This window comes from Rhizobium sp. Rhizsp42, assembly GCF_047304155.1.
Classification (GTDB): domain Bacteria; phylum Pseudomonadota; class Alphaproteobacteria; order Rhizobiales; family Rhizobiaceae; genus Rhizobium.
In genome coordinates, this window is record NZ_JBGLYS010000004.1 from 229,602 (window position 1) to 286,244 (window position 56,643).

Sequence of the window (56,643 nt, forward strand, 5' to 3'; positions counted from 1 at the left end):
ACGCTGTTCTGGCTGGTGATCGCGCTGCAGTTCGTCAACCCGACGCAGATCGTCGCGAGGGCAAAGCAGCAGCCCGCGCACTGAGCCGGGCCGCTCGCTTCCTTCTGTTAACAGAAAACTTATTGAGTAGGGCGGGTGTTCTTGACTATCGGCAGGTGGCTGCCAAGTATTGTGGGCGTGACGGTCATTTCTTGAGGAATTTGATCATGGCGCAGTACAAAGAGACCAACCGCTTTCACTGTGAGAGCAGTTCGGGCGCGCATTACGTTGTTATCGAGCAGATCCTGACATCGCGTTTGGCGCTTGATGTCGCAACGCATCCGCGCACAGATTACGTTACCGACACCGGCGAGATCGCCGAGCGGCTGGATGACGATACCTTCCTTCTGCTTCTGTCGGCGGAGGTCCTGCACGTGGCTTGAGGCGATGTGAGGCAGGAGAGTGCTGGAAATCCCGGCCGGATGGCTTTAACTGGCTGAAACGACCTGCTCCAGGCGATTCTGGACGCGATCCGGAACGCCATGGCCGACGAAGACACGCAATCCGACATACCGACCAGCCGCATGCAAAGCTGGGCACGCAACTCGACCATCTACCGTCTCGGCCGGCAGATGATGACCGAGAAGCAGTTGGCCGATGCGATCTCGCGCAAGGCCAAACAAAAGTTCGAGGACATATCCGAAGCTCAGGTCAAGGCGCTCGCCGATCTCGCGGTCAAGTTCGGCCACGAGCAGGGCGGATTGAACGATGTCGTCTACGCCGAGATCAGCGTGCGCTCCGGCGTGCGCAGCGGCCGGTCGAAGCGGATCATGGCGCAGAAGCTCGCGATCAAGGGCATCGACCGCGAGACCGCCGTCATCGCGCTCGAGGAGAGCGACGATCTCGTGGCTGCGATCAACTTCGCCCGCAAACGCGGCTTCGGCCCCTTCCGGCGCGCGGAGGCCGACGAGAAGCGCTACAACAAGGAAATGTCCGCCTTCGCCCGCAACGGCTTCGGTTTCGAATTGGGACGCTCGGTTCTCGGCATGAGCCGCGATGAAGCCGAGACCGTGCTTGACGAGCGACGGGCGTAGACACAGGCTGCAGAACTCGAACTTCTGCCGTGCCGGCCTCACATGTGCAACGCATGGCCAAGCGCTTTGAGCGCCGCTTCCTGAACGGCTTCGCTGCGGGTCGGATGGGCGTGGATCGTTCCAGCAATATCCTCCAGGCGAGCGCACGTCTCGATCGCCAGCGCAAACGCCGCCGACAATTCGGAAACGCCGCGCCCGACCGCTTGCAGGCCGAGCACGAGATTGGTATCGGCGCGCGCCACCACACGCACGAAGCCATCCTCGGATTGCATGGTCATGGCGCGGCCATTGGCCGAGAAAGGGAACTGGCCAACGCGGATCTCGTAGCCCTGCGCGCGGGCCTCCTCTGGCGACAAGCCGGCGCTGACGATTTCCGGGTCCGTGAAGCAGACGGCGGGAATGCAGCGCTTGTCCCAGCTCCGCGGACGGCCGGCGATGATTTCCGCCACCATCTCGCCCTGCGCCATTGCCCGGTGCGCAAGCATCGGTTCGCCGGTGATGTCACCAATGGCATAAACCCCGCGCATCGACGTGCGGCACCGGTCGTCAATGCGTAGATAAGGCCCGGCGCGGTCGAGATCGAGTTCCTCCAATCCCGCGTCTGTTGTTCGTGGCCTACGCCCGACGGTGACGAGTATCCTGTCAGCCGGCAGCTTGATCTCGCGGCCATCGGCCTGCTCGATGATCAGGCTTTCGCCGGCATCGGACAGCGCCTTTGCCTTAGCTCCGAGGTGAAGATCAATGCCGCGCTCCTTCAGCGCCTTAGCAACAGGTTTGACAAGCTCGGCGTCGTATAGCGGCAGGATCTGGCCCGTCGCCTCGACGATTGTGACCGAGGAGCCAAGCTTGGCGAAGGCTGTGCCGAGTTCCAGGCCGATATAGCCGGCGCCGACAACCACCAGTCTTTCCGGCACGCTGTGCAGCGCCAGCGCCTCCGTGGAGGAGATCACCCTTCCACCAAATGGAAGCCCCGGCAGTTCGACCGGCTCGGAGCCCGCCGCGATCACGATATTCTCCGCGCGGATGAGCTGTGCGCCGGTCTCCGTCTCGACCTCCACCGTCTTCCCGTCGCGGAACCGCGCCCGGCCATGGACCTGCTTCACCCGCGCCTTCTGCAGCAAGGCGGCAACGCCACCGGTGAGACGGCCGACAATGCCGTCTTTCCAGGCGATCGTCCTGGCGAGATCGATCGCCACTCCCTCGGCACGGATGCCAAGCCGGTCTCGACCGCTCGCCATCCGGCGCGCAGCGTCGAATTCGTCAGCAACATGGATGAGCGCCTTGGAGGGAATGCAGCCGATATTGAGGCAGGTGCCGCCCGGTTTTTCCATTTCGACGATTACGGTGTCGATGCCCATTTGACCCGCGCGGATCGCGCAGACGTAACCGCCGGGCCCCGCGCCGATGACCAGCAATTTGCAGATGATCTCTTTCATGGCCCTCAGCCTTCGATGAAAATCAGCGCCGGCGTTTCAAGCAGCGCGCGGATGCGCTGTATGAAGGTCGCCGCGTCCCAGCCGTCGATGATGCGATGGTCGAAGCTGGAGGAAAGGTTCATCATCTTGCGCGGCACGAATTGCGTCCCATCCCAGGCGGGGCGGGTGGCGATCTTGTTGACGCCGATGATCGCGACCTCAGGATGGTTGATGACAGGCGTCGAGACGATCCCCCCAAGCGCGCCCAGCGAGCTTATCGTGATGGTTGAGCCCGTCAGTTCGTCACGCGTCGCGGTTCCGTTGCGCGCGGCATCGGCAAGGCGCGCCATCTCGGCGGCGCAGTCCCAGATCGTGCGGGCCTCGGCGTGACGTACGACCGGTACCACGAGGCCGGCAGGCGTCTGTGCGGCTATGCCAATGTGAACACCACCGGAGCGGGTAAGGATGCCGGCATCGTCGTTGAAGGTGGCGTTTATATCCGGCTGGTCGACGACGGCCTTGACGATCGCCCGCATCAGGAAGGGAAGGATCGTCAGTTTCGGATGATCTGGCTTGTGGTCCCGGTTCATCGTCGCCCGCAAATCCTCCAGCGCCGTCATGTCGATTTCCTCGACATAGGTGATATGCGGGATGCGCGAGGTGGAGAGCGACATCTTCTCGGCGATCCGTCGCCGCATGCCGGTGAGTTTCACGTCCTCGGTGGTAGTATTCCGGGCGAACAGGGCAGGGGCTGCAAGCGAAGACGCACCGCGCGCGAGATATTGCTCGACATCTTCGCGCAAAATGCGTCCGTCCGGACGGTTTGGCGACACCTGCCTGAGATCGACGCCGCTTTCACGTGCGAAGAGACGCACGGAAGGCGACGCCAGTGGCTTTTGCTGCGGTCCGCTGCTTGTCGGCTGGGACAGCGTTTGCTTGGCTTGCGTCGGTTGCGGCCGAGCAGGGGCTTCGCTTTCACAGGCAGCGGCGGACGGCTTCTCTGTCGCCAGGGGCGCTGGCTGAGCGGGTGCCGACGCCTCATCTCCATCCGCCGTCTCTATCCTCACCAGTGGCGCTTTTACGGCCACGGTATCTCCCACTTCGGCGCCAAGCCAGGTCACCGTACCGCTGACCGGCGACGGGATCTCCACCGTCGCCTTATCAGTCATCACGGCCGCGATCACCATGTCCTCGCGAACCGGATCGCCGGCCTTCACGTGCCATTCGACCAGCTCCGCCTCGGCCACGCCTTCTCCGACATCGGGCATCTTGATCGTGAACTCGCCCATCCTCACGCCTCCATGACTTCGGCAAGCGCCCGTCCGACGCGCGCTGGGCCGGGGAAATAGTCCCACTCCTGCGCATGCGGATAGGGCGTATCCCAGCCCGCGACCCGCACGATCGGCGCCTCCAGATGGTAGAAGCAATGCTCCTGGAGCAACGCGACGATCTCGGCCCCGAAGCCCGACGTCAGCGTTGCTTCATGAACCACGACGCAGCGGCCGGTCTTCGACACGGATTGCACGATGGTATCGAGGTCGAGCGGCAAAAGGCTGCGCAGATCGATCACCTCGGCATCGACACCGGTGTCTTCCGCCGCCGCGAGCGCCACATGCACCATCGTTCCATAGGCAATGACCGTGACCCCGCTTCCGGCGCGGCGGATTTCAGCCTTGCCGATCGGGATCGCATAGTGGTCTTCCGGCACTTCGCCGAGCTCGTGCTTCGACCATGGCGTGACCGGACGCTCGTGGTGGCCATCGAAGGGTCCATTGTAAAGCCGCTTCGGTTCGAGAAACATCACCGGGTCCGGATCCTCGATCGCGGCGATGAGGAGCCCCTTGGCGTCATAGGGGTTGGAGGGAACGACCACTTTCAGGCCGCAGACATGGGTAAACAGCGCTTCCGGGCTCTGGCTGTGCGTCTGCCCGCCGAATATCCCGCCGCCTGTCGGCATCCTGAGCACGATCGGGCATGTGAAATCGCCGTTGGAACGATAGCGAATGCGCGCGGCCTCCTGGGTGATCTGGTCATAGGCCGGATACATGTAATCGGCGAACTGGATCTCGACGCAGGGCTTCAGCCCATAGGCTGCCATGCCGATCGCCGTGCCGACGATACCGGATTCGCTGATCGGCGTGTCGAAGCAGCGGGTCTTGCCGTACTTCGCCTGAAGCCCCTGTGTGCAGCGGAATACGCCGCCGAAATAGCCGACATCCTCGCCGAACACGACGACATCTTCGTCTCGGGCCATCGAGATATCCATGGCGCTGCGCACCGCCTCGATCATGGTCATGCGCGCCATATCAATACCCCGCTTTCTGCCGCTGGCGGCGAATGTGCGGCGGCATCTCGGCATAGACGCCCTCGAAAATATCGCGCACCGAAGGCTTGCCGCCAGCATGCAGCGTTCCGTGTTCCTCGGCTCGCTTTTGCGCATCGATCACTTCGTCGAGGATCTCGGCCTCGGCCTGAACGTGGCGCTCCTCCGACCAGACACCCTTGAGGATCAGGTGCTTCTTCAGCCGCAGCACGGGATCTCCGAGCGGCCATGCGTCGGACTCGGTTTTCGGGCGATAGGCGCTCGGATCGTCGGAGGTCGAGTGGGCGCCGACGCGATAGGTGACATATTCAATCAGCGTCGGACCCAGATTGCGTCGCGCCCGCTCCGCCGCCCAGCGCGCCACCGCATAGACGGCCAGATAGTCGTTGCCATCGACGCGCAGCGCCGGGATGCCGAAGCCGAGCCCACGAGCGGCGAACGTGCCGGAACCACCACGCGCGATGCCTTGAAAGGTGGAGATCGCCCACTGATTGTTGACGATGTTCAGGATGACAGGCGCTCTGTAGGTCGAGGCAAAGACGAGGGCCGAATGGAAATCGGACTCCGCGGTCGAGCCGTCGCCGATCCAGGCAGCCGCGATGCGTGTATCGTTCTTGATCGCGGACGCCATCGCCCAGCCGACGGCCTGGACATACTGGGTGGCGAGGTTGCCTGATATGGTGAAGAAGCCGTGCTCCTTGGAGGAGTACATGATCGGCAGCTGCCGTCCCCGCAGCGGATCGTTCTCGTTGGAGAAGATCTGGTTCATCATCTCGACCATCGGATAGTCGTCGGCAATCAGGAGGCCGGCCTGTCGATAGGTCGGGAAATTCATGTCCCCCTTGTTCAGCGCCTTGCGCACGGCGCAGCTGACCGCCTCTTCGCCAAGATGCTGCATATAAAAGGACGTCTTGCCCTGGCGCTGCGCCATCAGCATGCGTGCATCGAAGGCGCGCAGCTTCATCATGTTGCGCAGCCCGGTCAAAAGCGCCTCGTCCGAGAGCAACCCCGCCCAGGGCCCAACGGCTTCGCCCTCCTGGTTGAGCACGCGGATGATCGAATAGGCGAGATCGCGGATGTCCTCGGATGCGACATCCACCTCCGGGCGCGGCACGGCGCCGGCCTTGGCGATCTTGACGTTGGAGAAATCGGGTAGACCGCCAGGGCGAACGGCGGGTTCGGGGACGTAGAGGCTCAGTCGTTGACTGTCTGGCATTTCCTATGTTCCTCCTCCGCTCGCATCAATCCTCTCCTCAGGATCAACGCGGCGTATTCTCCCTATAGATTGCGGGCGATCACCATGCGCTGCACGTCACTCGTTCCCTCGTAGATCTGGCAAATGCGGACATCCCGGTAGATGCGCTCGACGGGATAATCACTCATGTAGCCGTAGCCGCCATGGATCTGGATCGCGTCGGAACAGACGCGCTCGGCCATTTCCGAGGCAAAGAGCTTGGCCATCGACGCCTCGGAAAGACAGGGCAGCCCCGCCTCGCGCAGACTTGCTGCATGGAACACAAGCTGCCGCGCCGCCTCGATCTGCGTCGCCATGTCGGCAAGACGAAAGGCGACGGCCTGATGCTCGATGATCGGTTTGCCGAAAGCGGTCCGCTCGCGGGCGTAGTCGCGCGCTGCCTCATAAGCCGCACGCGCCATGCCGACCGCCTGCGCCGCGATCCCGATCCGGCCGCCCTCAAGATTGGCAAGCGCGATCCTGTAACCATCGCCTTCCTCGCCTAGGCGAAGATCCGCTCCAACGCGCATGCCGTTGAAGGCGATCTGGCAAGTGTCGGAGGAATGCAGGCCCAACTTGTGCTCGACGCGAATGACCTCATATCCCGGCGTGTCCGTCGGCACGATAAAGGCGGTGATGCCCTTCTTGCCGGCCGCCGCGTCCGTGACCGCGAAGACGATGATCACCTGTCCGTTCTTGCCCGAGGTGATGAACTGCTTGGCGCCGTCAAGCACGTAGTGATCGCCGTCGCGCCGGGCGCGGGTGCGCAGATTGGAGGCGTCGGAGCCCGCCTGCGGCTCCGTCAGCGCGAAACCGCCGATCCATTCGCCGGTGGCGAGCTTCGGCAGGAAGCGCTGTTTCTGCTCCTCGTTTCCGAATTTGAGGATGGGAACGCAGCCAACGGAGCTATGGACGCTCATGATCGTCGAGCAGGGGCCATCTCCGGCGGCGATCTCTTCAAGTGCCGCCGCATAAGCGACCGTCCCCGTGTCGGAGCCACCATAGGTCTCCGGCACCAGCATGCCGAGAAGGCCGAGCTCGCCCATTTCCTTCAGTTCGTCGCGCGGAAAGCTATGTGTGCGGTCCCGCTCGGCGGCGCCCGGCGCCAGTCGTTCGCGCGCGAAATCCCGCGCGAGATCCCGGATTTGGCTCTGCGTGTCGGACAAGATCATCAGCGCGCCTCCTTTTGCGCTTACGGCCGCTCGATGGCGATAGCGGTCGCCTCACCGCCACCGATACAGAGCGCCGCCATCCCGCGCTTCAGCCCGTATCGCTCCAGCGCCGCCAGTAGCGTGACGATGACGCGAGCACCAGACGCACCGATCGGATGCCCAAGCGCGCATGCGCCGCCGTGGACGTTGACCTTGTCGTGGGGGATATCGAGATCACGCATCGCCGCCATCGGCACGACGGCGAAGGCTTCATTGATTTCAAACAGATCGACGCTCGATAGCGGCCACCCCGTGCGTTCGGAGAGCTTTCTCAAGGCGCCGATCGGCGCCGTCGCGAATTCGCTGGGTGCCTGGGAATGCGTGGCGTGCCCGACGATGGTCGCGCGCGGTGCGATGTCGTGTTGGTCGGCCCGCGAGCGGCGCATCAGCACCAGCGCGGCGGCGCCATCGGAAATCGAGCTTGCATTGGCGGCCGTCACCGTTCCGCCCTCGCGGAAGGCCGGTTTCAGCCTGGGGATCTTGTCGATGCTGGCCTTACCGGGCTGCTCGTCCTCACGGATCGTCGCTTCGGTTTTCCCCGATATGACGGATACCGGCACGATTTCGCGGTCGAAATAGCCCGCCTCTATCGCCTTCTGTGCCCGCGTGAGCGACGTGATGGCATAGGCGTCCTGCGCCTCGCGCGTGAATTGATAGGCCTCGGCGCAGTCTTCCGCGAATGTCCCCATCAAGCGCCCCTTGTCATAGGCATCCTCGAGCCCATCGAGGAACATATGATCGATCACGCGCCCGTGGCCGAGCCGGTAGCCGCCGCGAGCACGATCAAGTAGATAGGGCGCATTCGTCATGCTTTCCATGCCGCCCGCGATCACCAGCGAGGCGCTCCCGGCGGCGAGTAGATCATGGCCGATCATCACGGCCTTCATGCCGGAACCGCACATCTTGTTGACGGTGCTGGCGGCAGTGGAGAAGGGGAGGCCGGCGCCAATCGCCGCCTGTCGGGCCGGCGCCTGCCCCTGGCCGGCGGCGAGCACGCAGCCCATGATGACTTCGTCGACCCTCTCAGCTGGGACGTCACTTTGCGAGAGCGCCGCTGCGATTGCCGATCCACCCAACTGTGGTGCGGCCAGGGAGGCGAAGGCTCCCTGAAAGCCACCGATCGGCGTGCGGGCGGCGCCTGTGATCACAATCGGATCCTGCATCGTCATCGCGACCTCCTCCTCGAAGCCGGCATCGGGCTGTAGCGTGCGCCACGACCGATTGCCCTCCCGAGAACGGGAAGAACAAACGTCATCAAGCTGCACGGTTCTCCTCCCATGCATCACCTCATCGATTGCGTCGTGCCACCTACAGCGGCATTTCAGGCAACCAAGACAATGCGAAGTCTATGCGCGCTCTTTGTTGAAAGCGATGGCAAATTGTTGCGATGTTTATCCGCAGCCGGCAACGAAGTTGCCGGACGGATGCCTGCATCAGGCCGATCGTTGCGGCGCGGCTTAGCCGCGCTGCTGGACCGGGCTGCGGCCCGGATCCAGCGCTATCATTCGGCGATTCCGCCTTCTATCTGCCGTAGCGGGCGAGCGACAGGTCACTGACGTCGATATCCGCATTTCGGCCGCTGACGACATCCGTCAATACCCGTGCGGAGCCTGTGCTCATGGTCCAGCCGAGCGTGCCGTGGCCGGTATTGAGGAAGAGATTACGGATGTTGGTCGCACCGATGACGGGAGTGCCATCCGGCGTCATCGGACGTAGGCCGGACCAATAATTGGCGGCCTTCAGATCGCCACCGGGGAAGAGATCGCTGACCGAATGCTCCAGGGTTCTGCGGCGCGCGGGGCCTAGGTCGTTCGTATAGCCGGAAATCTCCGCCATGCCGCCAACGCGGATACGGTCGCCCAGGCGCGTGATGGCAATCTTGTAGGTCTCGTCCATGACAGTGGACTCAGGTGCGCGCGACGCATCGGTAATCGGGATGGTCAGCGAGTAGCCCTTTACCGGATAAACGGGGAGCTTGATCCCGAATGGCTTCAACAGCAGCGGCGAATAGCTGCCGAGCGCAACGACGACGGCATCGGAAAAGACGGCACCGGTGTCAGTGACGACGCCCTTCGCCTGTCCTGCCTCGACCACCAGCCCCTGGATCTGGCGTCCATAGTCGAAGGTGACGCCCATCGAAACACACTTTGCGGCAAGTGCATTGGTGAACTTGAAGCAATCGCCGGTCTCGTCCTTGGGCGTCAGCAGGCCGCCGACGATCTTGTCGCTAACGTGGCGCAACGCCGGCTCCATGCGGATGCAGCCCTCACGGTCCAGCACTTCATAGGGAATACCATCAGCCGCCAGCGCCTTCACATCCTTGGCCGACGCGTCGAGCTGCGCCTGCGTGCGGAAGAGCTGCAGCGTTCCCTGCATGCGCTCGTCATAGGCGATATCGGTCTCGGCGCGCAGTTCGGCGAGCGACTGACGGCTGTAATCGGCAAGGCGCAGCATGCGTGATTTGTTGATCGCGTAGCGCTCGGAGGTGCAGTTGGAGAGCATCCTGATCATCCAGGAGATCATCGCATAGTCGACCTTCGGGCGGAGGATGAGCGGCGCGTGCTCCATGAACAGCCACTTCAGCGCCTTCTGCGGAATACCGGGTGCCGCCCAGGGAGAGCAATAACCGAAGGACACCTCGCCGGCATTGGCAAAGCTGGTCTCAAGCGCCGGACCGGATTGGCGATCGATCACGGTGACCTGATGTCCGGCCTTGGCCAGATAGTAGGCGCTGGTGACCCCGATGACGCCGGCGCCGAGAATGGTCACTTTCATGCTTGCCCCTTTTATCCATGCTTTTTTGCCAAGTGTATTTGGCGTTTACGACGTCGGCCGATGCACCTTTGGTGCTTGCGATAAAAATAGAGAAACAATCGAACAATTTCCTGCTGATCAGAATGCCGATATTGCATTCGATTGTCGAATGCGAAATTATCACGCGCCAAAAGAGGAATTATTGCGTATGCTCCTGGATGCGATCGACCGAAACATCGTGCGTCAGCTCAGGTTGAATGCGCGCATTGCCAACACGGCACTTGCAGCGGAAGTCGGCCTTTCTCCGTCAGCATGTCTTCGACGGATCGCAAGACTGGAAAAATCCGGCCATATCAGGGGCTACACGGCGTTGATCGGCACCTCGGACAGCGACGACGCGCTGGCGGTTATCGTCAACATCACGCTCGATCGGCAGACCGAGGAGCATCTGAACAGGTTCGAGGCAGCCATCCGCCGATATCCGGAGATTCAGGAATGTTTCTTGATGACCGGTGGATCGGATTATATTCTCAAGGTGGAAGTCGAAAGCGCGCGCGATTTCGAGCGAATCCACAAGGATATATTGTCGACCTTGCCCGGCGTCGCGCGTATCCATTCGAGCTTCTCGATTAGGGATGTGCTGAAGCGGGGACCACGTTAGGGCTGATCCGGATGATGCCCTAGGTTGCAATCGCACCTTGGCGCGAGCGTGTCGAGTTGGCGTTATCGACGCAATAATGGTGATCGACGAAAATTGCCACTCCGCAGTGTGATTGCACGCGAAAACAACTGACTTGGCAGCCGAGCGGCGCCTTCGTTGTCATCCGTTGGCGACACGTCACCCCATTTGGCTCGTGGGCGATGGCCGGCTCTTGAGCCACTCTCCCCGTGAAAACGCTTTGCCCGTTTGGGTAGAGCCTTGCACACGCCTCCTATACCTATTAATGGCTGTCACGGTTGGCCGAGACGTGTGCCTTAGCGAAGAGACCCGTAACAAGCTTGGCGCCCGATGGATGCCCCAGGAGACGACCGTGCGTGAACGCCAGCAGATCGACAGCGCGGCTGATATCAGCAATGCGCATCCATCCGAAACGGGTCAGGCCCTGACTCGACGGGAAATCGTGTCCTACGTCATCAACCTCGATCGCTCCATGGACCGCTGGCACCATATAAAGAGCCAGGCCGAAGAGTTCGGCCTGGATGTCCAGCGTATCGCCGGCGTCGAGATCGATCCTGCGAGCGGAACGCAATGGCCAGATTATGACCGCGTCGCCTTCGTTCGCGGCAATGGTCGCCCGATGCTGCCGCAGGAATACGGTTGCTATCTTGCCCATGTCAAAGCGCTTAACGCGTTTTTGGAGAGCACGGCGGAGTGCGCGGTCATCATGGAGGATGACGTCAATCTCAGCGCCGACCTCGTCTCTCGCGCCTACAGCGCGCACCAGGCTGCGCCATTCGCCGAAGTGTTGAAATTGCTCAACCATCGCGTTGTCTGGTTCAGGCCGATCGCGAGGTCGGTCGGCGGCGATGTGATTGGAAAATGCCTGTTTGGCCCCCAGGGGTCCGCGGCATGCTACCTCGTCACCCGTGCGGGCGCGCGGAAGCTGGTAGAGGCCCTCAAGGTCATCACATGCCCCTATGACATAGCGCTTGAGCGTGGGTGGGCCACCGGCGTGAAGGTCTATACCGTGAAGGACGATCTGATTGCCTTGTCGGTTCGGTCGAAAGAGAGCCAGATCGCTGATCGCGCTCGGTATCGATCGATCAAGCTACGTGGCATCCGCAAAATTCCAACGCATATCTGGCGCATGGTGGAACTCTTTCGTCGGGTACGGTACGCGGTTTCATGAGCCATCTTTTCCTTTCCAGTTTTCGCCATAGCATCGCGTGTCGGCCGCTATCGCCAAACCAGTCACGATTGAGCCAGCGCTATGTTTGACAATTATGTTCAGCAGGTTCTTGCCTTGCCGCGACCGGCGAAGCGGGTGATTGCGCTGCTCTTCGACGCCTGCCTGTGCATCATTACGGTCTGGATCGCGTTCTGCTTTCGCTTCAACGACTGGTACCTGATGACGGGTGTGCAGTTCTGGACGATCCCTGTATCGCTCGTCATCGCGCTACCGTTGTTCATCACCTTCGGCCTTTACCGCGCCATCTTCCGCTTCATGGGTTGGGCCGCCTTTTCCACGGTCATCAAGTGCGTGCTGATCTATGGCGCGGTCTATATGGTGATCTTCACGGTCATCAGCGTTCCGACCGTCCCCAGAACCGTCGGCATCCTGCAGCCGATGCTGCTCCTGCTGGCCGTTGGCCTGTCACGCTTCGTGGCACGCTATTTCCTCTATGATGCATATAGCGAGATTCTCGGCGAGGCCGCGCCGATCCGCACTCTGGTCTATGGCGCCGGCACGCAAGGACGGCAGCTGGTGAGCGCCTTGGGGCATTCGGCCGAGTTCAAGGTCGTCGGCTTTCTCGATGACGATAAGGGCCTGAAGGGGATGTCGCTCAACGGCGTGAAGATCTACAGCCCTCTTAACATCGAGAAGGTCTGCGCGGACCTTGAGGTCAAGACCGTTCTTCTGGCTCTTCCGCAGATCGATCGTGCTCGACGCAACGAGATCATCGAACGCTTGCGTTCCGCTCGGGTCGCTGTTCGCACCGTTCCCGATATCAGCGCAATCGCGACAGGACAGGCGCAGCTGACCGACCTGCAGGATCTGGATGTCGAGGACCTTCTGGGTCGAACGGCGGTGCTGCCGAATGTGCAGCTGCTGGAGCAGAACGTCCGCGATCGGATCGTCCTTGTGACCGGCGCGGCCGGCTCGATCGGCAGCCAGCTGTGTCGCGAGATCGCCAAGCTGCATCCCAAGGCGCTGCTGCTCTTGGATCAGAACGAGTTCGGCATTTACTCGCTGCAGGGCGAGCTGGCTGGCGAAGATGCCGAGCCGCCATTTCCGATCGTCCCGCTGCTTGCCGATGTTTGCGACGAACACCGCATCAACACCATCATCCAGACCTGGAAGCCGGCCACGGTCTATCATGCCGCGGCCTACAAGCATGTGCCGCTCGTCGAACAAAACCCCGCCGAAGGTGTCAAGACCAATGTCTTCGGGACGCTAACGGTGTCCAAGGCGGCTTTGGCTGCCGGTGTCGAGCGCATGATTTTGGTCAGTACAGACAAGGCCGTTCGGCCGACCAATGTCATGGGCGCCACGAAACGCCTGGCTGAAATGATCCTGCAGGCGCTCGCCGAACAGCACGGCGGCACGACCTTTTCCATGGTGCGCTTCGGCAACGTGTTGGGCTCGTCGGGCTCCGTCGTGCCGCTCTTTCGCCAGCAGATCGGCCGGGGTGGTCCGATCACGCTGACGCATGAGGACATTACGCGCTTCTTCATGACCGTGCCGGAAGCAGCCCAGCTCGTCATTCAGGCTGGCGCGATGGCATCCGGTGGCGATGTCTACCTGCTCGATATGGGCGAGCCGGTGAAGATTATCGATCTCGCGCGTCGCATGGTCGAACTGTCGGGCCTGACGGTCCAGGACGAGCAGAACCCGGGCGGCGATATCAGCATCGTGACGACAGGCCTGCGTCCGGGCGAGAAGTTGTATGAAGAGCTGCTGATCAACGACAATCCGGAAGTGACTGACCACCCGAAGATCCGCCGTGCGCGCGAACAGTTCCTCGGCTGGGCGCAACTATCAGCCAAGCTCGACGCGCTCGCGCGGTTCGCGCGAGATGGGGATGCAAGGCGGCTGAAGGCGGCGCTCAGCGATCTGGTGCCGGGATACAGCCCCATGGAGCGCGTGGTGGATCTCGTCGCGCTGCGGCAGGAGGTCTCCCAATGACGGTCCGCGCCACGCAAGACGGCCAAGGCCGCCGGAGGCTGGCATGTTCCTCGTAACCGGCGCCTCCGGCTTTGTCGGCCAGGGGCTTTTGCGCACACTGAGGCAACGCGGCATTCCCTTTCGTGGCACAGGCAGGGGCGGGAGTGGCGAGCTCCTCGCTGTCGGGGATATTCACGGCGCGACCGACTGGTCTGCCGCCCTTGACGGCATCGATGTCGTGGTCCACCTCGCGGCCGTCAATCAGAATGTCGTCGAAGGGTCGCCGGCGGTGCTTGCCGAGTATCGATCCGTAAACGTCGAGGGGACGATCAACCTGGCGCGTCAGGCCGCGGCCGCGGGTGTGAGACGGTTCGTGTTCTTGAGTTCGATCAAGGCGAGCGGCGAGGCGACGACCAAGGGCAAGCCGTTTACTGCCGAGGGCGAGCCTGCTCCGGAAAGTGATTACGGCCGAACGAAGCTCGAAGCCGAGCGATTGCTGCACGCGCTTGGCGCCAGCACCACGATGGAGATCGTGATCATCCGATCGCCGCTGGTCTACGGGCCCGGCATGCGTGGAAGCTTCCAGGCGCTGGTGCGGCTTGTCCAACGCGGCCTGCCGCTGCCCTTCGCCTCGATCGATAACCGCAGGTCGATGGTCTATCTGGAGAACCTGACCGACCTAATCGTGACCGCTGCCAACCATCCGGACGCCGCGGGCGGGACGTTCATGGTTGCCGATAGCAAGAGCCCATCGACACCGGAACTCGTGCGGATGATTGCCGCGGTAACCGGCTCGTCGGCCTCGCTGCTGCCGTTCCCGCCGGCGCTGCTGGAGTTTGCTGGAAATGTGACTGGAAAACGCGAACTGGTTTACCGCCTGACGCGCTCGCTAGACGTCGACATCTCCGAAACCAGCCGCCGGCTAGATTGGATGCCACCTTTCGAGATGGCCGACGCGTTGGCACGAACGCTTGGCCCCGCAAGATCCACTAAGGAATAATATGACAAGCAAGCTCAACCAGGGGATAAAACGGGCGTTTGATTTTTGCGCGGCGTCGGGTGGCCTCGTCGTTCTGTCTCCCGTTCTGCTTGTGCTGACCATCATGGTCCGGCGCTCATCGCCGGGTGGCGCCTTCTTCCGGCAGCAGCGGGTGGGCCGGGACGAGGTTCCCTTTACGTGCCTGAAGTTCAGGACGATGGCGGCCGGCACACCTGATGTCGGCTCCCATGACGCCGCGGAAAGCTGGATCACGCCCATCGGCAAGACGCTTCGCGCCTATAAGCTCGATGAACTGCCGCAGCTCGTCAACGTGCTGAAAGGTGAGATGAGCCTGGTGGGCCCCCGCCCGTGCCTGCCAAGCCAGCCGGATGTCATCGCTGCCCGTAGAGCCAAGGGCGTGTTTGCCGTCCGCCCTGGTATCACCGGCCTCGCGCAAATCGCCGGCATCGACATGTCGACCCCGGAGAAACTCGCCACGGCCGATGCCGAATACGTTAAGACCGCTACCCTGTGGAACGACATCGCCATGATCCTGGGCTCCGTCATGGGCAAGGGAAAGGGCGATGCAGCCCTGAAGTAAGGGCGGCTTCACGATTGGTGCAGCGGTCTATCAGATAACGCGAGACTAGGCCGCGTTCCCAAAATGCCTATCTGGCCGCAGCTTGCAAATCCGGCACACTCGCCTCAGTTGGCCGCAAGCGAAGATTGCACCAGCAGGCAAAGGCCGATGTCACGAGGGCGAGGCTTTCGCCGATCGCCAACCTGTTGTTTGAATTGCTGAGAAGCGTGAGCGCGAAGAAGAAGATGCCGACAAGATAGGCATGCATCGCCGCGCGCGGAATAACGCCTTGGCGATAGGCCTTGCAGACGAAAACAATGAAACTCGCCAGGATCAGCCCCATGACGAAGGCCCCAAACAGGCCGAACCGGACCAGTATTTCCAGATATCCGTTGTGCAGCAGCGTGTAGGAAACGTGGGCGTAGCGGGTGTGCTGCCAGCGCTCGAGCCATTCGTTGCCCCAGCCGAAGATCGGGGCGGATGAAAAGAGTTCCCAGCCGTTCGACCACAGCTGAAGTCTTTCATCCATTGCGACAGGCGTGTTGCCCGACTGGATAGTCTGCGTGATGGTGTCCGCGCTGTTCGAGCTGCCGACAATGCCGCTGAACATCGAAGCGGTCGCTTTAATCGTCGGGCCCGCTGTCTGATCGAGATTATGACGGACGGCGTATAGACCGACGCCAAGCAGTGCTATCGCGCATGCAATCACCAATCCGCTGCGAGCACGCAACTTGATGTACCGCATGCCTATGACGGCGAGAACCGGTAGCGTCAACGCCATCGCGAGCCAGACGCCCTTGGACTTCGCGCCATAGATGGCGATCACGCATAGAACCAGAATAAGCGGAGAAACCACGTAGGCGAGCCGTGCGAACCGGCGGTCGGCGGCGGGGGTTGTCAGATAGTGAAGAAGCCAGAAGGTCGACATCACGAAGATGAGGCCGCAGGCGACCGCGCCGTGGATTTGATTGTTCATGACGAGCGGGCGAACCGCGACGCCGGTGGCGATCGTACCAATCGTCAGCGCCACTGTGACGCCGAGCATGATCAACGCTACGACAAAAAACGCCGCGACGATCTTCTCCATCTCACGCTCATAGAGTGCGAAGGCGATTCCGAGGATCGGAAAGAACAGCGGAAAGGCGAAGAGCCAGTCGGACCCGCCGATATCGTGATGCTCGGTCGTGATGTAGATGAACGCGAAGCGGAAGAGCACATAGATGGCCCAGCCCATGCAGAGCCAGCCCAGCCAGTTCGTGTGCGGCCGCGACGGCTCTTTCGCGTAATAGACCAGCGCGATGATGGCCAGGATCGCGCACGCGTAGCGATAGGTATCGCTCTCCACGAGCAGCGCCGATGACGCGAGCAGCCACAGAAGACAGCCGAATATTCTGAGGGCAGGGCTCATGGCTGCGCTGGAGGCGCGAAACGAATTGTTCAAGATGTCTACTTCTGCCTGCGCGCGTGTTCCAGCGTCAATGTCGACGGCCGCTCTCATCGAAAACATGACGCGCACCGGCGCTCATTTCGCGCGCGGTGCGTTAGCTTACAAAATGGATATTTACGAAAATAGTGTGGCCGGCAAGACCGCTTCGACCACAGTTCACCGCAAAAGCTTTGTCACGGAGCGAAAGACACGCAAACTTTCGATGCCGGTAGTCGAGGGCTTTGAATGTCTGTGCTCGGCTTCAGTGGCTTAGTGTGTCGCCGTCCGGTTCTGCTTGGAGAGGCTGAGAATATAGTCGTCGGCGATGTCGGCAATTGCCATCGCGATTTCCGCCGGCGAAAACTCCATCTGTTTCTCACCGAAGATCATCTGATGAACGGCTTCTTCGATCTGCTGACGGCAGGCCGACAATCGGTCGGCGTGGCTTATTTCAATGGCAGGTATCTGCATGACGTTTGTCCCCAATGTGCTGCGCCTGAAGCGAAGTTTCGTGCCCTGATTACTTCGGCGCTAACAGTCGCCGAAGCGACATGGCCACACGCATGCCCCGATCTCCGCATCCTACTATAGAGCGTAAGCCTGCCGGTTCGCGTGAAATCGACGTGACACGATTTTAAGTGGTTTTTCGTTAGATGCTCACCCAGCGAGGTAGCTGATCTCAGGGTTTGGCGGACAATGCGGTGCAGGTTTTTGCAACGTTACAAACAGTGAATAAAGATTCTTCGTCATCTCTTTACTTTTAGTTGCATTTTTTCGCGACGGCTTCATTATGCACCAACATTCCTAATATTGCAGGCGAGGGACGCCATGAAGGCGAAATCGACGAACGCGATCGACGGCTATGTCGGGGAACGGGTGAGGCTGCGTCGCAAGATGCTCGGCATGAGCCAGGCCAGCCTTGCGGAAGCATTGGGCATCACGTTTCAACAGATTCAGAAATACGAAAAGGGCATAAACCGCATCGGCGCCAGCCGACTTTTGCGAATGGCGGAGATATTCGGCGTCACCGTCGGCTATTTCTTCGAGAATGGTGCGACAAGCACTGGTGAAGACGGCGCCCGGCCGGAGACGGACGCTGTCGCCGCATTCATGGCCTCGAAGGAGGGGCTGGCGCTTGGCAAGGCTTTCATCGCCATTGAAGACCCGAATGTCCGCCAAAAATTGCTTGCTTTGACGCGCAGCCTTGGCTCTTCCGGCATCGTCATAAATGATCGCGACAGCGCGGATCAGGCGGAGCTCGAAGGCAATTAGCGCATGGCGCCATTCACCTGCCAACTCGACACGTTGTTGGCTCGTTCCTTCCGTGGGTGACCAGCGCTGACCGCAATTATCGAGCCATCAGGATACTCGGATCGGATCATGCCGCCGTGCGAGACGCTGTCTCGCGTCACGCCGTTTCTGGCCCAGTTCGGCGTAACGCGCGTGGCCCGTCACACGGGCCTTGATCATATCGGCATACCCGTATGGTGCGCCTATGCCCCGAACGCGCCATCGGCCGTCGTGGCGCAAGGAAAGGGATTATCCGACGACGACGCCAAGGTCTCTGCAATCATGGAGGCGCTTGAGCGGGCCGTTGCCAGCCGACCGACGGTGTCGACGCTTCGGGCTACCGTCCGAGAGTTGCAGGCGCAAGGACATCAATTGACGACGCTAGCCTGTCTAACCGGATTGAATAAAGCCGATATCGGTCCGGACGAACATGTGGACTGGGTGATCGGGCGCGAATTGATGTCGGGCGCGCCCATACATCTGCCATTCGAGGCTGTCGTCTTGAACCGCACGCTACAGTCGCGCTTCTGGATGTCGTCCGATGGCCTGGCGTCTGGAAACACCCTCGACGAAGCCGTGTTGCACGGCATACTCGAACGCATCGAGCGGGACGCCTATGTGCTTTGGCAAGTAGGAGACGAGCGCTTCAGGCGCTCCCGATGCGTGGACCCTGCATTGTACGGAGACGATGTTCTCAATCGGTTGGTGGAGCAGATAAGCGCCGCCGGACTCATGCTGAAACTGTTCGATATAACCAGTGACGTCGCCATTCCCTGTTTTACCGCGTTGCTTGGGCCGCAGGGAGTTCTGTCGGACACGACCGTCCGGTTTGCCGAGGTGACAGGTGGGAGCGGCGCGCATCCGTCGCCTGTCCGCGCAGCCATTCGCGCGATAACCGAAGCCGTGCAATCGCGGCTGACATTTATCAGCGGCGCGCGCGACGATATCGCGCCGAACGCCTTTCAAGCGCAGCTGCCCGCGCAGCTACGTGACAGCTTCCTCAGCGAACCCATTGCGTCCGCAGCACTTACCTATACCGGTGGCCGATCGCTTCAGCAGTATCTGGGCCATGTGCTGGGCAGACTGCGCGCCGCAGGCATCGTCACGGTCGCCTCGGTTGAATTAAGCGGTCCGGATCTCCCCTTCAGTGTGGTCAAGGTGCTGATACCAGAGCTGGAAAATCCGGATGGCAAACGGGCGCGGCGGTTCGGAAGTCGCGCGCTTTCAAGAGCTTTCGTGCTTTAGAGAAACTATCCTGGTAGCTGCAAGCGGCCGATGCGCGATACCACCCTCAAGTTGTTTCACACTTTATTCACGGGCGCCGTCTGCGTCGCGGGCCTATGTTGCTTCGTGTTGGCGGAGAAGAGACATGAGTGCAATGCCCAAAGACCATGGGGATGATCACGGCGACAACGCAAGATCTCCAGAAGATATCAAGGAACTCGCGGCGCTCGCGCGCTTGATCGGCTACGCGCGCGCCGCGGCGGAGGATGTCGAGCTTGTCGGTGCTGTTCATTGGCTCGAGCTCGCTATCCAGGCGGTAAACCGGGAGATTCTCGCTTCGCCGAACATGGAGCTCGTTGCGCCCTACCTCGGGACAACGACGGACAGCCGCAGCACGCACTGACATTTGTGAGCCGGCGCGATCGGCGATCTTGAGCTACGTGTTTTGCAAGACAGTCGCGCCGAGCATTTTTGAGTAGACACATAAAGCGTTGGATCGGCTGTAGCCGTTCGTCTTGTAATAGTCGGCGACACCGCCAATCTGGCGCGAAACCAACCACACTTGCGGATAGCCTAGTTGAATCGCCATGTGCTCGACATGAGAGAGCAGGGCGGTTCCGAAGCCCATTCTTTGGTAGGATGGCGAGATGGCAATCTCTGCGACATACAGGCCGGTGCCGATTGCTGACGTATGCGGCGATGCAAATACGAAACCGACGAGTTGGCCCTGATAAAAAGCCCCAAGCGTGATCGCATCCAATGCCGAAGACAGCTCGACCAGCCGCCTCCTGGCATTCTCCATTGTCCAAGCCTCCTCCCAAGGGGGCTCGGCATAGGCTTGAACCAGAATGTCCGCGCCACCTAGCGCATCTGTCTGATCAATTCGTCTTACGCTGAACGTCATACCGAACCCGCTGCTGACCGATGCTCTCTTTTCGTCAACCAGTCCAATAAAACATAAGCATGCCTGCAGATGTTGTGACTTCGACGTGACACAGCTTATGGGTGAATGCGAGGCGCACTACGTACATCCCCGAATGCAACTGGGGTGAACGCAGGGTATGATCGCTTCGCATAAGCGGTGGCGCACGACAGAGCCCATGCGATGGAGCCTCATTGACGACCGGTATCATGCGGCAAGATCGGGCTCAGATGTTGACTTTAGCAGTCAGCATTCCAGATGCTTATCTTTGATTGTTTCGCGCTGACGTTTGGAGGAAATGCATGGCGGATTTGACAGTTTATATTGGATGGGATTCTCGCGAGGATATTGCCTACCAGGTTGCCAAGGCCACCCTGCTCAAGAACGCATCCATTGATGTCGAGGTTCACCCCATCAAGCTGCAAGAGCTGGTCGATCGCGGTGTTTACACCCGTGAAGTCGATCCTCTGGCTTCGACCGAGTTTACCTATTCCCGCTTCTTCACGCCGTGGCTTGCCGACTACAAGGGTTGGGCACTGTTTTGCGACTGCGACTTCCTGTTCTTCGGCGATGTCGCGGAGCTGCTGCGCTACAAGGACGACAGCAAGGCGGTCGCCTGCGTTCATCACGACTATACGCCCAAGGAGGGCGTGAAGATGGATGGCAAGGTGCAGACCAACTACCCCCGCAAGAACTGGTCCTCCTTCATGCTGTTCAATTGCGAGCACCCTTCCACCCGCCAGCTGACACCCGAGCTCGTCAATTCACAGACCGGCGCCTATCTTCACCGTCTTCAGTGGGCCAAGGACAGCGAGATCGGTGAGATTCCGGAGGAATGGAACTGGCTGGAGGGGTGGAGCACCAAGCCGACCCAAGGCCTTCCGAAAGCCGTGCACTACACCAACGGCGGCCCATGGTTCCACAATTGGCAGGACGTCGAATACGCGGATGTCTGGCTTGAGCAGGCACGCGCGCTCGATCCCCATTTCGCGCCCGTGTGACCCGTGAACCTTGGCTTTCTGGTCCGCCTCCGCGCCGCCTTGTCTGGCGGAGCGCTGCGGATTGGGACGAGGCCGAACATGCGGTATCTGCCAAAACTGCGCTATCGGCACGGCAAGATCGAAATCGGTGACCGGCTCTTCACCCGATGTGGCGTCGTCCTCGATGCGCAAAGCGGCATGATCGAGATCGGCGACGATGTCTCGATCAACGATTACTCGATCCTGCTGGGACATGGCGGTGTGAGCATCAGCGACAATACCAGGATCGCGGCACACGTCGTGATCGTCTCGTTCGAGCACAGCTATGAGGACGCAACGGTCCTCATCAAGGATCAGCCGATCAAAAAGGGCAGGGTGGAGATCGGCAGGGATGTCTGGATCGGCGCGGGCGCCAAGGTGCTTGCTGGCAGCAACATCGCCGACGGCTGCGTCATCGGCGCGAACAGCGTCATCAAGGGGGCGACCGAGCCATTCGGCGTCTATGTGGGCTCGCCCGCGCGCCTGGTTAAAAGGCGCGCCTTGCCCGTGACGAGAGGGCCCGAGACGAGAGGGCCCGACACGACAGGCCCGACACGACAGGGAGAAAACAATGATCGACAGAGATGAGGATGCCCGCTTCAAGGCCAACCCCGCTGCCGCTGCCGCGGAGGAGTGGAAATCCCTGCTGGCGGAGTATAGCGATGTCGTTCTGGTCGCGAACAGCGACGAGGTGAACATCGAAGACCTCAAGGCGCGCTTTCCCGACACGACGCTCTTCATCTTCTTCAACAAGGTCTTCAAGGTTCTGAGCGAGCCTTTCACCCGCGATTCCATGCTCTTCTCGAGAAGCGGATCGCTGGGCGCCAATCTCGTGAAGAGTGGCAAGGTCGATAAGGTGCTACCCTATTTCGACGCGCGCACCTTCCACGGTGTCGTTAACATCAAGGCCGGGCCCGACGAGCAGCTGAGCCCGGCGTCGGATTTCGGCGACGTTCATGTCAGGCACCTCGATCTGACGGATGTCTTCACGCCGTTCTATCCCCGCTCGAGCGTGCCGACGACGGGGTTCGCGCTTTGCTTCTGGCTGACGACGCTTAACCTTGGAACCAGGATAACGCTCGCCGGCTTCTCGTCGAAGCGCAGCGAGCGCTACAAGGTGCTGGATGTTCATGACTGGACGTTCGAACAGGTGCTGCTGCGGCTGATGTTCCGCAAGGGGAAGATCAACATTGTCGGGCGCGAGGCGTCCAACCCCTATGCGGATCTCTGCGCGCACTTTCCGGAGTACGGACCCGCCGAAGTCGCGCTCACCGCCAATGAGATTATCAACGAACGGCTCGGCAACCTGAGTTCGATCGTCGATCGCCTGATGGACGTCACCCGCTTTCTGCGCTTCCTGGATCGGACCTGGAAGAGCTTGAAACCAAAGTCACGCAAGCAGCGTCGATGGGAATCGATGGAGCCCAAGGGCGACGACAAGGGCTGATCGATCAAGACCTGCGTCGGCAGCGCCAGCGATGGCACATTGTGCCCCAATCCTTGCAAACACGATCCATTCGTACAATCCTGCGGCGGCAATCGCTTTATGCTGCGTGGCGGCGGCAGACCACCCACCGCCTGAATGGAAGCCGCGGCATCCCGGAAACAGGATGTCCATCGCGACGGAGACGGATGATGATTGCGACGCCCATCGACCCGACTGATCCATGGCTGCGCCAGGCGCAGACATTTCCGGTGCTTTCCGTCGAGATGATTGAGCGCGCGAAGACCTATGGTCGCGAAGAGGTGATGGCGGAGGACACTTTCGTCTTCGAACGCGGCCAGCGCGGGATCGATTTCTTCCTGGTGCTGGAAGGAGAGATTGAACTTTTCATCGATGATGTCAGACGCGGTCGCCGCCTGGTCTTCACCTATCATCCCGGCCAGTTCTCCGGCGAGCAGAACATCTTCACAAAACGACCCATGCTCCTGTCGGGCCTAGCTAAATCCGGCTCCCGCCTGCTGCGGATTACCAATCGCGATTTCCATGCCTTCATCACCGGTGAGCCCGATATCGGTGAAACCATCATCCGCGCCTATATCCTGCGCCGCGCCGGCTTCGTGCGTCATTCCGAGGGTGGCGTCCTGTTGATCGGAGACCGGCACCATGCCGACGTTCTCCGCATCCAGCGCTTCCTGACGCGCAACCTCTATCCGGTTGCCGTCGTCGATCCCGCGACCGAGCCAACGGCCATGCCGCTGATGCAAAGCCTGGCGGTGACAGTGTATGCGCTTCCTGTCGTGGTGACGCCCGACAGGAAAGTCTGGCCGCGTCCTTCCAACGCCGCACTTGCGGATCTGCTTGGGATCAACGAGCCGCCGGAGAGAGACACGGTCTACGACGTCGCCGTCGTCGGTGCCGGGCCGGCCGGTCTGGCGGCCTCGGTCTATGGCGCATCCGAGGGTCTCAGCACCATCGTCCTTGAAACGCTCGCCCCGGGCGGGCAGGCCGGAACCTCGTCCAAGATCGAGAACTACCTCGGCTTTCCCACCGGAATCTCCGGCCAGGCGCTCGCCGGTCGCGCGCATATCCAGGCGCAGAAATTCGGCGCCAGGATTTCGGTCTCGCATGAGGTCATGAAGCTCGATTGCTCCTCGCACCCCTATCGCCTCTTTCTCGACGATGAGACGTCGCTGCGTGCGCGCTCGATCGTGATCGCGACGGGTGCGCGTTATCGCAAGCTCGATGTGCTGAACTACGACAAGTTCGAAGGTCAGGGCATCCACTACGCGGCGACGGCCATGGAGGCGCAAGTCTGCGCGGATGAAAACATCGTCGTGGTTGGCGGCGGTAATTCCGCGGGCCAGGCGGCCGTCTTCCTGTCACGAACGGTCAAGCACGTGCATATGCTGATGCGCAGCGGCATCGCCTCGACGATGTCCGACTATCTGGTTCAGCGCATCGAACGGTCGCCGCGCATCAGCCTCTACCAGCAGGCCGAGATCACCGCACTCCATGGCGACAAGACGCTGGATGGCGTGACCTGGATCGATCACCGGACCGGCGAGAGCCATGAACTTGATGTTACCAGCATCTTCGTCATGATCGGCGCGTCGCCGAACACCGGCTGGCTCGATGGCTGCCTCGATCTTGACCAGCACGGCTTCGTCAAGACCGGCATGACCGCCGTGGGCGACACCCCGCCTTCGCCCTATGCGACCTCGAAGGACGGCATCTTCGCGGTCGGCGATGTGCGCGCCGGTTCGGTCAAACGCGTTGCTTCCGCTGTCGGCGAAGGTTCGGTGGTGATCGCCGCGATCCACCAGTTCCTTGAACGTCAGCGCCATGCCGAACATGACGAACCGGAACTCAACGCCACCACCGCGCGATGAGTATGGCGAGGTCGGCTCAAGCGCTGGCTCGCTGATCGCTCAATCGATGTTCTTTTCCAACTGTTGCGCCGCGATATCGGGCGGCGTCCAGCCGCGTTCGGCCTTTTCGCCCAGTGCGCTCCGGTCGCCCATCATCGCCTGCTCAAGCAGGTCGGCGATTTCCTTTGCCTTGGCGATATATTCCTTGTTGTCGAACATCTCGACCTCTTCTCGCCACAGAGGCGCGAGTTGACGAAGGCCTCGGACATCCTGGCGGACGAACACGGCTTTGCTCTTTTCGACATCATAAGGATGCATGCCGAGCCCCTTCAGCGCGTAGCCGGCGGCACGCACGGAGCTGTCGAACACCTCGCGGACGATATCGTGCGCGCCGGCCTCATAGAGCCGGTAGACGGTGGTGCGGTCGAACGCGCGGGCGATGATATGGATATGCGGGTTCTCCCGGCGCGCATGTTTGACGATCTCGATCGCCCGCTCCGGATCGTCGATCGCGACGACTAGGACCTTGGCCTCATGAAGCCCCGCCGAATGCAGCAAATCCGGCCGGCTGGCATCGCCGAAGAAGGAGCGGACACCGAACTTGCGCAGGCCGTCGATGACATCGGCCTGGTGGTCGAGCACGATGGTCTTGTAGCCATTGGCGAGAAGCATGCGGTTGACGATCTGCCCGAAACGGCCGAGACCGGCGATGATGACGGAGCCCGGCTCGGGGATCTCGTCAGCGTCTTCCTCCTGCCGACGGTCGAAGCGCGGTACGATCAGCCTTTCGAAGATGATGAAGAGCGCAGGCGTGAACAGCATCGAGACCGCGACGACGAGCAGCAGGATCGCCGCCAGATCAGGCGGCAGCACGGCGCTTTGCACGGTAAACGAGATTAGCACGAAGCCGAACTCGCCGGCCTGCGCCAGCCCCAGCGCGAAAAGCCAGCGGTCGGTGCCGCGCAGCTTGAAGACGAAGGCGAGCGCCATCAGCACGATCGCCTTCAGCACCATCACGCCAAGCGTGATCCCGAGCACGGCCCAGACCTGCGCGTGGAGCAGCGAGAAATCGATGCTGGCGCCGACGGTGATGAAAAACAGCCCGAGCAGCAGTCCCTTGAACGGCTCGATATCGCTCTCGAGCTCGTGCCGGAATTCGCTGTTGGCGAGCACGACGCCGGCTAGGAACGTGCCGAGCGCCGGCGACAGGCCGACCACGGTCATCAGCAGCGCTATGCCGATGATCAGGAGCAGGGCAGCAGCGGTGAAAATCTCGCGCAGCTTAGAGCGGGCGATGAGCCGGAAGATCGGACGCGACAGATAGTGGCCAGCGGCAATCACGAACGCGACGGCCACGATCGTCACCAGCGTCACCTGCCAGCCCGGCAATCCCTCGACGAGGCTGAACGAGTGGTGGCCGCCACTCTCGGCATTGCTGCCGAGCGGATGGCGGGCAAGCTCCGGCAGCGCCAGCAGTGGGATGAAGGCCAGCATGGGAATGACGGCGATATCCTGGAACAGCAGCACCGAGAAGCTCGCCTGGCCGCCGGACGAACGCAGCAGCCCCTTTTCGCCCAGCGTCTGCAGGACGATCGCGGTCGATGACAGCGAAAAGATGAAGCCGATCGTCAGCGCGACGCTCCAGACCTGGCCGAGAAGCATGGCGCAGCCCATCACCACCAGCGAGGTGACGATCACCTGCAACCCGCCAAGCCCGAACAGCTTCGCGCGCATCTCCCACAGCGCGCGCGGCTGTAGTTCGAGCCCGACGAGAAACAGCATCATCACCACGCCGAACTCGGCAAAGTGCTGCAGATCCTGCGTCTCGTTACCAACAAGATGCAGGGCCGGGCCGATGACGATGCCGGCGATGAGATAGCCGAGCACGGAGCCGAGCCCCAGCCGCTTGGCGATCAGCACGGAGATGACGGCGGCGAGCAGATAGATGAAGGCCTGGAAGATGAAGCTATTCATGGGGCGTGCTCTTACGAAGCGGAAGCGTCTCTGCGCTCAGCAGTTCCATGCCGGCGGCGGCGTCGATATCGAAGGCTTCGTCGCGCAGAGCCTCCAGCAGCCGGCGGTACCCTTCCAGATGCGGTTCCGCCCGGCCGTCGCCACGTGCATCGTGCGCGGCAAACAGCGCGTACGGCGCGACAAAGCGCATCCGGCATAGATTTGCCGTCTGCTCCAGCGGCGAAAGCAGTGCCCGCAGGCGGAAATGGTTGCTGCCCTGTTCGGTATAGGCGTGGTCGGGGCCGCCGGCTGTGATGACAGGCAGGAAGAGCTTGCCCGCCAGCTTGTCGCCGGTGTGGCCATAGGCGAAGCCATATTCCAGCACCAGGTCCTGCCACTCCTTCAGGATCGATGGTGTCGAATACCAGTAGATCGGGAACTGGAAGATGATGACGTCGTGCTTCAGCAGCCGGGCCTGCTCGACGTCGATGTCGATGTCGAGCTTCGGATACTCGGCGTAAAGATCGACGAAGGTCACGCCTTCGATGCCGCCGGCGATCTTGGCCATAAGAATGTTGACGCGGGAATGGCGCTGTCCGGGGTGGGCGAAGAGCACGAGCACCTTGGCCATGTATGGGTTCCCATCCGAGTTCAAAATGCGTGAGATCCAGGGCCGGATCGGTCTGACGTGCGCGGGATCCGCACGGCCTTGGCAAGAACCTAGTAGAAGCGCGGGATCGGCCCTACCTGTTCGGTTTGATCCGGCAAGTCAACCATGATTTCATCCACATAGCACCATCCCCATCCCTCCGGCGGATCATAGCCTTCCATGACGGGATGTCCGGTTTCATGGAAATGGCCGGTGGCGTGCCGGCCGATCGACTGGTCGCAGCAGCCGACATGGCCGCATTCCCGGCACAGCCGCAGATGCACCCAGGCCTGACCGATCGCCAGGCACTCTTCACAACCGCGCGTCCTCGGGCGGACATCGCGGACCAGGCGAACATGCTTGCAAGTATGCGACATGGTTCTTCCTCTCGTTAGCTGAATTTATGCGGACGACTTCGGCTGTTGGCAATCGCTTCCTGCGAGCCCGCGATCAGGGGCTTCTCGCGCCTGGCGCAGGGGATTCGCAGCTTACTCACGAGCTTATGCAGTCGTTCAGCGCGCGGACAACTATACCCAGGTATGCCCCCACAAGACCCAGGTCTATGTAAACTTGATCATAGTAGGATTCCGCCGGCACGGTTCCGTCACCAGAATGAACCCACAAAATTTCCATTTCAACGGTTTCAGGACGGAGATTGACGATGCAGGCGACCGCGATGATTGCGATTGAACACCACGAGCCGAACATCGGCACCCTCGGCGTCATTCAGCAAGCCTCCGCCGAAGTATCGCGGCTCCTCGCCCGCGCCATCCATTGCGTCGATCAGGACGAGGCGATCGCCATTGATCTCGTCAAACGCGCCTCGATGTTGCTGAAGCCATCGCCTGCCGTCTCGGCCAATGCGGTACCGCGCGAAAGGGCGGCGTCGGACGGGTTGGCGCCGTGGCAGGTGGCGCGGGTCAAGCGGTACGTCGAAGATAACATGTCGCGGACCGTTGCGATCGACGAACTGGCGGAACTGGCACGGCTCAGCACCAGCTACTTCTCGGCCGCCTTCAAGACGAGCTTCAGTCTCTCGCCGCACAGCTACGTCATCGCCCAGCGCGTCGAGCGCGCCAAGCAGCTGATGCTTTCCACCGATGCGCCCCTATGTTAGATCGCGCTCGATTGCGGCCTTGCCGATCAGGCCCACCTCTCGCGGATTTTCGGCACGACGCCCAGCGCCTGGCGCCGCTTCCGCCTTCGCCCTGCCGCCAAGCGCGGAGCAGCGGAATACGAGGTCGCGCTGCCTGCCCGATTGCGGCTCTCGAAACACGAGCCGGACGTTGATCAATGATGCTCTCGAGACCAGCGCCACATATACCGGGAACTCGGGCCGCTGGATCAGACGGCCTGTTCGGCGAGCGCCGAGCGGATTGCGGAGATGAAAACCCGCACCTTTGGAAGGATCAGCCGGGTCGTCGGGTAAACCGCCCAAATTGCGTTGGTCTCCGGTATGGCGTCCTCAAGCGTGATGCGAACCAGGCGGCCGGCGCGGATGTCGTCTTCCACATTCCAGTCGGAAAGCAACGTGATGCCGCCGCCGGCAAGACAGGCGGCGTGACAACCGGAGATGCTGCTCGACGAGAAGCGTGCATTCAACCGCACATGCGCCTCCTCAACGCCTTGCGCGCCCCCGCGCATGAATGTCCAGTGCGTGACGCCGGTCATCGGAAGGCAATCGTGCTCAAGCAGAGCATGCGTATTCACCGGTGCGCCGTGCCGTTCAAGATAAGCGGGTGCGGCGACCAGCGAGCGCGTGTTGTCGGCGAGCTTCTGGGCGATCAGGCTGCTGTCCTTCAGTCGCGCGATCCGGATTGCGAGATCCGTGCCCGAGGCAACGAGGTCAGGCAAGCCGTCATTCATGTCGACGGAAATCCTGAGATCCGGATTGTCGTCCAGCAGCTTCGGCACCAGCGGCATGACGAGTTTCAGGCCGAAGGCGATGGGGACTGAGACGCGCAGCAATCCCGCCGCGCCCTTGCCATCAGTTCGCAATCGGGCCTTGGCCTCATCCTCGTTTTCCACCAGCGCCTGGGCGAACGGCAGGAAGGTCTCGCCCTCGGGCGTGAGCGAAAGGGAACGCGTGGTGCGGTGCATCAGCCGCACGTCCAGCATCGCCTCAAGCGAAGCGAGACGGCGGGTCGCCACCATCGGCGCGATCCCGAGGCGCCGTGCTGCTTCCGAGAGACTGCCCGCGGCTGACGCAACGACGAAAACCCTGACGTCCTCGGTATTCATTATATCGCCTTTCGATATTCAGACTGAACATTTTCGACCAGTACCGCGAGATACGAGAAAATAATAGATAGATCCCATCTTCTGAAGCCAGAAAGGCAAACAGCATGACCACCGTCACCACAATCGAAAGGCCGGGGGCTGCCACATCGGCCGGTATAGGCCAGATCGGCCTTCTCGCCATGGCCGCGGCCAGCGGCATCGCCGTCGCCAACATCTATTATAACCAGCCGATGCTCGGGATCATCGAAGCCGATTTTCCCGGTCAGTCCGCCACCGGGCTGATCCCGACCGCGACCCAACTTGGCTACGCGCTCGGACTGTTCCTGTTGCTGCCGCTCGGCGATCTCGTGCACCGCCGGCGTCTGATCATCGGCCAGTTCCTGATACTCGCGGTGGCGCTGGCGCTAGCGGCGATCGCACCCACGGCCTGGACACTGGTTGCGGCGTCTCTCGTCGTCGGTGCGAGCTCTACCGTCGCCCAGCAGATCGTGCCCTTCGCGGCCTCGCTGGCATCGCCCGAAAAGCGCGGTGCCACGATCGGTACCGTGATGGCGGGCGTGCTCTCGGGCATCCTGTTCAGCCGCACCCTGTCAGGCTTTGTTGGAGAGCATGCCGGCTGGCGCGCGATGTTCTGGGTCGGCGTCCCGATGGCGCTCGTGGCAGCAGCCATGATGTTCGCCACCTTGCCGAACCATCGCCCGACCTCGCGCATGCGCTATCACACCGCGATCCGTTCGCTCGCCCATCTGTGGAAGCGGCATCCGGCGCTGCGCACGGCGACCTTCGTGCAGGCAGCGCTCTTCGCGTCGTTCACCAGCTTCTGGACCATCCTGGCGCTTTATCTGCAGGGTCCGCGTTTCGGGCTCGGTGCTGATGTCGCGGGTCTGTTCGGTATCGTGGGCGCGGTCGGCGTCTTCGCGGCGCCGGTGGCCGGACGCATCGCGGACAAACGCGGCCCGCATTTCGTGGTGTGGCTCGGCGCTCTTTTGACGCTTGCGGCCTGGATCGTCTTCGGCCTGTGGTGGTCGATCGCCGCTCTGATCATCGGCGTCATCGTGCTTGATTTCGGCATTCAGAGCGCGCTGGTCTCGAACCAGCATATCATCTACGCGCTGGACCCCGAGGCCCGCAGCCGGCTGAACACCATCTTCATGACCGGCATGTTTCTCGGCGGTGCCGCCGGATCGGCACTTGCGACCCTTGCCTGGGGCTATGGCGCATGGCCGGCCGTAACTGTTCTCGGCGGATTGCTCGCCATCGTGTCTCTCGGCGTCCGGCTGCTCGATCACCGGGCACAGCCGAAGGCGGTGGCCAAACATCTCTAGGCGAGACCTCAACGCGCAAGGAAAAAGCGCCAGCCGTGCTTGCGGCTGGCGCTTTCGATTCAATTAAACGTGAAAGTCAACCTTCGATCTGAAGGTTGGCGTCTCGCGCCGCCGCGATCAGGGCCTGCCTCGCGTGCCCGCCGCCGCGCTTTCCTTCGAGCACCGCGGCGCAGGCCTTGAGCGCGCGAACAAAGGATTCACCGGTCAAAACCGGCCATTTGTCGGCCAGCAGCCAGGCCGCGTCGCGCGTGCTTTTCACCACGTATTTCACGGAGCCAATCGCGATTGTGAGTGGTCTCTTCCAGAGCTTTTCATCAGTCATGCATCACCTCATCGGCGGCCTAAACGCGGGCCGGAGGATTTGGTTCCGATGCCAATGTCAGATGAGGCGATGCTGATATAGCGACCGGTCGACGACCATCGTGTCGCGCAAAAATCACCGGGCGACGCATTGGGGGCGTTCCATGGCGTTTTTGTTCATCGCACCCGGCGTCGTTTTGAGGGAAGATCGGCCTTTCTCTTGTTTGGTGGTGCAGATCGATGGCTTCGCAGGATCCCCTACTTCAACCATTCCAATTGAAGCATTTGACGCTGAAGAACCGGCTGATGTCGACCGCGCACGAGCCGGCTTATTCCGAAGACGGCATGCCGACCGATCGCTACCGGCTCTATCATCTCGAAAAGGCCAAGGGCGGCATCGCGCTGACCATGACGGCGGGCTCGGCGGTCGTCTCGCCGGATTCCCCACCGGCATTCGGCAACCTGCACGCCTATCGCGACGAGATCGTACCATGGCTGAAGCGGCTTTCCGACGACTGTCACGAGCACGGCACGGCCGCGATGATCCAGCTCACCCATCTCGGCCGCCGCACCGGCTGGAACAAGGGCGACTGGCTGCCGGTGCTGGCGCCAAGCCCCATCCGCGAACCCGCCCACCGCGCCTTTCCCAAGGAGGCGGAAGAGTGGGATATCGAGCGGATCGTCGATGATTACGTCTCGGCGGCTCAACGCATGCAGGCCGCCGGCCTCGATGGGATCGAGTTCGAGGCCTACGGCCACCTGATGGACGGCTTCTGGTCGCCCGCCACGAACCTCCGCGAGGACGAGTTCGGCGGCGGGCTTGAAAACCGCATGCGTTTTTCGACGATGGTCACTGAGGCTGTGCGCAAGGCGGTCGGTCCCGATTTCATCGTCGGCATCCGTCTTGTCGCCGACGAGCAATGGGACAAGGGCCTGTCACGCGAAGAGGGCGTGGAAATCGCGAGACGGCTCGTCGCCGGCGGGTCGATCGATTTTCTGAATGTCATCCGCGGCCATATCGACAGCGACGCGGCGCTCAACAACGTCATCCCCATCCAGGGCATGCCGTCCGCGCCGCATCTGGATTTCGCCGGCGATATCAGGGCCGCGACGAAATTCCCGGTCTTCCACGCCGCCCGCATCTCCGACGTCGCGACGGCCCGTCACGCAATCGCCGAGGGCAAGCTCGACATGGTCGGCATGACGCGTCCCCATATCGCCGATCCGCACATCGTCAGAAAGATCGAAGCCGGCGAGGAAGCGCGCATCCGCCCTTGTGTCGGCGCGACCTACTGTCTTGATCGCATTTACGAGGGCGGCGAGGCGCTCTGTATTCACAATGCGGTGACGGGCCGCGAAACGGAACTGTCGCACGAGATCGCGCCGGCCGCGTCGCGGCGACGGGCGGTCGTCGTGGGTGCGGGGCCGGCCGGGCTCGAAGCCGCGCGTGTGCTGGCTGAGCGCGGCCACAAGGTCGACATCCTGGAGGCGAGCGGCGAGGCGGGCGGTCAGATCAATCTGCTGGTCCGCAATCCAAGGCGGCGCGAGATGGTCGGGATCATCGACTGGCGTCTGGAGGAACTCGAGCGGCTCGGTGTCACGATCCACTACAACGTCTTTGCTGGTGGCGACGACGTTCTGGCCTTGGAGCCTGATCTGGTGGTGGTGGCGACAGGCGGCATTGCCCAATCCCCGGCGCTCGATACCGGCGATGAACTTGTCACCTCGACATGGGATATCCTGGCCGGCTCGACGAAGCCGGGCGAGACCGTGCTTCTCTTCGACGACAACGGCGCCCATCCCGGCATGTCGGCGGCCGAAGTGATCGCGAGTGCCGGCGCCGAGCTGGAGCTTGTGTCGCCAGAGCGCTTCTTCGCGCCGGAGATCGGCGGCATGAACCATGTGCCCTACGCCAAGGTCTTCGCCGAGAAGAACGTCAAGGTCACGATCAACACACGGCTGAAGTCCGTGCGCCGCGATGGGAACCAGCTGGTCGCCGTTCTCGGCTCCGACTACGCCGAAGCGACGACGTGGGAGCGCCGGGTGTCGCAGGTGGTGGTCGAGCACGGCACCATGGCCAATGGCGATCTCTATTTCGAGCTGAAGCCGCTGTCGCGCAATCTGGGGGCGGTCGACTACGGCGCCTTGATCGCGAGACGGGCGCCCTTGCGCCAGCGCAATCCGGAGGGCCGCTTCGATCTCATTCGAATCGGGGACGCCGTTGCGAGCCGCAATATCCACGCCGCGATCTACGAAGCCTTCCGCTTCGCATCACTTCTTTGAGATCAGGTGCGACAAGGATGATCTTATTGCGACTGTCGTTACATGAGGACATTGAAAGAAAGCTCCAATGCGCCATTTTTTGACGCAATCGGAATGGCGCATGCCGGGCCAATGACGGCTCAATGGGGAGGCTGGCGGACGCGGTGCTGCCGGCGCCCGGGTTCACGTTGCACCGCGACCAGAGGGAACAAGAAAATGAAAATGCTTTTGGCTTCCACCGTCCTCGCCGCCGGCCTGCTTGGCCTTGGCGGTGCTGCATCCGCCGCCGAATGTGGTGATGTCACCATCGCCAACATGAATTGGCAGTCCGCTGAAGTGGCGGCAAACGTCGACAAGCTGATCCTTGAGGCAGGTTACGGCTGCAAGGCCGAACTGGTTGTCGGCGATACCGTTCCGACGCTCACCTCCATGGCCGAAAAGGGCCAGCCCGACATCGCGCCCGAGGCCTGGGTCAGCCTACAGCCCGAGATCGTCAACCGCGGCCTGACCGACGGCAAGTTCATCAAAGCCGCGAAGATTCTCTCCGATGGCGCCATCCAGGGCTGGTGGATCCCCAAGTATTTCGCCGACGCGCATCCTGACGTGAAGACGATCCCCGACCTGATGAAGCATCCGGAGCTTTTCCCGGCGCCTGAAGACAAGAGCAAGGGCGCCGTCTTCAACGGCCCGCAGGGCTGGGGCGGCACTGTCGTGACCGCGCAGCTCTTCAAGGCTTACGGTGGCGACAAGGCCGGCTTCACGCTCGTCGACACCGGCTCTGCCGCCGGCCTCGATGGCTCGATCGCCAAGGCCTACGAAGCCAAGCAGCCATGGGTCGGCTACTACTGGGCGCCGACGGCACTCCTCGGCAAGTACGAGATGGTGAAGCTCGGCTATGGCGCCGAATATGACGCCGCCGAATGGAAACGTTGCACCTCGGTTGCCGATTGCGCCGATCCGAAGGAAAACGCATGGCCGGCGGACAATGTCGAGACGCTGGTCACCAAGACCTTCGCCGATCGCGCCGGCCCCGATGTCGTCGGCTACCTCAACAAGCGCGCCTGGACCAACGACACCGTCAACAAGCTGATCGCCTGGATGTCGGACAACCAGGCCAGCGGCGAAGAAGGAGCAAAATACTTCCTGAAGAACAATGAAGCGCTGTGGACCACCTGGGTTTCGCCCGAGGTTGCCGCCAAGATCAAGGCTTCGCTCTAAGCATCGCATCGACAGCGGGCGGCCCGGTTACGGATGGCCGCCCGCTTACACACCGGCGAGACGGCCAACAATAATCAACGCCGCCGCCGATTTTGTCATGGGGAACCGACATGGATTGGCTCTGGAAATTTCCGTCGATGGACGAGGATATGCTGCGCGCCTTGAAGAAGAGCGTGGACGAAGGCTTTCGCGCCTTCACCCGCGGCTACGGCAGCGGCATCGAAAATCTGTTCAGCCCGCTGCAAAGCTTTCTGATCTGGGCTGAACGCCTGATGACGGGCATGCCATGGCCGCTGGTGATCGCGCTCATCGGCGCAATCGCGTGGCTGGCGACGCGCAGCTGGCGGATCGTCGTCGGCTGTATCGTCACACTATTGCTCATCGGCTATTTCGACATGTGGGAAGACACGATGAAGACGGTCTCGATGATCTTCGTCTGCACCGTGCTTTCGATCGCGATCGGCATTCCGATCGGCATCGCCATGTCGCGCTCGGATCGGCTGCAGAAGATCGTCAACCCGATCCTCGACGTCATGCAGACGATGCCGAGCTTCGTCTATCTCATTCCCGTCGTCATGCTGCTCGGTATCGGGCGCGTGCCCGGCGTCATCGCCGTCGTCATCTACGCGCTGCCGCCGATGATCAGGCTCACCAATCTCGGCATCCGCATGGTCGATCGCGACGTGCTCGAGGCAGCCGACGCCTTCGGCTCGTCGAGCTGGCAGAAGCTGCGCAATGTCCAGCTGCCGCTGGCGCTGCCGACGATCATGGCCGGCATCAACCAGACGATCATGATGGCGCTCGCCATGGTGGTCATCGCCTCGATGATCGGCGTTCAGGGGCTCGGACAGCCGGTGTTGAAGGCCATCGCCAACCAGTATTTCACCCTCGGCGTCTTCAATGGCCTCGCCATCGTCGGCATCGCCATCATCTTCGACCGCATCAGCCAGGCTTACGGTCTGCGTCTGCAGAAGCACCGGGAGGTCGTCCATGGCTAGCCAGTCGATCGATATTCGCAGCCTTTACAAGATCTTCGGCCCACGCGCTCGCGATTTCGTCGAGCCCGTCATGCGCGGGATGTCGAAGACCGAGCTCAACCGGGAACATGGCCATGTCCTTGGCCTGAAGGACATCAACATCACCATCCCCGGTGGCGGCATCACCGTCATCATGGGGCTGTCGGGCTCGGGCAAATCCACGCTGATCCGCCACATCAACCGTCTGATCGACCCGACTTCGGGCGAGGTTCGTTACGGCGATGTCGATGTCTGTCGCATGGACAAGGAGCAGCTGCGCCAGTTCCGCCAGAAGAAGACCGCCATGGTCTTCCAGAAGTTCGGCCTGCTGCCGCATCGAAACGTGTTGCAGAACGCCGTCTATGGCCTTGAAATCCAAGGCGTGGGGAAGGGTGAGCGCGAGGAGCGCGCGCAGCACTGGATCAAGCGCGTCGGTCTTGACGGCTTCTCCAACCACTACCCCAATCAGCTCTCCGGCGGCATGCAGCAGCGTGTCGGCCTTGCCCGCGCGCTGACCAACGATGCCGAAATCCTGCTGATGGACGAGGCCTATTCGGCGCTCGATCCATTGATCCGTGTCGACATGCAGACGGTGCTGCTCGACCTGCAGAAGGAGCTGAAGAAGACCGTGGTCTTCATCACCCACGACCTCGACGAAGCATTGCGGCTCGGCGACCGCATCGCCATCCTAAGAGACGGCGAGGTGATCCAGCAGGGCACCTCGGCCGATATCGTGCTCAGGCCCGCCGACGAGTACATCACCGCCTTCGTCAAGGAGGTGAACCGCGCCAGGGTGATCCATGTCGACGCCGTCATGTCGCCGCCGTCAGCGTCGGTGAAGTTCGGCGTTCGTATACCCACCGGCACGACCGTCGAGGAAGCCCTGCGGCAGCTGTCCGCCGCGAACGCATCCTCGGCCTCAGTCGTGTCTGGTGACGGTCAGGAGATCGGCAGCGTCAACATGGGCGAGCTGATCCGCTGCCTCGTCGGTCAGGAGCCGGGCGCATCGCAAACGGCGTCGCCTGCGGCCGTGGCCGAGGCGATGTCGACGATCCCGTGATCGGCGGGCAAACAGCGTTGCATTGAGCTTGAAATATGCGTGGCCGAACAAAATCTCGGCCGCGCATTTTTATTTCAGAACAATCGGTTACGCTTTTAGCATCCAGTTTTGGTCGAAGTCGGCGAATGAGGTGGCGGGAAGCGGGCCGGCGGTCATCAGCGTGAAGTCGAAGGCGGAGCGCAGATCGGAGCCCAGGACGTATTGCCGATGCACGCGCAGGAAATCGCGACGGATCTTGCGATAGTGCTCGCCCGTCAGCATATGGCGCATGCGGATCGTGGCGATCGAGGCCTGCGGGGCGTCGGCATGTCCGCAGAGCGCAACGACACGCGACTTGTAGAAATGGATCACGTCGGTCAGACAGTGGATCTCCAGCCAGAAAATCTGGCGTGCGCGCGCAATCGCGCCAACCCGTGCCCGCAGGCTCCTTGCCGGTCGCAGCAGGGCGCACTGCAGAATGGCGCCGCCGAGAGTGACGAAAACCACCTGCTTGTTGGCGAAAAGCGCGGGCTCTTCCTCGACCAACATGCCGATGACATGGGTGGCAACGCTCGATCCCATGCTGTGCGAGGTTATCAGATATTCGTTGGCATCCTCGCGCAGCGCGTCGCGCACCCGCGCCTTGCACTTGTCGAGCCATTGCACGATGGCGGGATCGTCGAGCTTCGCCAGCGCCACGGCCAGATCCCAGTCCGCGAAGAGATGCAGGGTGTGGAACCTTGCGGCGAAGGGCAGGAAGACAAAGCGGAAGAACATCACGCCAAGCAGCACGCTCCAGAGAAAGTTCCAGCGCTGAAGGCCGAGAAGATAGGGAGCGGCCGCGATCGTGGCGCTCAGCAGAAGGGCCAGCAGAACCAGCGCGAAGGGAAACACGAAGAACAGGCCGAAGCGCCAGGCATGTCGGAAATAGCCGACGAAGCCGCCCTGGAGGATGACGCTGGCGGCGCTGGCATAGCCGGAGGCGAGGCGCTGTAGAAGGCTCTTGTCGCTATATTTGCGCACGAGCTCGTTGTGGTCGAAGACGAACACGCGGCTCGACGTTCTTTCCCCTTGAGAGCCGCAGCTGACGTCGAAGGAACCGCCCTCTTTCAAGGCGCCGACATCGAGGTCGAGATTCCAGGCCTTGGCGCTCAGCTTGGCGGCCCGTGCATAGCGCGCATGGTGGGCCTTTGAATCAAGTGGCTCGAAACCGGGGAAATGCAGAACGACGCGTTTTTCCACCAGCGGATTGGCCACGGGGTTGATGGCAGCTCTTTGACTCAATGTTTGTGACCCTGGCAGCAAATCGGAATGCGACGACCGGCCCTTGTCGGTGGGCCATGTCGTTCTTTACGGACGATGGTGGGCGGCAGACCACTGACATTCTCGGGGGGCGCACCCGTCCAGCCGCAAAGACTGAAACAGAAAACCCTTAAAAAATGAGTGGTCGTTTCGGAAGCTCATCTATGAGCCGATTACGGAAACAACAAGGCCTCTCGCCCTTCTTTCGTCAAAAGCGGCGAGTTGCCGCGCTTGGCTCGACATTTCTTGGGCGTCGGGCGTCATATCGATGGCCGCTTTCTTGCCGCGCATGAAAAATTGCGCGATATTTCAACGGACTGGATTGCGCGAATAGGGGGAGGCTGTTGGTGACCTGCGCCAAGAACATGGTTCAAGGATATCGCGGTTGAAGACGGCGCGGCGGCTTTCAGTTTCCGGCTCGCCGAGGGCGCGCGATCCGTCGGACGCACGTCCAGGCATCAGCCCCGTGGATATCGCCGATCACAACTCGCGAGCCACGCTCGGCCTTCTGCGCCGCTTCGGCCCGCTGACCCGGCAGGAATTGTCACGGCGCCTCGGGCTCACGGAACCGGCGATCGCGGGGATCGTGCAGCGCCTGGCGACTTCAGGCCTAGTCGCGGGGCGCAAGCGCGCCAGCGCGACGCGCTACGCGGCACTCGAGTTCGCGCTCTGTCCCGACGCTGCTTTTTCGCTCGGAATCTCCATTGCTCCGGAGGGAAGCGAGATCGTCGTCATCGACCTTTCCTGTGCGATCCGCGCGCGCATCGGCTTCACCGATGTCGAGGAGATCGGTGAGGCTATCGAGAGCATCCGGCATGTCGCCTCAGGCAAGCTCGTCGGCTGCGGCGTCGCCATCGCGCCGGGAGCGTCCATCGACTGCACTAGCCTTAAGGAGAGCATCCGCGAGAGGTTAGGGCCGCTCTATGTGCTCGACGACAGCGAAGCCGCGATCGGCGCGGAGCGCGCGCTCGGGATCGGCGATCCGGAAGGCGGGCTGGTCACCATCCTGATCGACGAGACTGTTCGCGCGGGGCTTCTCATCGGCGGCCGACCGTTTCGCGGCATTCATGGGCTTGCCGGCCAGATCGGTGACATGCGATCGGGCGTGGATGGCGCGACGCTGAATGAGGTTGCGACATTGCCCTCGCTTGAGCGTCACATGGCGGCCGGACACGCTTCGGCGGATGCGTGGATCACCGTTGCCGCCCGCCACCTTCACGAAGCGGTTCTGGCGATCTCCGGCTTCATCGCGCCAGGCGCGATTCTCATCGGCGGATCGTTGCCCGATGATATTCTGGCGTCCGTGATATCGAGCATGGCGCGGGAGCGGGAAGAGAAAATCCGCGATCTTGTAATCGCCCCGTGGATCCCGGTGGTGCAACCGGCGACCCATGCTAAAGACGGCGTGGTGCTGGGCGCTGCCCTTCGGCCTTTCAACGAGACACTGTTTCCCGCCTGACCGTGTTACCCGGCCGCGACCGCTGGCCATCTCTCCACACTGCTCGCGAGGCCACCGATCGGATTACGGAACCGCTGCGCCGGTTCGGCCGATGGCAGGCCGAGACGATGCGCCAGCGGAATGGCCGCCGCGCCGAGCGCTGCCGCATCCTCCGAGCCGGCCGCGCGATGCAGCGACGGCGCCTTGGCGCCGAGGCGGCCGATCTCTTCGTGAACGTAGAGCAGCAGCTCGTCGATGATGCGGACGGGAAAACGGCCGCCGATCAGAACACCTTCGGGATCGACGATCATGCCGATATGAACGATCGCCTGGGCGATCTTGACGCTGACCTTGCGCAGCCATGCGCTGACGATCGCGCGCCCCGCCGCATCAAGCGTCAGCAGGTCGGCCGGCGTGGAAGCCTCGACACCATTGCGCTTCAGGTGATCGAGCAAGATGAAGAGCGAGAACATCTCGCCGAGCGGCTGCGTGCTGCCGGCGAATGGGCCGTCGTCGAAGAGCACCGGCAGCCAGCCGATCTCGCCGCCGATCCCGCTGGCGCCCCTGTGACGGATACCGTCGATCACAAGACTGCCGCCCAGACAGGCATTCGCGAGGATGTAGAAGAAGCTGCCGATCTCGGTGCCAAGCCCATACTCGATTTCGCCCAGCGCCGCGGCGTTGGCGTCATTGTCGATGAAGACAGGGTGATCGGAGATCGCCTCCAGCGCGCCGCGCACATCGTATCCGCTCCAGCGCCGGTATTCTGGCGGAAAGCCAATAACGGGCACTTCGCCGAGCCAATCCGGGATCGCGAGGCCGATCCCGGCCAGCCGGCTTTCCTCGATGACCTTGCGCCTTCGGAACGAAGAGAGCGCATCGGCCATCAGCGCCACGAAATCATCCGGCAGCAGAAAGCGCGCCTCGTGGTGAATGCGGCCGCGCACGGTGCCGACAGCGTCGACGGCTACGATGGTCAGGTGATCGCGGTCGATATTGGCGCCGATTGAAAACACGCCCTCCGGATCGATCTCCAGTTCGATCGCCGGCTGCCCGCGCAGCCCATGCCGCCGTCGCGCCTCCATGACGAGGCCCTCGTCGAGCAGGCGCTCGACGATCCGTGTGACGGCCTGCTTGGTCAGCCGCGACCGCGCCGCCAGCTCGGTACGCGAAATCGGCCCGCCGCGATGGATCGCGCTCAGGATCATGGCCCGATTGGCCGCCGCCGCCTGCTCAGGATTGGAGCCCGAAACCTGCAACTTGCGTCTTCTCCTCTTAGGTGTCTGGTATGTTGAACCGCCACAAGACCTATCGAGTGTAAGTCATTGTGTCGTAAACGGAAAGAGCCCAGCCACTGCGTGACCGGGCTCCGACCATCCGTTGACGTCGGTTAGCGCGAAATACGCCAGCTCTTGACCTGGAACGGCATCAATCCCTCGACCGGCACATCGCGCATCGGCTCTTCGAGAATGCTCACCGTTCCCTCGTTGCGCCATCCTTGTGGCAGCGTCAGGGCGAGGGCGCCGCGACGGCCTGCTGGCTCGTAAACGCGCAGGATCAGGCCATCGCCATCCTCGCACGGCTTGATCGCCGAGAGAGCCGCGTCGATGCCCTCAGCCTTGATCGGCTGCCACGCCCCAACGGCGCGGTCGGAGACGGCCATCGCCAGCAGTGGCTGGTTGAGGTCGTCGGCCTCCTCTCGCACGCCGCCCTCATGCCAGGAGCCCTCATGCGGCATGAGCGAGTAGGTGAAGCTCTGCAGCCCCTCATCGGCCAGCGGGTCGGGATAGATGGGCGAGCGCAGCAGCGAGAGGCCGAGCACGTTGCCCCGGATGCTATGCCCATACTTCGCGTCGTTGAGGATCGCGACGCCGAAGCCCGGCTCCGAGAGATCGGCGAAGCGATGTGCCGGCGCCTCGAACATCGCGGCATCCCAAGAGGTGTTGGAATGCGTGGGCCGCTCGACGACGCCATAGGCGCATTCGCAGGTCGAGCGCGCATTGCGCACGGCAACAGCCGTCAAGGTCCTCAGGAAGGCGCGGCGGTCGTGCCAGTCGAGCTCGGTCTGGATATCCAGCCGGCGGGCATTGGCGCCGAGCGACAGGATCTGCGTGATGCGCGAATGGCGCCAGGTGCGCACGATCTTGATCGCTGCCCGGTGCGCCGTGTTTTCGATCAGTTCGATGCTATCAAGCGCGGTGATCTCCTCGCCGCGCGCGGCATAATCCTCCTCGACGTCCCAGGCGTCCCAGTTGCGCGGCTTGTCCGCCGGGTAGACGAACAGCCGGTTGCCGGCGCCTTCGAGCGCCTCGCGGCCGCTCGGCTTGTGCAGGATGCTCGCAATCGAGCCGTCCTTCGCCAACGTCACCTTCAGCGTGTCGTTCTCGAGATGGCTGCTGCTCGCCGAAAGGCCTGGCTGCGCCTTCAGCGAGGCGATGTCGATGACGGCGATGGCGAGCGGGGCGATGCTGTCGCGTGACGAGACGTGGCTGCCGTCGGCCAGCGTCAGCCGCACGGGCCGTTCGTCAAGCGACGGATTGACCACCAGCACGTTGCTGCCGCTTCCAGATGGCAGCTGCTTGGCGATGGCCGCCAATGCGCTCGCCTGCGCGGCCTGGCCATCGGCGATCACGCCGTCGAGTTCTTCAGCGCTGTCGGCATAGACCTCGGCGATCGAGGAGCCCGGCAGAATGTCGTGGAACTCGTTCTTCAGGACGACGCGCCATTCGTTCTCCAGCGATGCCGGCTTCTCGCCGCCCATGAGGTGCGCCAGTCCGGCAAGGGTTTCCGCGGTGATCAGGCTGCGCTCGGCCTTGCGGTGCAGGCGCTTGACGACGCTCTGGCTGGTCAGTGTCGCGCGGTGCAGCTCGAGATAGATCTCGCCCTGCCACGTGGTGAGCTCGTTTTCGGTGGCACTCTTGTGCGCGCCCTCGAAGAAGTCGTGCACCTTGGTCCAGCGCGCGGCGGGCAATGCCGGGAAGGCGCGCAGCTGCTCCTCGCGGGCAATCATTTCCGGCGTCACGCCGCCGCCGCCGTCACCATAGCCGACGGCCAGAAGCGTCGTCTCGTGCTTGTCCTTCTGCTGGAAGTTCCGCCAGGTGGGAACGAAGCAATCCGGCTGCACGAAGCCGTTATAGCCGTGCATCGGGTTGTCGAAGGTGTGGGTCAGCACCCGGCTGCCGTCGAGGCCTTCCCACCAGAAGAGGTCGGCCGGGAATTTGTTGGTCTCCGACCAGTTCACCTTGATCGTGAAGAAGCTCTTCATCCCGCCCTGGCGCAGAAGCTGGGGCAGGGCGCCGGAGAAGCCGAAACAATCCGGCAGCCAGCAGACGGTGTGGCGAACGCCGAAGGTCTTTTCGAAGTATCTCTGGCCGTAGAGGATTTGCCGGCTGAGGCTCTCGCCCGTCGGCATGTTGGTGTCGGGCTCGACCCACATGCCGCCGAGCGTTTCCCACTGCCCGTCCTTCACGCGCTCGACGATGCGCTTCAGAAGTTCGGGATCATCCTCGGCGATCTGGTTGTAGTAGTGCGCCGTCGACTGGTTGAAGCGGAAGTCGGAGGACTGCTCCATCAGCGAGAGCGCGGTATGGAAGGTGCGGCGCATCTTGCGGCGGGTCTCGCGGTAGGGCCACAGCCAGGCGAGGTCGATATGCGCGTGACCGGTCAGCGCGATCTCACCCTGTGGCGGGAAGCGTTCGCGCAACTGCTTCAGCTCCTTGATCAGCGTGTCGTAAGCCGCGACCACGCTGGCACGCTGCCCCTGGTTGAGACCCTCGGGAGCGGTTTCGAGCTCCGGCAGCTGCCAGATCTTCTGCTGGCCGACCGATGGCGACATGCGCGCGATATAGGCGGCCGTCGACGAGGGCCAGTCGAGCCCGCGCATGGCGGCTTCGGCGATATCGATCAGATGCGGAACGACCTCATGTCCTTCGAGCGTATCGACCGCCTCCGAGATCTGACGCAAGAGCAGCCACAGCCGGTCGACCGGCCCATCCAGCCACAAGAGGTTCGCCCGCTCGAACCTGGGCGCGCGGACGGGTTCGCCGAATGGCAGGCGCGCGACCGTTTCCGAGGAGATTTTGATCCGGCGCGACGTCAGGCGGAATTCCTGGTGATAGGGATCAAGCCCGAGCCGTGTTTCGTTGCCGGCCTCGTCGGCGATGGTGATCAGGCTTTCGCCGCCGAGATTGAGGCTGAGCCGTGCCTCGTCGACCGGCCAATGTTCCGGCACGCGCGCCGATGCGGTGAAGCTTACCGTGCCATCCTTGCGCGGCCATGCGGCACCGATCGCGATCGGCTCGCCGTCGAAGGTCCAATCGCTGATCTGAACGGTTTCACGGGCGCGCCAGTGTTCGAGTTCCGACATGCGGACGCGGATGCGGTCGAGGCGTTGGGCAAGCGTAAGCGACATGATCATATCCTGAGGTTTGAAAAGACATCAGCCCTTGACGGCACCGGCCGTCATGGCGCCGAGAATGAGGCGTTGGAGCGAAAGAAATGCGACGATGGCGGGGACGACAGAGACGAGGCAGGCGGCCGCCAGCAGCTGGATGGAGCTATCGTTTTGGGTGCCGGCATATTGGAAGATGCCGACGCCGATCGGCATCAGCGCTTCCTTGCTGATCAGCAGGAAGGGCACGAGGAATTGCGACCAGCCGGCGATGACGGAGATGATGAAGGCGGACGCGATCCCCGGTGTCGAGAGCGGCAGAATGATCCGCCAGAAAACGCCGAAATGGCTGCACCCGTCGATCAGCGCCGCCTCGTCGAGGCTGCGCGGGATGCCGTCGATGAAGCCCTTGAGGATCCACGTCACCATCGGCACGGCAAGCGCGATATAGACCATGGTCGCGCCGAAATGGCTGTCGGTGAGGCCGATCTTGGCCATGTAGCGGTAGAGCGGCACCATGATGACGAGCGGCGAGATCATCTGGAAGGCAAGCAGCACCATCATCCACGGCCCCTTGCCGCGGAAAGGAAAGCGCGAGAAGGCATAGGCCGCCGGCAATGCCACGATCAGGCAGCCGATCGCGCTCGAGGCCGACAGGATGAGCGCGTTCCACAGATAGCCCGCGAATTTGTCGGAGGAGAGGATCGCGATGAAATTGTCGAGCGTCGGCGACTTGGGGATCAGCCGGGAGACGCCGAGAAAAACCTCCTTGCGGGTGCGCAGCGCCAGCGACAGCAGCCAGACCAACGGCCAGGCGAAGAAGAGGAAGGTGATCAGCATGAAGAGATAGCTGAAGAGATCGCCGATGCGTTCCTGTCTCGAATTGATCATTGGGGTTCTCCCTTCGGCAGGAAGCGGGCGTAGACGAGCGCCAGGCTGAGGCTGATGACGAGCATCAGGATCGACAGCACAGCGCCGGCCGCCAGATCGTAGTTCCTGAAGACGACGTTGAACGTATAGAGCGACAGAACCTCCGTCGCCCGGCCAGGGCCGCCACCGGTCAGCGAGATGATCGCATCGAAGGTGTTCAGCGTCTGGATGGTGATGAGGATCATGTTGACGAGGATCGCCGCGCGCAGTTGTGGAAGCGTGATGTAGATCATCCGCTGCCAGGGATTGGCACCATCCATCTCGGCGGCCTCGTAGAGTTCCGGATCGATCGCCTTGATGGCGGCGTACATGACGACCATCGAAAAGGCCGTTCCGCGCCAGACGTTGGAGATGACGACTGACCACATGACCATGTTCGGGTCGGACAACCACTGAACGGGCGAGGCGCCGAGCATCCTGAGCAGGCTGTTGAGGCCGCCGAAGGGCGCCTCGTTGAACAGCATCTTCCAGATGATACCGCCGGCGATGCCCGGAACCACCCAGGCGACCAACGCCGTGGTGCGCACGATGGTCGAGCCGAACAGGCCGCGTTTTTCGCTGCGCACGACGACCTGCGCGATGAACAGCCCGAGCACCTGCTGAGCTACGACGCTGGACCCGGTGAAGATCAGCGTCACCCAGAGGATCTGCAGCAGTTCCGGCTTCGAAAGTGTGTTGGCGATCGTCCGCAGCGTGTACTCTTCGTCGTTGCCGACGATAGATATGTTGGTGAAGGCAAAGCGGAAGACGTCGATCAGCGGATAGAGATAGAAGACCCCGAGAACCAGGATCAGCGGCATAAGCCAGGGAGCGGGCGAGGGGTAAAACTTTCGCGCGGCAAGCCTGCTTCCGGTAGGCGCAGTCTCGGCCGCAATGCTGAGATTGGTCATCGATCCGTCCGGTCATGTGTCATTGAGATCAGGCAGTCGGTATCGGTGGCGCGGGTGAGGTTACCCCGCGCCACCGATCATCAACTCAGCTCCGTTTGAAGGCGCTGAGCGAGGCGGTGAAGGCTTCGTCGACGGCGGCTTCCGTCGCCTGCGTGCCTGTCAGCACCTTGCCCATCATGATCTGGATCTGGTTGGATATTTCGGGATAGACGGCGGCCCCTGGCCGCGCCTGCCCGACCTTCAGGGCCTCGGCGAACGTCTTATTCGCCGGCGTCGAGAAGACCTCGTACTTGTCGTAGAGGTCGGCGCGGGTCGGCAGCTGTTCCTGTAGCGCGTTGGCCGGCCCCATATAGACTTCGCGGGCAAGGTCGGCGCAGACCTTCACCTTGGCGGCATCCTTGCTGAAGGCGGCGACGGTCCAGCCGCCGGTGCCGGTCGAGCGCTCATTGGCTGTCGGGCCGGGAAGGGGAGAGAATGTCCACTTGGCGAACTCCTCCTCGTCGAGCGCGGTCTTCAGCTGCGCATATTGCCAGTTGCCGCCAACGAAGAGCGCCGTCGTTCCGGCGGCCGCGGCGGCATTGAAATCGTCATAGCTGCCGAGCGTCGCGACACGCTTGGGAGCCGCACCCGATTCCACCAGATCACGATAGTAGTTCACCGCCTTGATGAACTTCTCGCGGTTCTCGCCCTCGCCAAAGATCGGCTTGCCCTGATCGTTAACCAGCTTGCCGCCCTGGCCCCAGAAGTTGGCAAGCCAGTCGAAGGTTGTGCCCTCATAGCGGCTGCCGTTGAAGAGGATACCTTCCATGCCTTCATTGACGGAATGCAATGCGGCCTTCTTCAATTCGTCCCAGGTTTGAGGCGCGTCGGGCACGATCTCCTTGTTGCGGTAGAGGACGCGCAGGTCGGTCGACCACCACCAGGCATAGATGTTGCCGTCATCGCCGGTGATGCCCTCGCGGATGAAGGGAAACAGCTGGCCTATCTCTTCCTTGCTGAAATAGGGCGAGAAGGATTGCAGCACACCGGATTTCTTGAACAGCGGCAGCACGAAGGAATCGACCGCGGCGCAGTCGGGCGCGGAACCGGACTTGGCCTGCTCCAGCATGCGTGCCTGCTCCTGGCCGATATCGCCAGACATCATCTGCAGCTCGATCTGCCAGTCAGGGCGCTTGGCGATGAAGTCGTTGAAGAGCTTGCTGTAACCCTCGGCATAAGCTGGCTCGTTGTTGCGCGGCCCATCTGTCGTCATGCGGAAAATGAGCTTGTTGGGCGCATCGGCCTTGCCGACGATGTCGCCCGTGATCAGATCCTGAGGCGCCGCGATAATAGGCGTGGCCAGGAACGAACCCGCCAGAAGGGCGAGCATGATTGCCTTGTTCTTCACCAGTATTTCCTCCCGATTCAGGATCCCATTCCGAGCCGCTGCCTCCACAACAACGGGTCTCCTCCGATCCGCCGACTAGATTAAGTCACTTTTCTTTTGTGTCAAGCAGGGCGAAGCTCTGTTGGGTTGCACGCCTCGCTTCAAAGCTGAGGCAAGTGCGATTTGGGAAGCAGTGGCGGAAATCCGATCTCGGCCTTGCATCTCCTGCGTCAGCGGAGCATTTTTCGAATCGAGGCAAGCCATCGGGGGGGAGTCTAGTGGACACAGTTCAAAGGTGCGTATCTGCCGGGGTAGTTATAATCGTGGCCGCGCTCACCTCCGCGTGCACGACAGGCCCCAACTATAATCCGGCTGACAACTACTATAATCCTCGGACGTCGGTGAACCCGGCTTGCAACGCTGGATTCAGACCAACCAACAATTGGACGTGTAGCTACTGACGGTCTGCTTCCGCAGGCAAAGAGTGGTCTAGCTGCGCCGTCAGCTCAATCATGCGATGCCGCAAGCGCGATTGAATCCGCGACCTCGATGCAGCGATCGGACAGAATGGCCGTTGCCACGCGCAGATAGTTTCCCGGCAGCAGCGAGAATTTCGCGCCCGGATGCACGGCGATCCCGCGTGCTGCAAGCGTCACCATCGCGAACGGCTCCGAGGAGACCGGCACCCAGGCGGACAGGCCGGCGCCATGCGCGGCGTTTATGTTTCGGTCGCGCAATGCCTGCACCAGATCATGGCGACGTCGAGCGTAGATATCGCGCGCTTTGCGCACCGTCTCCTGAGTCTCCGGATCGCGGATCAGCCATGCGCCCGCCGCCTGCAGGATGCGGCTCGTCCAGCCGGCGCTGAAGCTGCGGAACGACTGGATCTGCTCGACGATCGCACGCGAGCTCGACAGGGCCGCCAGACGCAGATCAGGGCCGTGAGTCTTTGAGAATGAGAATATGTGGATCACCCGATCCGGGAAGATATTCCCCATCGATTGCCTCGGTGTATCGGAGATATCACCGACGCCATCATCTTCCACGATCAGCGTATCGGCGCCGCGCAAGACGTCGGCAAGGCTTTGCATACGCGCGGCAGTCACAGTCTGGCCGGTGACTGAATGGATGCGCGGTTGGAAGATAAAGGCGACGGGGCGATAGGCCATGGCCTGGCGCAAGGACGAGGGCAGTGGACCCTCGTTGTCGCACTCCACGGGAATGATGCGCGCCCCGCGATCTTCGAGAATATCAAGCAGACGCATGGCAGTCGGGTTTTCGATCGCGACAGCGGCGCCGGGCATCACAAGCGCATGCATCAGCGTATAGACGGCGTTGTAGCCGCCGTTGGTCGCCAAAAACGCCTCGGGCTCGTAGGGCCACGTCTCTCTGACCGCCGCCTCTAGCTCAGGCAGAATGCGGTTGCGCTCATAACTGTTCAGGTTCTCGGCGGAGGCGCCGTAGACCATCGCCTGCCCAAGCTTCGGCAGAAGCGTCACGTCGGGCACGGCCGCCGTCAGGTTCAAGACATCTTCGCCGTAGTTGCCGGAACTCGCCAGTCGCTCCGGTTTGGCGACGAAGCGGTCGCCGCTCACCCACGTCCCGTTGCGCCCGCGGCCGCTGATGATCTTCTGGCGCCGCAATTCGCTCCACGCTTCGGAGATCGTGGCCGGGCTGATGCCGAGCGCAAAGGCTAGGTCGCGAATGGCCGGAAGCTTGGTGCCGACAGGCAGCGCGCCGCCACGGATGAGGGCGCTCGTCTCGAGCGCGATCCCGCGAATCGTCCGATCGGTTATTTTTTGGGCAAACCACGCCGCATTCCGACTATCGCTCATTTTTGCACCGTATTTAATGTTCAATAACGTAATAACATTTGATCGGCTTCATTTGAACATTTAACGATGCGCCAGACAAGAAACTTCGAGAGTGAATGCAGATGCCGATCACACTTCGCCTTGCCCTTCGCGACTGGGACTACATTACCCCTCTCATTCTCGGTGACGTCGCGTCGTCGAAGCTCGACGTCAAGGTCGAGCGCATCGGCACCCTGGTTTCGCATGTCGGCAAGAGCGACTCTTGCGACGCAGCCGAAATGTCCTTCAGCCGCTACACCCAGCTGCGCTACGATGGTGACCACAGCGTCGTCGGCATTCCGAACTTCATCATGCGCGGCTTCCGCCATCGCTGCGTCATCACCATGAAGGACAGCCCGATCACCGAGCTGTCGCAGCTTGCAGGCAAGCGCATCGGCGTCACCGGTTGGCGCGACTCGGGCAATACCTGGACGCGCGCCGCGGTGCGTCGCGAAGGCGTTCAGGTCGAGGACGCGATGTGGTATGCTGGCCGCCTGACGGAAGCGCATCCTGTTGTCGATCGGCTCGACGGCTTCGGTCGCCCCGGCCTGATCGAAGCGGCTCCCGGCGAGCGTCCGATGGTCGACCTTTTGCGCGAAGGCCAGCTCGACGCGATCTTCACGCCGTTCATGCCGGATGGCTATTTTGCCAATGGTTCACCTTTCCGGCAGGTTCTGTCCGATTTCCGTGGTGCCGAGCGTCGATATTTCGACGAGGTGGGTTATGTACCCGGCATGCACCTCATCGGCATCAAGGCTGAGATCGTGGAAGAGAACCCCTGGATCATTGCCGAGCTCAGCCAGCTGATCGAGGAATCGCAGCGCATGTGGCTGAACAAGCGCCGCAAATATGCGGATACGTCGCCCTGGATGTTCGACGAGCTCCTGAAGACCTCCCTCGAACTCCCTGCGAACTGGGATGAAAACGGCCTTGCCGCCAACGAGAAGATGATCGCCGATTTCTCGGCCGAGCTTCACGCCCAGGGCATTCTCGCTCGCGAGATGACGCCTTTGGAACTCTTCCCGTTCGATACCGACGGCAGCCGTACGGGTACCAACCTCTAACCGCATGCAACCAAGACAGCATTAATAAGGGGAATGAACATGTTGCTGAAGAAAATGACCTACCTCGTCCTGGCAAGCGCCGTGGCCACCAGTGCCGCGATGGCTGAGGATGCGGCCTTGCCGAAGCCCGCGCTCAACGCCGCGCTGCATGACAAGCTGCCCGACGCGATCAAGACCTCGGGCAAGATGATCTCCGTCAACAACGGTTCGTTCCCTCCCTACGAAATCGTCACCGGCACCGTCATGACCGGCGCCAGTGCCGACCTGACCGAAGCCCTGGGCGCCGTCCTCGGCGTTAAGATCGAGCATGAGACCGTCGGTGGCCTGCCGGCGCTTCTCGCCGGCGTCAACTCCGGTCGCTACCAGTTCGCCTTCGGCCCCGTTGGCGACTACAAGGATCGTGAAGCGTCCAACGACTTCGTCGACTGGGTTCAGGAATTCGTCGTCTTCGCGACCGTGAAGGGGAACCCGAAGGGCATCACCTCGCTCGACACGGCCTGCGGCCAGCGCATCTCGGTCATGGCTGGCGGCTCGGCCGAGCGCGTGATCAAGACCCAGTCGGACAAGTGCAAGGCCGACGGCAAGAGCGGCGTCGAAGTCCAGTCCTACACCGACCAGCCAAGCTCGATCCTCGCCGTGCGCTCCAAGCGCGCCGACGCCTTCTTCTCCTCGCAGGCGCCGCTTACCTACTTCGTCAGCCAGGCCAACGGCCAGCTCGAACTGACCGGTGTCGGCCAAAAGAACGGCTTTGAGGACATCTTCCAGGGCGCTGTCGTTCCCAAGGGTTCGCCGCTCGGCCCTATCCTGATCGACGCCATCAAGGTACTGATGGCCGACGGCAGCTATGCCGCGATCATGAAAAAGTGGGGCCTTGAGAACAACATGATCAAGGAACCTGGCCTCAACCTCGGCGGACAGCTTCCCAAATGAGCACCAACACCACGACCAATGCACCGCCTTCGGGCGGTGCTGACTTCCGCGACGTCGTTACCGCGCATACGCCGTTCAGAACGGGACGCCTCGTTCTTTGGGCGGTCATCGCCATCGTCGTCATCGATTTCGTCTGGATCGTCGCCAACAACGAGAATTTCGGTTGGCCGGTCGTTGCCCAATATTTCTTCGACCCGACCGTCATCAGCGGCCTCTATGTCAGCCTTGGCCTGACCGTCATCGCGATGATCCTCGGCGTCGCGCTCGGCCTGATCATCGCGATCATGCGCATGTCGAACGACCGGTTGGCGAAAGGCTTTGCCTCGCTGTTCATCTGGTTCTTCCGCGGCACGCCGCTGCTGGTGCAGCTGATCTTCTGGTACAACATGTCGACGCTGTTTCCGCAGTTGTCGATATCAGTTCCCTTCGGTCCATCGCTCATCAGCTGGGACACCAATGCGGTGATCACGCCGATGACGGCTGCCATTGTCGGCCTGGCGCTGAACGAAGCGGCCTACATGGCCGAGATCATTCGCGGCGGCCTTCTGTCGGTCGATCGCGGCCAGGCGGAAACCGCCGAGGCCTTCGGCATGACCAAGGGCAGGGCGCTGTGGCGGATCATCATTCCGCAGGCGATGCGCTCGATCGTTCCGCCGACGGGCAACCAGCTGATCAGCATGATCAAGGCGACCTCGCTCGTCAGCGTCATTGCCATGGCCGATCTGCTCTACTCCGTGCAGTCGATCTACAACCGCACCTTCGAGATCGTCCCGATGCTGCTGGTCGCCGTCATCTGGTACCTGCTCATCACCTCGGTGCTCAACATCGGCCAGAGCTACATCGAAGCCTATTACGGCCGTAGCGAACGCCGCAATGGCGCAACGGCCAAGCCGACCACTGTTGCCGCTGCAGAGGAGGCAAGCCATTGACCGCCGTCTCCAACACCAAGCCGCTGGTTCAGGCGCGCAATGTCCACAAGTCCTTCGATCATCTCGAAGTGCTGAAGGGCATCGACCTCGACATCATGCCTGGCGAAGTCGTCGTCGTTCTCGGCCCGTCGGGATCGGGCAAGTCGACGTTCCTGCGCTGTATCAACCACCTCGAGCCGATCCAGAAGGGATACATCGAGGTGGATGGCGAGCAGATCGGTTATCGGGTGCGCAAGGACCGGCTGGAGCGACTTTCGCCCAACGGCATCGCCCGCCAGCGCCGCAAGATCGGCATGGTGTTCCAGCAGTTCAATCTCTATCCGCACATGACGGTGCTGCAGAACATCATCGAGGCGCCGGTCGGCGTCCACGGTGAGAACCGCAAGGACGCGATCGAAAACGCCAAGCACCTCCTGCAGCGTGTCGGCCTGTCGGAGAAGGCGAATGCCTATCCCCGCCAGCTCTCCGGCGGCCAGCAGCAGCGCGTGGCGATCGCCCGCGCGCTGGCCATCAAGCCGAAGCTGATGCTCTTCGACGAGCCGACCTCGGCACTCGATCCCGAACTCGTCGGCGAAGTGCTGTCGACGATGCGCGATCTCGCCAAGCAGGGCCTGACGATGATCGTCGTCACCCACGAGATCGGCTTTGCCCGTGAGGCGGCCGACCGGGTGGTGTTCATGGATGGCGGCGTCGTGGTCGAGCAGGGCAAGCCGGAAGATGTGATCGGCAATCCGCAGCATCCGCGCACGCAGGCCTTCCTGTCGCGCTTTCTCTGACATCGGGCTCATCCAGCGCAAAGCCGCTCATGATGCAATCGAAGACCCGGCCGGCCCTGTCATGGGGCCGGTAGCGGACCACGCATGCAAAGAATTGGAACGGACATGACCATCGACAACGATTTCGCCCGCCTTTCGGATTTCGAGCCCATGGACGCCGAACTGCGCGCCATCCGCCAGCATCTGCACGCCCACCCTGAACTGTCGTTCGAAGAAACGGAAACCGCCCGCTTCGTCGCTGAGAAGCTCGAGGGCTGGGGCTATGAAGTGACCCGCAACGTCGGTGGCAACGGCGTCGTCGCCCGCATGACGCAGGGCGCCGGCAAGAAGAGCATCGCGATCCGCGCCGACATGGACGCCCTGCCGATCACCGAGCAGACCGGCAAGCCCTATGCCAGCCAGGTTCCCGGCAAGATGCATGCCTGCGGCCACGACGGCCACACGACGGTGCTGCTGGGGGCCGCCGAATATCTGGCGCGCACCCGCAAGTTCAACGGCACGGTCAACCTGATCTTCCAGCCCGCCGAAGAGGCCGGCGGCTTCAGCGGCGCCCAGGCGATGATCGATGACGGCCTGTTCGAGCGCTTCCCGTTCGACGCCATCTTCGGCCTGCATAATCACCCCGGCGCGCCTGAAGGCAGCTGGCTCATGCGTTCGGGGCCGCTGATGGCGGCCGCCGACACGGTCGAGATCAAGATCACGGGCAAGGGCGGCCACGCGTCGCGCCCGCACCTGACGATCGATCCCGTCGTCGTCGCCTGCAATCTCGTCGTCTCGCTGCAGACAGTCATCTCGCGCAATGTCGATCCGACGCAGACGGCTGTCGTTACGGTTGGCGCCATCCATGCCGGCGAAGTGGCCAACGTCATCCCGGAAAGCGCGAGCATGCTTTTGACGGTGCGCTCGTTCGACCCGAAGGTTCGCGAGATCCTCGAAAAGCGCATCCGGGCGCTGACGACGTCGCTGGTCGAAGGCTTCGGCGCCGCCGTCGAGATCGACTACGCCTACGGCAACCCCGTCGTCGTCAACTCCGAAAAGGAAACAGAGTTCGCCCGCATGGTGGCCGAGGAACTGGTAGGCGAGGGCAATGTCGCGCTTTGCCCGCTTATCCCCGGCAGCGAGGACTTCTCGCACTTCCTGCAGCACAAGCCCGGCAGCTTCCTGCGCCTGGGTAATGGCATGAACTCGGCGATCCTGCACAGCGCCAAATACGACTTCGCCGACGACAGCCTGACGGCGGGTGCCGCAATGTGGGCGCGTCTCACGGAACGCTACCTCGACGAGTAATCGTTCGGTATCGAATTCTCCCAAGAAACGAAGAAGGGGCGCCCGCAATAGGCGCCCCTTCTTTCATATCATGCGGGCCGCGGCGCGGATGCGCCGTCGGCCGGTAAGTCCAATTACTGGTTGGACGAGGCGGCGGATTTGTCCGCGGCCACCTGCGTCTGCGCCATCGCTTTCACGAGGGCCACGATCTTTTCGCGCAGCTGCGTGTCCGTGATCTTGATGAACGCCTTGTTGAGCGCGAGCCCTTCCTTGGAATGCAGGAATTCCGCGACCGGATCGGTCGTTGCCGTCAGTTCGAGACCGGCGAGCGACAAAGGCTCCGACGGATCCTGCTGAAAGAAGAAACTTGGCGTGGTGTTCAGAACCTCAGCGATACGCTGCAGCCGGCTGGCGCCGATCCGGTTCATTCCCTTTTCGTACTTCTGCACCTGCTGGAACGTCACGCCGATCTGCTCGGCCAACCTTTCCTGGCTCAGTCCCAGCAACTGCCTGCGCATTCTGACTTGGGAACCCACATAGCTATCGATTGCATTCGGTGTCTTAGCATTCATCTTGTATGTCCTATGCCGGAATCAAAGCGAAACAGTCCCCGGCAAACCGGCTCTATCCAGCAACAACAGTTTGTCTTAGCAAGCGATCAAATTCAACCTCAGGATTATGACGATTAGGTGATCTGTGGGCGGAAACTCCGAAGATACACGCCATACGTGCGTCTCGTTCAATCTCTACCGCCGAAGCGGATCGGCCGGATCACGCGGTGGACAATCTTCAGCGTCCGGTCGGGCTGGATCATGTAAGTCTCCTCGACCTCTTGCCCATACTGGTCGATGAAGCTGTGCGGGAAGGTCGAGCCGATCGGCGATTTGGTGAGCTTCGTCCGAGGCTGGCCGCTATAGATGATGCTGCCGGGAATCGGTGTGAGCCCGGGTGCGGAGTAGTTCTTTCCGGTCGTGCATCCTGCCAGAAGAACCAGCGCGACAATTGCAACCACAGTCCGTTTCATCGCGCCCTCACATCTTCGTTTCGCTTGACCTGTGCATATATGGTCGCGGCCTGGAATGGACAGGCGGTGCTGGCTTATCCCGGATGTTTTTTGATGGCGGCGGCAAACGCCGCCATCGCGTCTCACTTGCTCAACGGCCTAAAGCAGCCCGCGTTTCGCCAGATTGGCCATCAGCGCGCCGATGCCGAAGGTCCAGGGGGTGCAGTCGTTCGAGCGGCGCACCGTATTCACAAGCAAGCCGAGCCCAGCCGACGAAATCTCCACGACGTCGCCGATCTTGTGGGTAAAACCCTGGTTCGGCGCGTCGCGGTCCTGCGTCGGGGCAAACAGCGTGCCGAGAAACAGCATGAAACCATCGGGATACTGATGATGCGCGCCGCAGGTCTGGCGGACGAGATCGGTCGGATCGCGGCTGATCTTCGACATCGAGCTCTTGCCATGAAGCACGAAGCCGTCTTCGCCGGTTACCTTTAGGTCAAGCTCGGCGCTGCGCACCGCATCAAGATCGAAGCTCTCGTCGAGCAGGCGGATGAAGGGGCCGATCGCGCAGGAGGCGTTGTTGTCCTTCGCCTTGCCAAGCAGCAACGCCGAGCGTCCCTCGACATCACGCAGGTTGACGTCGTTGCCTAGCGACGCGCCCCGGATCTCGCCACGACTATTGACCGCGAGCACGATTTCCGGCTCCGGATTGTTCCAGGTCGAGACCGGATGCAGGCCGACATCGGCACCCCAGCCGACGGAGGAGAGCACCGGCGCCTTGGTGAAGACTTCCGCATCCGGGCCGATGCCGACCTCGAGATATTGCGACCACATCCCTTCCTCGATCAGCGCCTGCTTGACCGTGGCTGCTTCCGGAGACCCCGCCTTCAGATTGTTGAGGCTGCCGCCGATCAGCGTGCTGACGCGCTCGCGGATCGCGGCCGCCCGGTCGGGATTGCCCGCCGCCTTCTCCTCGATCACCCGCTCGATCATCGACTGCGCGAAGGTGACGCCGCAAGCCTTGACCGCCTGCAGATCGACCGGCGCCAGCAGATAGGGGCACGAGGCATCCGGCTTGCCGGTGCTGTTTGCGGCGATATCCTCGAGCGTTCCAAGCGACTTGCCGTTGGCGGAACGGACGAAGGCCACGAGATCAGGCCGCTCCAGAAGCGCGCTCATCGTGGCCACGTCCTTCGACGTGATATCGACTACCTGCTGATCACGGATCGTCACGAGGCTGGGGCCTTCGGCGGCAGGGTTCCAGACGCGGCCGACGAACAGGCCACCCGAGGCGGCGGCGTCGAGAAGGGTATAAGGCATGATAATGTTCCGTCACGCGAGCGATGGACGCGCTCTATGAGCCAGGGGATGCGCCGCCCTCCAACCCAGCGGCAGCAAAATCGATCATATTCGCCGACGACGGGCAAGGCCGGAATGCTGAGGAATGATCGCCTATCCGCGAAAACACTCATGGGCCGGTGCCCATCCAGACACCGGCCCATGATCGAAAGTCGCCGCTTAGTGGTTGTCGCGCGGGATACCCTTGGTCTGGGCGATCCGCTGATACTTCACCGCCGGCTCCAGCACCGCGCCGGTTTCCATCTGCCCGACATAGGAGCGCTGGATTTCCTGCCACGGCGTCTGGCTTTCCGGATAGACATAGCCGCCGGCCGCGACCAGTTCCGCGCGCCGCTTGGCGATCTCTTCGTCGCTGATCAGGATGTTGGCTGTTCCCTTCTTGAGGTCGATGCGCACCTGATCGCCCGTCTGCAGGATCGCAAGGCCGCCACCGGCGGCCGGCCCCCGCCGGGCGGTGTGGGTAGTGGGCGCCCCCCAGGGGCGCCCCCGGGGCCCCGAACACACCCACCGGAAGCCCGCAGCCCGCCCAGACCTGGCCGGCGGCGGGGTTTGGGT

At 62.0% G+C, this 56,643-nt stretch carries 54 protein-coding genes (1 of these 54 cut by a window edge); 28 read left to right on the forward strand and 26 right to left on the reverse strand.

What is annotated here, in order from left to right; translation table 11 throughout:
- The 3 genes from ACCD05_RS06960 to recX form a co-directional block, all read left to right on the forward strand.
- Positions 1–84: the end of an ABC transporter permease gene (locus tag ACCD05_RS06960; protein ID WP_112981189.1), read on the forward strand. It extends 759 nt beyond the left edge of the window; the window shows 84 of its 843 coding nt (coding positions 760–843); its start codon lies beyond the left edge, outside the window; the stop codon is at positions 82–84.
- 122 nt (positions 85–206) lie between these two features.
- A complete protein-coding gene (locus ACCD05_RS06965) occupies positions 207–422 on the forward strand; it encodes a hypothetical protein (RefSeq protein ID WP_018901290.1) in 216 nt (71 codons plus the stop codon).
- A gap of 99 nt (positions 423–521) precedes the next feature.
- Positions 522–1,073, forward strand: coding sequence for a recombination regulator RecX (recX, locus tag ACCD05_RS06970; protein ID WP_112989319.1), 552 nt, complete (start codon positions 522–524; stop codon positions 1,071–1,073).
- A 38-nt stretch (positions 1,074–1,111) separates the two neighbouring features.
- On the opposite strand, the gene lpdA is transcribed toward recX, so the two are convergent.
- From lpdA to ACCD05_RS07005, 7 genes are all read right to left on the reverse strand, one after another.
- Positions 1,112–2,509, reverse strand: coding sequence for a dihydrolipoyl dehydrogenase (gene lpdA / locus ACCD05_RS06975; protein ID WP_112949507.1), 1,398 nt, complete (start codon positions 2,507–2,509; stop codon positions 1,112–1,114).
- A 5-nt stretch (positions 2,510–2,514) separates the two neighbouring features.
- Positions 2,515–3,777 carry a dihydrolipoamide acetyltransferase family protein gene (locus ACCD05_RS06980; RefSeq protein ID WP_112949508.1) on the reverse strand — a complete coding sequence of 421 codons (1,263 nt, stop codon included), beginning with the start codon at positions 3,775–3,777 and terminating at the stop codon, positions 2,515–2,517.
- A 2-nt stretch (positions 3,778–3,779) separates the two neighbouring features.
- Positions 3,780–4,793, reverse strand: a complete 1,014-nt coding sequence (locus ACCD05_RS06985; protein ID WP_111560434.1) for an alpha-ketoacid dehydrogenase subunit beta — start codon at positions 4,791–4,793, stop codon at positions 3,780–3,782.
- Between the two features lies 1 nt (position 4,794).
- Positions 4,795–6,027: a thiamine pyrophosphate-dependent enzyme gene (locus ACCD05_RS06990; protein WP_018901295.1), complete on the reverse strand. Its 1,233-nt coding sequence runs from the start codon at positions 6,025–6,027 to the stop codon at positions 4,795–4,797.
- Between the two features lie 62 nt (positions 6,028–6,089).
- Positions 6,090–7,217, reverse strand: a complete 1,128-nt coding sequence (locus ACCD05_RS06995; protein WP_112989317.1) for an acyl-CoA dehydrogenase family protein — start codon at positions 7,215–7,217, stop codon at positions 6,090–6,092.
- A 20-nt stretch (positions 7,218–7,237) separates the two neighbouring features.
- On the reverse strand, positions 7,238–8,425 hold the full coding sequence (locus ACCD05_RS07000) for an acetyl-CoA C-acyltransferase (RefSeq protein WP_112949377.1): 1,188 nt from the start codon (positions 8,423–8,425) through the stop codon (positions 7,238–7,240).
- Positions 8,426–8,777: 352 nt separating this feature from the next.
- Positions 8,778–10,031 carry a D-amino acid dehydrogenase gene (locus ACCD05_RS07005; RefSeq protein WP_112949376.1) on the reverse strand — a complete coding sequence of 418 codons (1,254 nt, stop codon included), beginning with the start codon at positions 10,029–10,031 and terminating at the stop codon, positions 8,778–8,780.
- Positions 10,032–10,218: 187 nt separating this feature from the next.
- On the opposite strand from ACCD05_RS07005, the gene ACCD05_RS07010 reads away from it, so the two are divergent.
- The 5 genes from ACCD05_RS07010 (at position 10,219) to ACCD05_RS07030 (ending at position 15,417) form a co-directional block, all read left to right on the forward strand.
- Complete coding sequence (locus ACCD05_RS07010) at positions 10,219–10,671, forward strand: Lrp/AsnC family transcriptional regulator (protein ID WP_111560429.1); 453 nt, start codon at positions 10,219–10,221, stop codon at positions 10,669–10,671.
- Between the two features lie 370 nt (positions 10,672–11,041).
- Entirely contained in the window at positions 11,042–11,860 is an 819-nt protein-coding gene (locus ACCD05_RS07015; protein ID WP_111560940.1) for a glycosyltransferase family 25 protein, read from the forward strand.
- Positions 11,861–11,941: 81 nt separating this feature from the next.
- Positions 11,942–13,858, forward strand: coding sequence for a nucleoside-diphosphate sugar epimerase/dehydratase (locus ACCD05_RS07020; RefSeq protein ID WP_112949375.1), 1,917 nt, complete (start codon positions 11,942–11,944; stop codon positions 13,856–13,858).
- 43 nt (positions 13,859–13,901) lie between these two features.
- A complete protein-coding gene (locus ACCD05_RS07025) occupies positions 13,902–14,837 on the forward strand; it encodes an NAD-dependent epimerase/dehydratase family protein (protein WP_112949374.1) in 936 nt (311 codons plus the stop codon).
- A 1-nt stretch (position 14,838) separates the two neighbouring features.
- Positions 14,839–15,417 (forward strand): sugar transferase, encoded by a 579-nt coding sequence (locus tag ACCD05_RS07030; protein WP_111560426.1) that lies wholly within the window; start codon positions 14,839–14,841, stop codon positions 15,415–15,417.
- A gap of 67 nt (positions 15,418–15,484) precedes the next feature.
- Here ACCD05_RS07030 and ACCD05_RS07035 read toward each other — a convergent pair whose 3' ends face one another.
- Positions 15,485–16,804, reverse strand: a complete 1,320-nt coding sequence (locus ACCD05_RS07035; protein ID WP_413391917.1) for an O-antigen ligase family protein — start codon at positions 16,802–16,804, stop codon at positions 15,485–15,487.
- Here ACCD05_RS07035 and ACCD05_RS07040 point away from each other — a divergent pair.
- Positions 16,803–17,096, forward strand: coding sequence for a hypothetical protein (locus tag ACCD05_RS07040; protein ID WP_162724577.1), 294 nt, complete (start codon positions 16,803–16,805; stop codon positions 17,094–17,096). The two genes, ACCD05_RS07035 and ACCD05_RS07040, sit on opposite strands and share 2 nt — an antisense overlap.
- Here ACCD05_RS07040 and ACCD05_RS07045 read toward each other — a convergent pair.
- Entirely contained in the window at positions 17,093–17,293 is a 201-nt protein-coding gene (locus ACCD05_RS07045; protein WP_047503895.1) for a hypothetical protein, read from the reverse strand. The two genes, ACCD05_RS07040 and ACCD05_RS07045, sit on opposite strands and share 4 nt — an antisense overlap.
- Positions 17,294–17,650: 357 nt before the next feature.
- Here ACCD05_RS07045 and ACCD05_RS07050 point away from each other — a divergent pair, with 357 nt between their 5' ends.
- The 3 genes from ACCD05_RS07050 (at position 17,651) to ACCD05_RS07060 (ending at position 19,739) form a co-directional block, all read left to right on the forward strand.
- The gene (locus ACCD05_RS07050; RefSeq protein ID WP_112949373.1) at positions 17,651–18,094 is read left to right on the forward strand and encodes a helix-turn-helix domain-containing protein; all 444 of its coding nucleotides are present in this window, start codon (positions 17,651–17,653) and stop codon (positions 18,092–18,094) included.
- Positions 18,095–18,202: 108 nt separating this feature from the next.
- Positions 18,203–19,357 carry a YcaO-like family protein gene (locus tag ACCD05_RS07055; RefSeq protein ID WP_111560424.1) on the forward strand — a complete coding sequence of 385 codons (1,155 nt, stop codon included), beginning with the start codon at positions 18,203–18,205 and terminating at the stop codon, positions 19,355–19,357.
- 124 nt (positions 19,358–19,481) lie between these two features.
- On the forward strand, positions 19,482–19,739 hold the full coding sequence (locus ACCD05_RS07060; protein WP_052213810.1) for a hypothetical protein: 258 nt from the start codon (positions 19,482–19,484) through the stop codon (positions 19,737–19,739).
- 33 nt (positions 19,740–19,772) lie between these two features.
- Here ACCD05_RS07060 and ACCD05_RS07065 read toward each other — a convergent pair whose 3' ends face one another.
- Positions 19,773–20,240: a GNAT family N-acetyltransferase gene (locus tag ACCD05_RS07065; protein WP_111560423.1), complete on the reverse strand. Its 468-nt coding sequence runs from the start codon at positions 20,238–20,240 to the stop codon at positions 19,773–19,775.
- A 320-nt stretch (positions 20,241–20,560) separates the two neighbouring features.
- On the opposite strand from ACCD05_RS07065, the gene ACCD05_RS07070 reads away from it, so the two are divergent.
- The 4 genes from ACCD05_RS07070 (at position 20,561) to ACCD05_RS07085 (ending at position 24,610) form a co-directional block, all read left to right on the forward strand.
- Complete coding sequence (locus tag ACCD05_RS07070) at positions 20,561–21,259, forward strand: glycosyltransferase (RefSeq protein ID WP_111560422.1); 699 nt, start codon at positions 20,561–20,563, stop codon at positions 21,257–21,259.
- Positions 21,260–21,337: 78 nt separating this feature from the next.
- Positions 21,338–21,865, forward strand: a complete 528-nt coding sequence (locus tag ACCD05_RS07075) for an acyltransferase (protein ID WP_413391918.1) — start codon at positions 21,338–21,340, stop codon at positions 21,863–21,865.
- Positions 21,849–22,724 (forward strand): 3-deoxy-manno-octulosonate cytidylyltransferase, encoded by an 876-nt coding sequence (locus tag ACCD05_RS07080; protein WP_413391919.1) that lies wholly within the window; start codon positions 21,849–21,851, stop codon positions 22,722–22,724. The genes ACCD05_RS07075 and ACCD05_RS07080 overlap by 17 nt, the downstream gene beginning before the upstream one ends.
- 188 nt (positions 22,725–22,912) lie before the next feature.
- The gene (locus tag ACCD05_RS07085) at positions 22,913–24,610 is read left to right on the forward strand and encodes an FAD-dependent oxidoreductase (RefSeq protein WP_413391920.1); all 1,698 of its coding nucleotides are present in this window, start codon (positions 22,913–22,915) and stop codon (positions 24,608–24,610) included.
- Between the two features lie 39 nt (positions 24,611–24,649).
- On the opposite strand, the gene ACCD05_RS07090 is transcribed toward ACCD05_RS07085, so the two are convergent.
- The 3 genes from ACCD05_RS07090 to ACCD05_RS07100 form a co-directional block, all read right to left on the reverse strand.
- The gene (locus ACCD05_RS07090; protein ID WP_111560419.1) at positions 24,650–26,563 is read right to left on the reverse strand and encodes a monovalent cation:proton antiporter-2 (CPA2) family protein; all 1,914 of its coding nucleotides are present in this window, start codon (positions 26,561–26,563) and stop codon (positions 24,650–24,652) included.
- Positions 26,556–27,173: an NAD(P)H-dependent oxidoreductase gene (locus ACCD05_RS07095; protein WP_111560418.1), complete on the reverse strand. Its 618-nt coding sequence runs from the start codon at positions 27,171–27,173 to the stop codon at positions 26,556–26,558. The genes ACCD05_RS07090 and ACCD05_RS07095 overlap by 8 nt, the downstream gene beginning before the upstream one ends.
- An 89-nt stretch (positions 27,174–27,262) precedes the next feature.
- Entirely contained in the window at positions 27,263–27,568 is a 306-nt protein-coding gene (locus ACCD05_RS07100) for a UBP-type zinc finger domain-containing protein (RefSeq protein WP_111560417.1), read from the reverse strand.
- A gap of 284 nt (positions 27,569–27,852) precedes the next feature.
- Here ACCD05_RS07100 and ACCD05_RS07105 point away from each other — a divergent pair, with 284 nt between their 5' ends.
- On the forward strand, positions 27,853–28,308 hold the full coding sequence (locus ACCD05_RS07105) for a helix-turn-helix domain-containing protein (protein WP_413391921.1): 456 nt from the start codon (positions 27,853–27,855) through the stop codon (positions 28,306–28,308).
- A gap of 227 nt (positions 28,309–28,535) precedes the next feature.
- On the opposite strand, the gene ACCD05_RS07110 is transcribed toward ACCD05_RS07105, so the two are convergent.
- Positions 28,536–29,432, reverse strand: a complete 897-nt coding sequence (locus ACCD05_RS07110; protein WP_111560416.1) for a LysR family transcriptional regulator — start codon at positions 29,430–29,432, stop codon at positions 28,536–28,538.
- Between the two features lie 104 nt (positions 29,433–29,536).
- On the opposite strand from ACCD05_RS07110, the gene ACCD05_RS07115 reads away from it, so the two are divergent.
- Positions 29,537–30,757, forward strand: a complete 1,221-nt coding sequence (locus ACCD05_RS07115; protein WP_111560415.1) for an MFS transporter — start codon at positions 29,537–29,539, stop codon at positions 30,755–30,757.
- A gap of 76 nt (positions 30,758–30,833) precedes the next feature.
- Here ACCD05_RS07115 and ACCD05_RS07120 read toward each other — a convergent pair whose 3' ends face one another.
- Positions 30,834–31,079, reverse strand: a complete 246-nt coding sequence (locus ACCD05_RS07120) for a DUF982 domain-containing protein (protein ID WP_111560414.1) — start codon at positions 31,077–31,079, stop codon at positions 30,834–30,836.
- 218 nt (positions 31,080–31,297) lie between these two features.
- Between ACCD05_RS07120 and ACCD05_RS07125 the strand changes: the two genes are divergently transcribed.
- From ACCD05_RS07125 to ACCD05_RS07140, 4 genes are all read left to right on the forward strand, one after another.
- Positions 31,298–33,340: an NADH:flavin oxidoreductase gene (locus ACCD05_RS07125; protein WP_112949369.1), complete on the forward strand. Its 2,043-nt coding sequence runs from the start codon at positions 31,298–31,300 to the stop codon at positions 33,338–33,340.
- A 195-nt stretch (positions 33,341–33,535) separates the two neighbouring features.
- A complete protein-coding gene (locus ACCD05_RS07130) occupies positions 33,536–34,537 on the forward strand; it encodes an ABC transporter substrate-binding protein (protein WP_111560412.1) in 1,002 nt (333 codons plus the stop codon).
- A 110-nt stretch (positions 34,538–34,647) separates the two neighbouring features.
- Positions 34,648–35,535 carry an ABC transporter permease gene (locus tag ACCD05_RS07135; protein WP_018901608.1) on the forward strand — a complete coding sequence of 296 codons (888 nt, stop codon included), beginning with the start codon at positions 34,648–34,650 and terminating at the stop codon, positions 35,533–35,535.
- On the forward strand, positions 35,528–36,613 hold the full coding sequence (locus ACCD05_RS07140) for a quaternary amine ABC transporter ATP-binding protein (RefSeq protein WP_112949368.1): 1,086 nt from the start codon (positions 35,528–35,530) through the stop codon (positions 36,611–36,613). Before ACCD05_RS07135 ends, ACCD05_RS07140 begins: the two co-directional genes overlap by 8 nt.
- Before the next feature lie 87 nt (positions 36,614–36,700).
- Here ACCD05_RS07140 and ACCD05_RS07145 read toward each other — a convergent pair whose 3' ends face one another.
- Positions 36,701–37,876, reverse strand: a complete 1,176-nt coding sequence (locus ACCD05_RS07145) for a hypothetical protein (protein WP_413391922.1) — start codon at positions 37,874–37,876, stop codon at positions 36,701–36,703.
- Positions 37,877–38,279: 403 nt separating this feature from the next.
- On the opposite strand from ACCD05_RS07145, the gene ACCD05_RS07150 reads away from it, so the two are divergent.
- The gene (locus ACCD05_RS07150; protein WP_413391923.1) at positions 38,280–39,353 is read left to right on the forward strand and encodes an ROK family transcriptional regulator; all 1,074 of its coding nucleotides are present in this window, start codon (positions 38,280–38,282) and stop codon (positions 39,351–39,353) included.
- A 5-nt stretch (positions 39,354–39,358) separates the two neighbouring features.
- On the opposite strand, the gene ACCD05_RS07155 is transcribed toward ACCD05_RS07150, so the two are convergent.
- The 6 genes from ACCD05_RS07155 to ACCD05_RS07180 all read right to left on the reverse strand — a co-directional run bounded on the left by ACCD05_RS07155 (position 39,359) and on the right by ACCD05_RS07180 (position 48,743).
- Complete coding sequence (locus ACCD05_RS07155; RefSeq protein WP_413391930.1) at positions 39,359–40,540, reverse strand: ROK family transcriptional regulator; 1,182 nt, start codon at positions 40,538–40,540, stop codon at positions 39,359–39,361.
- Positions 40,541–40,722: 182 nt separating this feature from the next.
- Positions 40,723–43,743 carry an alpha-mannosidase gene (locus ACCD05_RS07160; protein ID WP_413391924.1) on the reverse strand — a complete coding sequence of 1,007 codons (3,021 nt, stop codon included), beginning with the start codon at positions 43,741–43,743 and terminating at the stop codon, positions 40,723–40,725.
- Positions 43,744–43,770: 27 nt separating this feature from the next.
- Positions 43,771–44,613: a carbohydrate ABC transporter permease gene (locus ACCD05_RS07165; RefSeq protein ID WP_047503834.1), complete on the reverse strand. Its 843-nt coding sequence runs from the start codon at positions 44,611–44,613 to the stop codon at positions 43,771–43,773.
- Entirely contained in the window at positions 44,610–45,542 is a 933-nt protein-coding gene (locus ACCD05_RS07170; protein ID WP_111560407.1) for a carbohydrate ABC transporter permease, read from the reverse strand. Before ACCD05_RS07170 ends, ACCD05_RS07165 begins: the two co-directional genes overlap by 4 nt.
- 85 nt (positions 45,543–45,627) lie before the next feature.
- Positions 45,628–46,911 (reverse strand): extracellular solute-binding protein, encoded by a 1,284-nt coding sequence (locus ACCD05_RS07175; RefSeq protein WP_111560937.1) that lies wholly within the window; start codon positions 46,909–46,911, stop codon positions 45,628–45,630.
- A 503-nt stretch (positions 46,912–47,414) separates the two neighbouring features.
- A complete protein-coding gene (locus tag ACCD05_RS07180; protein ID WP_111560405.1) occupies positions 47,415–48,743 on the reverse strand; it encodes a PLP-dependent aminotransferase family protein in 1,329 nt (442 codons plus the stop codon).
- 101 nt (positions 48,744–48,844) lie between these two features.
- Between ACCD05_RS07180 and ACCD05_RS07185 the strand changes: the two genes are divergently transcribed.
- The 5 genes from ACCD05_RS07185 (at position 48,845) to ACCD05_RS07205 (ending at position 53,747) form a co-directional block, all read left to right on the forward strand.
- Complete coding sequence (locus ACCD05_RS07185; protein WP_111560936.1) at positions 48,845–49,825, forward strand: nitrate ABC transporter substrate-binding protein; 981 nt, start codon at positions 48,845–48,847, stop codon at positions 49,823–49,825.
- Positions 49,826–49,864: 39 nt separating this feature from the next.
- Positions 49,865–50,755 (forward strand): ABC transporter substrate-binding protein, encoded by an 891-nt coding sequence (locus ACCD05_RS07190; protein ID WP_026283574.1) that lies wholly within the window; start codon positions 49,865–49,867, stop codon positions 50,753–50,755.
- Positions 50,752–51,684: an amino acid ABC transporter permease gene (locus tag ACCD05_RS07195; protein ID WP_111560404.1), complete on the forward strand. Its 933-nt coding sequence runs from the start codon at positions 50,752–50,754 to the stop codon at positions 51,682–51,684. Before ACCD05_RS07190 ends, ACCD05_RS07195 begins: the two co-directional genes overlap by 4 nt.
- On the forward strand, positions 51,681–52,460 hold the full coding sequence (locus ACCD05_RS07200; protein ID WP_111560403.1) for an amino acid ABC transporter ATP-binding protein: 780 nt from the start codon (positions 51,681–51,683) through the stop codon (positions 52,458–52,460). The genes ACCD05_RS07195 and ACCD05_RS07200 overlap by 4 nt, the downstream gene beginning before the upstream one ends.
- Before the next feature lie 105 nt (positions 52,461–52,565).
- Positions 52,566–53,747 (forward strand): M20 aminoacylase family protein, encoded by a 1,182-nt coding sequence (locus tag ACCD05_RS07205; RefSeq protein WP_111560402.1) that lies wholly within the window; start codon positions 52,566–52,568, stop codon positions 53,745–53,747.
- A 113-nt stretch (positions 53,748–53,860) separates the two neighbouring features.
- Here the strand turns inward: ACCD05_RS07205 and ACCD05_RS07210 are convergent, their stop codons facing one another.
- The 4 genes from ACCD05_RS07210 to ACCD05_RS07225 form a co-directional block, all read right to left on the reverse strand.
- Positions 53,861–54,298, reverse strand: coding sequence for a helix-turn-helix domain-containing protein (locus ACCD05_RS07210; RefSeq protein WP_112989312.1), 438 nt, complete (start codon positions 54,296–54,298; stop codon positions 53,861–53,863).
- 167 nt (positions 54,299–54,465) lie between these two features.
- A complete protein-coding gene (locus tag ACCD05_RS07215) occupies positions 54,466–54,750 on the reverse strand; it encodes a membrane lipoprotein lipid attachment site-containing protein (RefSeq protein WP_111560400.1) in 285 nt (94 codons plus the stop codon).
- A 138-nt stretch (positions 54,751–54,888) separates the two neighbouring features.
- A complete protein-coding gene (locus ACCD05_RS07220) occupies positions 54,889–56,049 on the reverse strand; it encodes a fumarylacetoacetate hydrolase family protein (protein ID WP_112989310.1) in 1,161 nt (386 codons plus the stop codon).
- Between the two features lie 198 nt (positions 56,050–56,247).
- On the reverse strand, positions 56,248–56,643 hold a 396-nt coding region (locus ACCD05_RS07225; RefSeq protein WP_413391925.1), incomplete at its 5' end, for a dihydroxy-acid dehydratase.

Bases quoted from the DNA above. Each gene is read 5' to 3' on its own strand.
- ACCD05_RS07060 (WP_052213810.1), top strand. From the start codon at position 19,482: ATGAGTGCAATGCCCAAAGACCATGGGGATGATCACGGCGACAACGCA.
- ACCD05_RS07220 (WP_112989310.1), bottom strand. From the start codon at position 56,049: ATGCCTTATACCCTTCTCGACGCCGCCGCCTCGGGTGGCCTGTTCGTC.
- ACCD05_RS07215 (WP_111560400.1), bottom strand. From the start codon at position 54,750: ATGAAACGGACTGTGGTTGCAATTGTCGCGCTGGTTCTTCTGGCAGGA.
- ACCD05_RS07065 (WP_111560423.1), bottom strand. From the start codon at position 20,240: ATGACGTTCAGCGTAAGACGAATTGATCAGACAGATGCGCTAGGTGGC.
- ACCD05_RS07070 (WP_111560422.1), top strand. From the start codon at position 20,561: ATGGCGGATTTGACAGTTTATATTGGATGGGATTCTCGCGAGGATATT.
- ACCD05_RS07195 (WP_111560404.1), top strand. From the start codon at position 50,752: ATGAGCACCAACACCACGACCAATGCACCGCCTTCGGGCGGTGCTGAC.
- ACCD05_RS07020 (WP_112949375.1), top strand. From the start codon at position 11,942: ATGTTTGACAATTATGTTCAGCAGGTTCTTGCCTTGCCGCGACCGGCG.
- ACCD05_RS07175 (WP_111560937.1), bottom strand. From the start codon at position 46,911: ATGCTCGCCCTTCTGGCGGGTTCGTTCCTGGCCACGCCTATTATCGCG.
- ACCD05_RS07180 (WP_111560405.1), bottom strand. From the start codon at position 48,743: ATGAGCGATAGTCGGAATGCGGCGTGGTTTGCCCAAAAAATAACCGAT.
- ACCD05_RS07105 (WP_413391921.1), top strand. From the start codon at position 27,853: ATGCAGGCGACCGCGATGATTGCGATTGAACACCACGAGCCGAACATC.
- ACCD05_RS07170 (WP_111560407.1), bottom strand. From the start codon at position 45,542: ATGACCAATCTCAGCATTGCGGCCGAGACTGCGCCTACCGGAAGCAGG.
- ACCD05_RS07155 (WP_413391930.1), bottom strand. From the start codon at position 40,540: ATGATCCTGAGCGCGATCCATCGCGGCGGGCCGATTTCGCGTACCGAG.
- ACCD05_RS07000 (WP_112949377.1), bottom strand. From the start codon at position 8,425: ATGACGATGCAGGATCCGATTGTGATCACAGGCGCCGCCCGCACGCCG.
- ACCD05_RS07100 (WP_111560417.1), bottom strand. From the start codon at position 27,568: ATGTCGCATACTTGCAAGCATGTTCGCCTGGTCCGCGATGTCCGCCCG.
- ACCD05_RS07135 (WP_018901608.1), top strand. From the start codon at position 34,648: ATGGATTGGCTCTGGAAATTTCCGTCGATGGACGAGGATATGCTGCGC.
- ACCD05_RS07160 (WP_413391924.1), bottom strand. From the start codon at position 43,743: ATGTCGCTTACGCTTGCCCAACGCCTCGACCGCATCCGCGTCCGCATG.
- ACCD05_RS06990 (WP_018901295.1), bottom strand. From the start codon at position 6,027: ATGCCAGACAGTCAACGACTGAGCCTCTACGTCCCCGAACCCGCCGTT.
- ACCD05_RS07075 (WP_413391918.1), top strand. From the start codon at position 21,338: ATGCGGTATCTGCCAAAACTGCGCTATCGGCACGGCAAGATCGAAATC.
- ACCD05_RS07115 (WP_111560415.1), top strand. From the start codon at position 29,537: ATGACCACCGTCACCACAATCGAAAGGCCGGGGGCTGCCACATCGGCC.
- ACCD05_RS07005 (WP_112949376.1), bottom strand. From the start codon at position 10,031: ATGAAAGTGACCATTCTCGGCGCCGGCGTCATCGGGGTCACCAGCGCC.
- lpdA (WP_112949507.1), bottom strand. From the start codon at position 2,509: ATGAAAGAGATCATCTGCAAATTGCTGGTCATCGGCGCGGGGCCCGGC.
- ACCD05_RS07025 (WP_112949374.1), top strand. From the start codon at position 13,902: ATGTTCCTCGTAACCGGCGCCTCCGGCTTTGTCGGCCAGGGGCTTTTG.
- ACCD05_RS07205 (WP_111560402.1), top strand. From the start codon at position 52,566: ATGACCATCGACAACGATTTCGCCCGCCTTTCGGATTTCGAGCCCATG.
- ACCD05_RS06995 (WP_112989317.1), bottom strand. From the start codon at position 7,217: ATGATCTTGTCCGACACGCAGAGCCAAATCCGGGATCTCGCGCGGGAT.
- ACCD05_RS07085 (WP_413391920.1), top strand. From the start codon at position 22,913: ATGATTGCGACGCCCATCGACCCGACTGATCCATGGCTGCGCCAGGCG.
- ACCD05_RS07110 (WP_111560416.1), bottom strand. From the start codon at position 29,432: ATGAATACCGAGGACGTCAGGGTTTTCGTCGTTGCGTCAGCCGCGGGC.
- ACCD05_RS07190 (WP_026283574.1), top strand. From the start codon at position 49,865: ATGTTGCTGAAGAAAATGACCTACCTCGTCCTGGCAAGCGCCGTGGCC.
- ACCD05_RS07125 (WP_112949369.1), top strand. From the start codon at position 31,298: ATGGCTTCGCAGGATCCCCTACTTCAACCATTCCAATTGAAGCATTTG.
- recX (WP_112989319.1), top strand. From the start codon at position 522: ATGGCCGACGAAGACACGCAATCCGACATACCGACCAGCCGCATGCAA.
- ACCD05_RS07040 (WP_162724577.1), top strand. From the start codon at position 16,803: ATGGCTGCGCTGGAGGCGCGAAACGAATTGTTCAAGATGTCTACTTCT.
- ACCD05_RS07045 (WP_047503895.1), bottom strand. From the start codon at position 17,293: ATGCAGATACCTGCCATTGAAATAAGCCACGCCGACCGATTGTCGGCC.
- ACCD05_RS07010 (WP_111560429.1), top strand. From the start codon at position 10,219: ATGCTCCTGGATGCGATCGACCGAAACATCGTGCGTCAGCTCAGGTTG.
- ACCD05_RS07185 (WP_111560936.1), top strand. From the start codon at position 48,845: ATGCCGATCACACTTCGCCTTGCCCTTCGCGACTGGGACTACATTACC.
- ACCD05_RS06980 (WP_112949508.1), bottom strand. From the start codon at position 3,777: ATGGGCGAGTTCACGATCAAGATGCCCGATGTCGGAGAAGGCGTGGCC.
- ACCD05_RS07090 (WP_111560419.1), bottom strand. From the start codon at position 26,563: ATGAATAGCTTCATCTTCCAGGCCTTCATCTATCTGCTCGCCGCCGTC.
- ACCD05_RS07140 (WP_112949368.1), top strand. From the start codon at position 35,528: ATGGCTAGCCAGTCGATCGATATTCGCAGCCTTTACAAGATCTTCGGC.
- ACCD05_RS07030 (WP_111560426.1), top strand. From the start codon at position 14,839: ATGACAAGCAAGCTCAACCAGGGGATAAAACGGGCGTTTGATTTTTGC.
- ACCD05_RS06985 (WP_111560434.1), bottom strand. From the start codon at position 4,793: ATGGCGCGCATGACCATGATCGAGGCGGTGCGCAGCGCCATGGATATC.
- ACCD05_RS07055 (WP_111560424.1), top strand. From the start codon at position 18,203: ATGCCGCCGTGCGAGACGCTGTCTCGCGTCACGCCGTTTCTGGCCCAG.
- ACCD05_RS07080 (WP_413391919.1), top strand. From the start codon at position 21,849: ATGATCGACAGAGATGAGGATGCCCGCTTCAAGGCCAACCCCGCTGCC.
- ACCD05_RS07210 (WP_112989312.1), bottom strand. From the start codon at position 54,298: ATGAATGCTAAGACACCGAATGCAATCGATAGCTATGTGGGTTCCCAA.
- ACCD05_RS07165 (WP_047503834.1), bottom strand. From the start codon at position 44,613: ATGATCAATTCGAGACAGGAACGCATCGGCGATCTCTTCAGCTATCTC.
- ACCD05_RS07050 (WP_112949373.1), top strand. From the start codon at position 17,651: ATGAAGGCGAAATCGACGAACGCGATCGACGGCTATGTCGGGGAACGG.
- ACCD05_RS07035 (WP_413391917.1), bottom strand. From the start codon at position 16,804: ATGAGCCCTGCCCTCAGAATATTCGGCTGTCTTCTGTGGCTGCTCGCG.
- ACCD05_RS07130 (WP_111560412.1), top strand. From the start codon at position 33,536: ATGAAAATGCTTTTGGCTTCCACCGTCCTCGCCGCCGGCCTGCTTGGC.
- ACCD05_RS07095 (WP_111560418.1), bottom strand. From the start codon at position 27,173: ATGGCCAAGGTGCTCGTGCTCTTCGCCCACCCCGGACAGCGCCATTCC.
- ACCD05_RS06965 (WP_018901290.1), top strand. From the start codon at position 207: ATGGCGCAGTACAAAGAGACCAACCGCTTTCACTGTGAGAGCAGTTCG.
- ACCD05_RS07120 (WP_111560414.1), bottom strand. From the start codon at position 31,079: ATGACTGATGAAAAGCTCTGGAAGAGACCACTCACAATCGCGATTGGC.